The 55,398-nt window shown below is 45.5% G+C and carries 65 protein-coding genes and 2 pseudogenes (2 of these 67 only partly in view); 37 read left to right on the top strand and 30 right to left on the bottom strand.

Annotated elements, in window-relative coordinates; all coding sequences use genetic code 11:
- The 9 genes from ACJJIN_RS10825 to ACJJIN_RS10785 form a co-directional block, all read left to right on the top strand.
- Positions 1–289 carry the 3' portion of a hypothetical protein gene (locus tag ACJJIN_RS10825; RefSeq protein WP_444898062.1) on the top strand. 125 nt of this gene lie to the left of the window's left edge, so only the last 289 of its 414 coding nucleotides appear in the window; the start codon falls outside the window, past its left edge; the stop codon is at positions 287–289.
- Positions 290–651: 362 nt separating this feature from the next.
- Positions 652–1,176: an RNA polymerase sigma factor gene (locus tag ACJJIN_RS10820; RefSeq protein ID WP_444898061.1), complete on the top strand. Its 525-nt coding sequence runs from the start codon at positions 652–654 to the stop codon at positions 1,174–1,176.
- A complete protein-coding gene (locus tag ACJJIN_RS10815) occupies positions 1,173–1,559 on the top strand; it encodes a hypothetical protein (RefSeq protein ID WP_413664969.1) in 387 nt (128 codons plus the stop codon). Before ACJJIN_RS10820 ends, ACJJIN_RS10815 begins: the two co-directional genes overlap by 4 nt.
- Positions 1,543–1,782 carry a hypothetical protein gene (locus ACJJIN_RS10810; protein ID WP_444898060.1) on the top strand — a complete coding sequence of 80 codons (240 nt, stop codon included), beginning with the start codon at positions 1,543–1,545 and terminating at the stop codon, positions 1,780–1,782. Before ACJJIN_RS10815 ends, ACJJIN_RS10810 begins: the two co-directional genes overlap by 17 nt.
- Positions 1,775–2,476, top strand: a complete 702-nt coding sequence (locus ACJJIN_RS10805; protein WP_444898059.1) for a DUF3106 domain-containing protein — start codon at positions 1,775–1,777, stop codon at positions 2,474–2,476. The genes ACJJIN_RS10810 and ACJJIN_RS10805 overlap by 8 nt, the downstream gene beginning before the upstream one ends.
- Positions 2,477–2,619: 143 nt before the next feature.
- A complete protein-coding gene (locus tag ACJJIN_RS10800; RefSeq protein WP_413664972.1) occupies positions 2,620–3,183 on the top strand; it encodes a glycine zipper 2TM domain-containing protein in 564 nt (187 codons plus the stop codon).
- Positions 3,184–3,248: 65 nt separating this feature from the next.
- Entirely contained in the window at positions 3,249–3,566 is a 318-nt protein-coding gene (locus ACJJIN_RS10795) for a PepSY domain-containing protein (RefSeq protein ID WP_282931896.1), read from the top strand.
- 34 nt (positions 3,567–3,600) lie between these two features.
- Positions 3,601–4,275, top strand: a complete 675-nt coding sequence (locus tag ACJJIN_RS10790; protein ID WP_444898058.1) for a response regulator transcription factor — start codon at positions 3,601–3,603, stop codon at positions 4,273–4,275.
- Positions 4,272–5,639: an ATP-binding protein gene (locus ACJJIN_RS10785; protein WP_444898057.1), complete on the top strand. Its 1,368-nt coding sequence runs from the start codon at positions 4,272–4,274 to the stop codon at positions 5,637–5,639. The genes ACJJIN_RS10790 and ACJJIN_RS10785 overlap by 4 nt, the downstream gene beginning before the upstream one ends.
- A 28-nt stretch (positions 5,640–5,667) precedes the next feature.
- Here the strand turns inward: ACJJIN_RS10785 and ACJJIN_RS10780 are convergent, their stop codons facing one another.
- From ACJJIN_RS10780 to ACJJIN_RS10760, 5 genes are all read right to left on the bottom strand, one after another.
- The gene (locus ACJJIN_RS10780; RefSeq protein WP_444898056.1) at positions 5,668–7,470 is read right to left on the bottom strand and encodes an acyl-CoA dehydrogenase; all 1,803 of its coding nucleotides are present in this window, start codon (positions 7,468–7,470) and stop codon (positions 5,668–5,670) included.
- A 170-nt stretch (positions 7,471–7,640) separates the two neighbouring features.
- Positions 7,641–8,714: an MJ1255/VC2487 family glycosyltransferase gene (locus tag ACJJIN_RS10775; RefSeq protein ID WP_444898055.1), complete on the bottom strand. Its 1,074-nt coding sequence runs from the start codon at positions 8,712–8,714 to the stop codon at positions 7,641–7,643.
- Positions 8,711–9,217: a phosphatase PAP2 family protein gene (locus ACJJIN_RS10770; protein ID WP_444898054.1), complete on the bottom strand. Its 507-nt coding sequence runs from the start codon at positions 9,215–9,217 to the stop codon at positions 8,711–8,713. The genes ACJJIN_RS10775 and ACJJIN_RS10770 overlap by 4 nt, the downstream gene beginning before the upstream one ends.
- Before the next feature lie 385 nt (positions 9,218–9,602).
- Positions 9,603–9,824: a DUF1653 domain-containing protein gene (locus tag ACJJIN_RS10765; RefSeq protein WP_444898053.1), complete on the bottom strand. Its 222-nt coding sequence runs from the start codon at positions 9,822–9,824 to the stop codon at positions 9,603–9,605.
- Positions 9,825–9,832: 8 nt separating this feature from the next.
- A complete protein-coding gene (locus ACJJIN_RS10760; protein WP_444898052.1) occupies positions 9,833–10,195 on the bottom strand; it encodes a DUF3301 domain-containing protein in 363 nt (120 codons plus the stop codon).
- A 13-nt stretch (positions 10,196–10,208) separates the two neighbouring features.
- On the opposite strand from ACJJIN_RS10760, the gene ACJJIN_RS10755 reads away from it, so the two are divergent.
- The 3 genes from ACJJIN_RS10755 to tmpT all read left to right on the top strand — a co-directional run bounded on the left by ACJJIN_RS10755 (position 10,209) and on the right by tmpT (position 12,653).
- Positions 10,209–10,904: an SDR family oxidoreductase gene (locus ACJJIN_RS10755; protein ID WP_444898051.1), complete on the top strand. Its 696-nt coding sequence runs from the start codon at positions 10,209–10,211 to the stop codon at positions 10,902–10,904.
- Positions 10,905–11,264: 360 nt separating this feature from the next.
- On the top strand, positions 11,265–11,774 hold the full coding sequence (locus tag ACJJIN_RS10750) for a DUF1097 family protein (protein ID WP_444898050.1): 510 nt from the start codon (positions 11,265–11,267) through the stop codon (positions 11,772–11,774).
- Positions 11,775–12,014: 240 nt separating this feature from the next.
- Positions 12,015–12,653, top strand: coding sequence for a thiopurine S-methyltransferase (tmpT, locus tag ACJJIN_RS10745; RefSeq protein ID WP_444898049.1), 639 nt, complete (start codon positions 12,015–12,017; stop codon positions 12,651–12,653).
- Between the two features lie 19 nt (positions 12,654–12,672).
- Here tmpT and ACJJIN_RS10740 read toward each other — a convergent pair whose 3' ends face one another.
- From ACJJIN_RS10740 to ACJJIN_RS10730, 3 genes are all read right to left on the bottom strand, one after another.
- Positions 12,673–13,005: a GIY-YIG nuclease family protein gene (locus tag ACJJIN_RS10740; RefSeq protein ID WP_444898048.1), complete on the bottom strand. Its 333-nt coding sequence runs from the start codon at positions 13,003–13,005 to the stop codon at positions 12,673–12,675.
- Entirely contained in the window at positions 12,980–14,071 is a 1,092-nt protein-coding gene (locus ACJJIN_RS10735; RefSeq protein ID WP_444898047.1) for a PA0069 family radical SAM protein, read from the bottom strand. The genes ACJJIN_RS10740 and ACJJIN_RS10735 overlap by 26 nt, the downstream gene beginning before the upstream one ends.
- A 154-nt stretch (positions 14,072–14,225) precedes the next feature.
- Positions 14,226–14,681, bottom strand: a complete 456-nt coding sequence (locus ACJJIN_RS10730) for a hypothetical protein (protein ID WP_444898046.1) — start codon at positions 14,679–14,681, stop codon at positions 14,226–14,228.
- A 318-nt stretch (positions 14,682–14,999) separates the two neighbouring features.
- On the opposite strand from ACJJIN_RS10730, the gene ACJJIN_RS10725 reads away from it, so the two are divergent.
- From ACJJIN_RS10725 to ACJJIN_RS10715, 3 genes are all read left to right on the top strand, one after another.
- Positions 15,000–16,283: a condensation domain-containing protein gene (locus ACJJIN_RS10725; RefSeq protein ID WP_444898045.1), complete on the top strand. Its 1,284-nt coding sequence runs from the start codon at positions 15,000–15,002 to the stop codon at positions 16,281–16,283.
- A 452-nt stretch (positions 16,284–16,735) separates the two neighbouring features.
- Complete coding sequence (locus ACJJIN_RS10720) at positions 16,736–17,710, top strand: hypothetical protein (protein ID WP_444898044.1); 975 nt, start codon at positions 16,736–16,738, stop codon at positions 17,708–17,710.
- 50 nt (positions 17,711–17,760) lie between these two features.
- Positions 17,761–19,005, top strand: a complete 1,245-nt coding sequence (locus tag ACJJIN_RS10715) for a cation:proton antiporter (protein ID WP_444898043.1) — start codon at positions 17,761–17,763, stop codon at positions 19,003–19,005.
- Positions 19,006–19,019: 14 nt separating this feature from the next.
- Here the strand turns inward: ACJJIN_RS10715 and ACJJIN_RS10710 are convergent, their stop codons facing one another.
- The 6 genes from ACJJIN_RS10710 to ACJJIN_RS10685 all read right to left on the bottom strand — a co-directional run bounded on the left by ACJJIN_RS10710 (position 19,020) and on the right by ACJJIN_RS10685 (position 23,584).
- On the bottom strand, positions 19,020–19,649 hold the full coding sequence (locus ACJJIN_RS10710) for a LysE family translocator (protein ID WP_444898042.1): 630 nt from the start codon (positions 19,647–19,649) through the stop codon (positions 19,020–19,022).
- Between the two features lie 91 nt (positions 19,650–19,740).
- Positions 19,741–20,598, bottom strand: coding sequence for an AraC family ligand binding domain-containing protein (locus ACJJIN_RS10705; protein ID WP_444898041.1), 858 nt, complete (start codon positions 20,596–20,598; stop codon positions 19,741–19,743).
- A 144-nt stretch (positions 20,599–20,742) separates the two neighbouring features.
- The gene (locus ACJJIN_RS10700; protein ID WP_444898040.1) at positions 20,743–21,201 is read right to left on the bottom strand and encodes a hypothetical protein; all 459 of its coding nucleotides are present in this window, start codon (positions 21,199–21,201) and stop codon (positions 20,743–20,745) included.
- A gap of 248 nt (positions 21,202–21,449) precedes the next feature.
- Positions 21,450–21,788 (bottom strand): hypothetical protein, encoded by a 339-nt coding sequence (locus ACJJIN_RS10695; RefSeq protein WP_444898039.1) that lies wholly within the window; start codon positions 21,786–21,788, stop codon positions 21,450–21,452.
- A gap of 93 nt (positions 21,789–21,881) precedes the next feature.
- Positions 21,882–22,481, bottom strand: a complete 600-nt coding sequence (locus tag ACJJIN_RS10690) for a thiamine biosynthesis protein ThiC (protein ID WP_444898038.1) — start codon at positions 22,479–22,481, stop codon at positions 21,882–21,884.
- A gap of 869 nt (positions 22,482–23,350) precedes the next feature.
- Entirely contained in the window at positions 23,351–23,584 is a 234-nt protein-coding gene (locus ACJJIN_RS10685) for a transposase (protein WP_444898037.1), read from the bottom strand.
- Positions 23,585–23,882: 298 nt separating this feature from the next.
- On the opposite strand from ACJJIN_RS10685, the gene ACJJIN_RS10680 reads away from it, so the two are divergent.
- On the top strand, positions 23,883–24,254 hold the full coding sequence (locus ACJJIN_RS10680) for a hypothetical protein (RefSeq protein ID WP_444898036.1): 372 nt from the start codon (positions 23,883–23,885) through the stop codon (positions 24,252–24,254).
- A 60-nt stretch (positions 24,255–24,314) separates the two neighbouring features.
- Here ACJJIN_RS10680 and ACJJIN_RS10675 read toward each other — a convergent pair whose 3' ends face one another.
- Entirely contained in the window at positions 24,315–25,463 is a 1,149-nt protein-coding gene (locus ACJJIN_RS10675) for a LysR family transcriptional regulator (RefSeq protein ID WP_444898035.1), read from the bottom strand.
- A gap of 208 nt (positions 25,464–25,671) precedes the next feature.
- Between ACJJIN_RS10675 and ACJJIN_RS10670 the strand changes: the two genes are divergently transcribed.
- The 3 genes from ACJJIN_RS10670 to ACJJIN_RS10660 are packed head-to-tail and all read left to right on the top strand — an operon-like array spanning position 25,672 to position 27,619.
- On the top strand, positions 25,672–26,592 hold the full coding sequence (locus ACJJIN_RS10670; RefSeq protein ID WP_444898034.1) for an NAD(P)/FAD-dependent oxidoreductase: 921 nt from the start codon (positions 25,672–25,674) through the stop codon (positions 26,590–26,592).
- 26 nt (positions 26,593–26,618) lie between these two features.
- Entirely contained in the window at positions 26,619–26,927 is a 309-nt protein-coding gene (locus ACJJIN_RS10665; RefSeq protein ID WP_444895975.1) for a transposase, read from the top strand.
- Between the two features lie 8 nt (positions 26,928–26,935).
- The gene (locus tag ACJJIN_RS10660; protein WP_444898033.1) at positions 26,936–27,619 is read left to right on the top strand and encodes an IS3 family transposase; all 684 of its coding nucleotides are present in this window, start codon (positions 26,936–26,938) and stop codon (positions 27,617–27,619) included.
- 27 nt (positions 27,620–27,646) lie between these two features.
- Here the strand turns inward: ACJJIN_RS10660 and ACJJIN_RS10655 are convergent.
- A protein-coding gene (locus tag ACJJIN_RS10655; protein WP_444897071.1) for an IS3 family transposase occupies positions 27,647–28,809 on the bottom strand; the annotation gives its coding sequence in 2 pieces (ribosomal slippage) (positions 27,647–28,551 and positions 28,551–28,809; 1,164 coding nt in all).
- Between the two features lie 53 nt (positions 28,810–28,862).
- Here ACJJIN_RS10655 and ACJJIN_RS10650 point away from each other — a divergent pair.
- The 5 genes and pseudogenes from ACJJIN_RS10650 to ACJJIN_RS10630 all read left to right on the top strand — a co-directional run.
- Positions 28,863–29,039, top strand: a pseudogene (locus ACJJIN_RS10650) (IS3 family transposase); the annotation flags it as partial.
- 5 nt (positions 29,040–29,044) lie between these two features.
- Positions 29,045–29,275, top strand: coding sequence for a hypothetical protein (locus ACJJIN_RS10645; protein WP_444898032.1), 231 nt, complete (start codon positions 29,045–29,047; stop codon positions 29,273–29,275).
- 451 nt (positions 29,276–29,726) lie between these two features.
- The gene (locus ACJJIN_RS10640) at positions 29,727–30,104 is read left to right on the top strand and encodes a MerR family transcriptional regulator (protein WP_444898031.1); all 378 of its coding nucleotides are present in this window, start codon (positions 29,727–29,729) and stop codon (positions 30,102–30,104) included.
- 36 nt (positions 30,105–30,140) lie between these two features.
- Entirely contained in the window at positions 30,141–30,713 is a 573-nt protein-coding gene (locus tag ACJJIN_RS10635; RefSeq protein WP_444898030.1) for an NAD(P)H-dependent oxidoreductase, read from the top strand.
- A gap of 97 nt (positions 30,714–30,810) precedes the next feature.
- A complete protein-coding gene (locus ACJJIN_RS10630) occupies positions 30,811–31,074 on the top strand; it encodes an MOSC domain-containing protein (RefSeq protein WP_444898245.1) in 264 nt (87 codons plus the stop codon).
- Positions 31,075–31,488: 414 nt separating this feature from the next.
- Here the strand turns inward: ACJJIN_RS10630 and ACJJIN_RS10625 are convergent, their stop codons facing one another.
- The 5 genes and pseudogenes from ACJJIN_RS10625 to ACJJIN_RS10605 all read right to left on the bottom strand — a co-directional run bounded on the left by ACJJIN_RS10625 (position 31,489) and on the right by ACJJIN_RS10605 (position 36,325).
- A complete protein-coding gene (locus ACJJIN_RS10625) occupies positions 31,489–32,751 on the bottom strand; it encodes a sensor histidine kinase (protein ID WP_444898029.1) in 1,263 nt (420 codons plus the stop codon).
- Entirely contained in the window at positions 32,744–33,427 is a 684-nt protein-coding gene (locus tag ACJJIN_RS10620; protein WP_444898028.1) for a response regulator transcription factor, read from the bottom strand. The genes ACJJIN_RS10625 and ACJJIN_RS10620 overlap by 8 nt, the downstream gene beginning before the upstream one ends.
- 9 nt (positions 33,428–33,436) lie before the next feature.
- Positions 33,437–34,846, bottom strand: a complete 1,410-nt coding sequence (locus tag ACJJIN_RS10615; RefSeq protein ID WP_444898027.1) for a S41 family peptidase — start codon at positions 34,844–34,846, stop codon at positions 33,437–33,439.
- Between the two features lie 316 nt (positions 34,847–35,162).
- Positions 35,163–35,786: pseudogene (locus ACJJIN_RS10610) on the bottom strand (IS3 family transposase); the annotation flags it as partial.
- A gap of 230 nt (positions 35,787–36,016) precedes the next feature.
- Positions 36,017–36,325, bottom strand: coding sequence for a transposase (locus ACJJIN_RS10605; protein ID WP_444895975.1), 309 nt, complete (start codon positions 36,323–36,325; stop codon positions 36,017–36,019).
- Between the two features lie 702 nt (positions 36,326–37,027).
- Here ACJJIN_RS10605 and ACJJIN_RS10600 point away from each other — a divergent pair.
- The 3 genes from ACJJIN_RS10600 (at position 37,028) to ACJJIN_RS10590 (ending at position 39,830) form a co-directional block, all read left to right on the top strand.
- Positions 37,028–37,876 (top strand): TolB-like translocation protein, encoded by an 849-nt coding sequence (locus tag ACJJIN_RS10600; protein ID WP_444898026.1) that lies wholly within the window; start codon positions 37,028–37,030, stop codon positions 37,874–37,876.
- Positions 37,877–38,914: 1,038 nt separating this feature from the next.
- Entirely contained in the window at positions 38,915–39,355 is a 441-nt protein-coding gene (locus ACJJIN_RS10595; protein WP_444898025.1) for a hypothetical protein, read from the top strand.
- 73 nt (positions 39,356–39,428) lie between these two features.
- On the top strand, positions 39,429–39,830 hold the full coding sequence (locus tag ACJJIN_RS10590; RefSeq protein ID WP_444898024.1) for a GFA family protein: 402 nt from the start codon (positions 39,429–39,431) through the stop codon (positions 39,828–39,830).
- A 171-nt stretch (positions 39,831–40,001) separates the two neighbouring features.
- Here ACJJIN_RS10590 and ACJJIN_RS10585 read toward each other — a convergent pair whose 3' ends face one another.
- The 6 genes from ACJJIN_RS10585 to ACJJIN_RS10560 all read right to left on the bottom strand — a co-directional run bounded on the left by ACJJIN_RS10585 (position 40,002) and on the right by ACJJIN_RS10560 (position 46,068).
- Positions 40,002–41,300, bottom strand: a complete 1,299-nt coding sequence (locus tag ACJJIN_RS10585; RefSeq protein ID WP_444898023.1) for a HupE/UreJ family protein — start codon at positions 41,298–41,300, stop codon at positions 40,002–40,004.
- Positions 41,301–41,327: 27 nt separating this feature from the next.
- Entirely contained in the window at positions 41,328–43,112 is a 1,785-nt protein-coding gene (locus ACJJIN_RS10580; protein ID WP_444898022.1) for a hypothetical protein, read from the bottom strand.
- A 58-nt stretch (positions 43,113–43,170) separates the two neighbouring features.
- Complete coding sequence (locus ACJJIN_RS10575; RefSeq protein ID WP_444898021.1) at positions 43,171–43,656, bottom strand: hypothetical protein; 486 nt, start codon at positions 43,654–43,656, stop codon at positions 43,171–43,173.
- Positions 43,657–43,807: 151 nt separating this feature from the next.
- Entirely contained in the window at positions 43,808–44,419 is a 612-nt protein-coding gene (locus ACJJIN_RS10570) for a TPM domain-containing protein (RefSeq protein WP_444893211.1), read from the bottom strand.
- Entirely contained in the window at positions 44,419–45,165 is a 747-nt protein-coding gene (locus ACJJIN_RS10565; RefSeq protein WP_444898020.1) for a TPM domain-containing protein, read from the bottom strand. The genes ACJJIN_RS10570 and ACJJIN_RS10565 overlap by 1 nt, the downstream gene beginning before the upstream one ends.
- Positions 45,166–45,207: 42 nt before the next feature.
- Positions 45,208–46,068, bottom strand: coding sequence for a LemA family protein (locus ACJJIN_RS10560; RefSeq protein WP_444898019.1), 861 nt, complete (start codon positions 46,066–46,068; stop codon positions 45,208–45,210).
- Between the two features lie 86 nt (positions 46,069–46,154).
- Between ACJJIN_RS10560 and ACJJIN_RS10555 the strand changes: the two genes are divergently transcribed.
- The 8 genes from ACJJIN_RS10555 (at position 46,155) to ACJJIN_RS10520 (ending at position 52,167) form a co-directional block, all read left to right on the top strand.
- Positions 46,155–46,691: a YaeQ family protein gene (locus ACJJIN_RS10555; protein WP_444898018.1), complete on the top strand. Its 537-nt coding sequence runs from the start codon at positions 46,155–46,157 to the stop codon at positions 46,689–46,691.
- Positions 46,692–46,705: 14 nt separating this feature from the next.
- Positions 46,706–47,188, top strand: coding sequence for a YajQ family cyclic di-GMP-binding protein (locus ACJJIN_RS10550; protein WP_108733959.1), 483 nt, complete (start codon positions 46,706–46,708; stop codon positions 47,186–47,188).
- 11 nt (positions 47,189–47,199) lie between these two features.
- On the top strand, positions 47,200–48,144 hold the full coding sequence (locus ACJJIN_RS10545) for an SdiA-regulated domain-containing protein (RefSeq protein WP_444898017.1): 945 nt from the start codon (positions 47,200–47,202) through the stop codon (positions 48,142–48,144).
- Between the two features lie 246 nt (positions 48,145–48,390).
- Positions 48,391–49,329 (top strand): hypothetical protein, encoded by a 939-nt coding sequence (locus tag ACJJIN_RS10540; RefSeq protein WP_444898016.1) that lies wholly within the window; start codon positions 48,391–48,393, stop codon positions 49,327–49,329.
- Between the two features lie 64 nt (positions 49,330–49,393).
- Positions 49,394–50,329, top strand: coding sequence for an SdiA-regulated/phytase-like domain-containing protein (locus ACJJIN_RS10535; protein WP_444898015.1), 936 nt, complete (start codon positions 49,394–49,396; stop codon positions 50,327–50,329).
- 13 nt (positions 50,330–50,342) lie between these two features.
- Positions 50,343–50,933, top strand: coding sequence for a uracil-DNA glycosylase family protein (locus ACJJIN_RS10530; RefSeq protein WP_444898014.1), 591 nt, complete (start codon positions 50,343–50,345; stop codon positions 50,931–50,933).
- A 2-nt stretch (positions 50,934–50,935) separates the two neighbouring features.
- Entirely contained in the window at positions 50,936–51,658 is a 723-nt protein-coding gene (gene ung, locus ACJJIN_RS10525; protein WP_282931947.1) for a uracil-DNA glycosylase, read from the top strand.
- Between the two features lie 272 nt (positions 51,659–51,930).
- Positions 51,931–52,167, top strand: a complete 237-nt coding sequence (locus ACJJIN_RS10520; RefSeq protein WP_444898013.1) for a DUF1059 domain-containing protein — start codon at positions 51,931–51,933, stop codon at positions 52,165–52,167.
- A gap of 161 nt (positions 52,168–52,328) precedes the next feature.
- Here the strand turns inward: ACJJIN_RS10520 and ACJJIN_RS10515 are convergent, their stop codons facing one another.
- From ACJJIN_RS10515 to ygfZ, 3 genes are all read right to left on the bottom strand, one after another.
- On the bottom strand, positions 52,329–52,874 hold the full coding sequence (locus ACJJIN_RS10515) for a hypothetical protein (RefSeq protein ID WP_444898012.1): 546 nt from the start codon (positions 52,872–52,874) through the stop codon (positions 52,329–52,331).
- Positions 52,875–53,060: 186 nt separating this feature from the next.
- On the bottom strand, positions 53,061–53,612 hold the full coding sequence (locus ACJJIN_RS10510; RefSeq protein ID WP_444898011.1) for a hypothetical protein: 552 nt from the start codon (positions 53,610–53,612) through the stop codon (positions 53,061–53,063).
- Between the two features lie 196 nt (positions 53,613–53,808).
- Positions 53,809–54,849, bottom strand: coding sequence for a CAF17-like 4Fe-4S cluster assembly/insertion protein YgfZ (ygfZ, locus tag ACJJIN_RS10505; protein ID WP_444898010.1), 1,041 nt, complete (start codon positions 54,847–54,849; stop codon positions 53,809–53,811).
- A 112-nt stretch (positions 54,850–54,961) separates the two neighbouring features.
- Here ygfZ and ACJJIN_RS10500 point away from each other — a divergent pair, with 112 nt between their 5' ends.
- Both ACJJIN_RS10500 and ACJJIN_RS10495 read left to right on the top strand, forming a co-directional pair.
- On the top strand, positions 54,962–55,207 hold the full coding sequence (locus tag ACJJIN_RS10500; RefSeq protein ID WP_282931952.1) for an FAD assembly factor SdhE: 246 nt from the start codon (positions 54,962–54,964) through the stop codon (positions 55,205–55,207).
- Positions 55,182–55,398 carry the start of a protein YgfX gene (locus ACJJIN_RS10495; RefSeq protein WP_444898009.1) on the top strand. The gene runs 236 nt beyond the window's last position, so 217 of the gene's 453 nt are visible here — the first part of the coding sequence; the start codon lies at positions 55,182–55,184; its stop codon lies off the right edge, out of view. The genes ACJJIN_RS10500 and ACJJIN_RS10495 overlap by 26 nt, the downstream gene beginning before the upstream one ends.

Below are 55,398 nucleotides of genomic sequence, written 5' to 3'. Positions count from 1 at the left end.
AAAGGGGGATCGCATTGAAGAGCGCCTTGATGATAAAGGTGATCGTATTAATGAGCGCTTGGACCAGCGGTCTGAGCAGGCTGCCGCTAATGGGAGAGATAAATTAGCTGCACATTTAGATAAAAAAGGTGATCGTATCGATAGGCGCCTGGATAACAAAGGTGAGAAAATAAACGAGCGCCTCGATAAAAAAGGCGAGCGAATAGATAATAGATACGATCGGAAGAACGAACGCGGCGAGCGGACAAAAAAGCACCATCGTAGATCCCGTGACAACAATAACGATTAGTGATTGTTGGTTGTAGCAGGCATTATCTAGTGGGTTGCGGCAAACTAAGGAGCCTCTGAATAATTCCGTGATATTTCTATAGTCTTGGAAGACTGCAGTCGCTAGGCGCAGCCTGCTGATAAAGGCCTTAGTCCTTTGCAAGAGCTATGCAGTAGCCGGGGCCTTCTAAGCCTGTCCTACGGGGATTTCAGAGTGGTTCATACTCTGTGCTGCGACTTCTCAAAAGGTTTAAACACTCCTGTGAAGCCGCGCCTAGACTGTGAGCTGCCCTGACAGCCAAAGAAATATCACGGAATTATTTAGAGGCTCCGCAATAGCCGTAGAAGGATTGCATCCTCGTCAAGGGACCTCAATCGGCTTTTATGGATCAGTTTCTCGCTTCAGTAGAAAAGCGGGCATTCACTATGGCGAAATATGCTGTAGGGGACCGTGATGATGCGCTGGATATCGTTCAGGACTCTATGCTTGCACTCGTCAAAAGCTATAGCTGCCGAGATAGTGCGGAGTGGCGCCCATTATTTTTTACCATTCTTAATAACCGCATAACCGATTGGCATCGTCGCAAGAAAAACCTGTCCCGTTGGCAGCTGTTGAAAGATAAACTTCCTATTAATAGCGAAGGCGATGAATGGGATCTGAGTGAATTTCCCGACCCCAACGGCCGCAGCCCGGATAGTGTCCTAATCGGTGAACGTACGATTGATGCCATTGACCGCGCCATTGAAAAGTTACCTCTGCGCCAACAGCAGGCTTTTTTGTTGCGCTGCGTTGAAGGCTTTAATGTCAGTGAGACAGCAGGAGCTATGGCTTGTAGCGAGGGAAGTGTGAAGACTCACCTCTCTCGAGCATTGCGCAGCCTGCGGGTTCATTTGGAGGCGATGGAATGAGTAATTTAGAAAACAATTCATCGACTAACGAGAAGCGTATACTCGGAGCGGCCAGTGCCGCTGTTATACGTAGAGAGAGATCGCTCGATACGGAAACCCTGGCTGAGTTGCGGCGAATCCGCTCCGCAGCGCAAGATCAAAATAATAAAAAACGGTACTTTTCACTCAACACCTTGTATCCATACCTTCCAGTTACAGCGGCTTCTGCCGCAGTGCTATTTCTTGCTCTATGGTGGCCCAGTTCTGTTATCAATAATGAAAGTCGTACAGAGCTGCTAGTGAGTGGTGATTGGCTGCTGGATGAAGATATGGATATCGAGATGATTGAGGATATGGAGTTTTATCAGTGGTTGGCGGAGGAGCTGGATGGGCACTCTTCGTAGTGTTTTATTCATCATATCTATGTGTGCGCTCGTATTTCCAGGTACTACCGAGGCGGAGGAAGCTGAGCCTCTGCCGGAGGAATTCCTGTTATTCCTGGAAGAGTGGGTCGATGAACAAGGTGATGTCGTTATCCCTGAAGATCCCGAGTTGGTTCAAGGTCCCGGGCAAACCCAAGAAGGCACCAAAAGCAAAGATATATGGCTGGGGGACAGTCATGATTAAAACCCTGGTCGCAACTTGTTTGATGGCAGCCTCTCTGCTTTGGGCTGGTATGGCGTGGTCGGTGGAGTGGAAAAGCCTAAGTGATAGTGATCGCAAGCTGTTACAGGGCATGGAAGAGCGCTGGCCCAACATGTCTGATAGCCAGCAGGAGAGGTTGTTGCGGGGTGCGCGTCGATGGAACTCAATGAGCCCTGAGCAGCGCGACAATGCTCGGCAGCGCTATGAAAAATGGCAGTCTCTGCCCCAGGAACGCCGTAATCAGCTGCGGGAATCTTATCGACAGTACCGTGCCCTGCCGGAAGGCAGGCGTGAGAGTATCCGTGAGGCTCGTGAGAGATATCGGCAGATGTCCCCCGAACAGAGAGAGCAAGTGCGCGAGCGCTGGCGGGAAGCTAGGGGCGATAAGAGTGAACCGCAAAGGCCCAGAGGTGATAGGGCTCGGGGAGAGCGAGCGCAAGGGGATAGACTCAGGGAAGATGGGCCTAGGAGGGATAGGTCCGATGAGAATAGACCTAGAGGAAACCGGCACAGAGAAGACCGACCAAGGGGCGACCGGGCGAGAGGAGATAGGCCCAGAAGGGAGCACGAAAGGGGGAGAAGGCACCAGGATTCACGGCCAAGGCGTGATCGAGAGGCCAGTGACCGACGAGAGGGTGATGAGGAGACTGATAGTTCATCTGGGGCTCCTGAATAGTGGCCTGCCATTCAAATTCCAATCCTGAGAGGCTGGCTTATCGTTTTACCTCGCTGCTACGCTGGTACGACAGTGTAATTCAGCGTCTATTCAGATCATCTTAAGTAATCTGGCTCCCGTTGATGACTAGCGGGAGATATATCGTGCAACTATACAAACAGCTAATCGCGGGTGCGGCAGTTGCGGCACTGGTGGGTCTAAGTTCTACTGCCAGCGCGGGCCCCCGAGGCTACGCTGCGGGTGGCTATGATTATGCGCGAGTTACCGAGGTTACTCCCGTCTACACCGATGTTCAGGTTGTTACACCGACGACTCAGTGTCGCGATGAACAGGTTGCCTATCGCGAGCCGACTTCCCCGGCAGGTACTGTAGTGGGGGGACTTATAGGTGCTGCAATCGGCAATAACTTAGGCGATCACGGCCACCGTGGACGCTACGGTTATCATCGCAGTCACAATCGTGGCGGCGCCACAATCGCAGGGGCTTTGGTGGGCGCCCTGGTAGGTAACCAGATCAGCCGTGCCAATGCTCCAGTCCACTATGCAACAGAGTCCCGTTGCCATGTTGTAGATGAATACTCTACAAGAAGGGAATTAGTCGGATACGATGTCCGCTATCGGTATAATGGGCAAGTTTACTTGACTCGCACTGACCATCATCCGGGCGATAGAATCCGGGTCCATGTCGACGTCTCACCGGCTCTTTGAGCCCGGTTGAGGGCGGCAGGGAGTTTATAAAGGGTGGAAAATTGGATATCCACAGGAGCCGCACCGTGAAACTGAATCGTACCTTACTTGGCTTTATTGCTTTTACCGCTGTGTTTTTGCCGGCGCTCTGCAGTGCCACGGTACACAGCTACCCCGCTTATGAGCGGGAGAGTTTCCAACCCCACTTTCTTCGTGTTCAAGGGGGAGAAATCTCAAGGGATCGGGCTGCTTCAATCGTAAAACAACGCTTTGGTGGAAAAATTCTCGCCATTTCTGAGACCAAGAAACAGGGGCGAGCCGTGTATCGGGTGAAAGGACTGTCGGCCAAAAGCCAGGTTTATGTGGTGTTTGTCGATAAACAGAGCGGCCGTATATCCCGCTAGCAGAATAATTGCGAGCCGCAATAAGGTAATTACTATGCGCGCACTATTAGTTGAAGATGAAGCATTACTGCGGCAGCAGCTGGCAGAGTCCCTGCGCACGGCCGGGTACACTGTTGACGAAGCCCCCGATGGAGAAGAGGCACTTTATCTGGGGAGGGAATATCCCTACGACGTTGCAGTAATGGACCTGGGTTTACCCAAAATTGATGGTATCCAGGTTATTGAAACACTACGCCGTGAAGAGAAGCATTTTCCTATCCTGATTTTAACGGCTCGGGGACACTGGCAGGAAAGGGTCTCCGGCTTGGAAGCTGGCGGGGACGATTACCTGGTAAAACCCTTCCATACTGAAGAACTGCTCGCACGGTTGAATGCCCTGGTTCGCCGTTCCGCAGGTTTCTCATCACCGACGATTAAAGCCGGACCTATCGTTCTGGATACCAGTGCGCAAAGAATTAGCGTGGATGAAGTTGAGTTGGACCTGACTTCATTTGAATACAAGGTACTTGAATATCTGATGCTGCACCCAGATGAGGTGGTATCAAAAACTACTCTGACTGAGCATATCTACGAGCAGGACTGCGATCGGGACAGCAATGTGATAGAGGTGTTCATCGGTCGCCTGCGTAAAAAAATTGATGCAGCGGCCAAGATCAAGCCCATTGAAACTCTGCGCGGTCGTGGCTATCGCTTTGTGATTCCGCAGTGAGATCAGTCGGTTTTTCCCTGCTTTCTTACATTTTGGGTTCCTTAAAGGGGCGCCTGGCCCTGGTTACCAGTCTTGTGCTGGTCGGCTTTATTCTTCTTATCTCTGGAGTCCTCGAGCACGCCTACCGCACGTCCCTGAATGAAGCCAAGCAGCGGGAGCTGCAGGTCTACATTTACACCCTGCTGGCGGTTGCTGAGCCGGAAGGTAAAACCCTGATTCTGCCCCCGAGTTTGCCCGAGCAACGCTTCAACCAGCCTGATTCCGGCTTGGTGGGCGCTGTTATTGATCGGGAGGGTGAGATTATCTGGCGTTCGGAGTCAGCCCTGGCAATGCCGCAGCTGGAGTTCTATCCGCTTTCCCAGGGGCAGCAGTCCTATTCGCAGGTATCGGTTCCGGGAGAAGAGGGAAGTTATAGCAGTTTCCGCCAAGGGGTTGCCTGGGGGCTGGAAGATGAAAATTTGTTTACTTTTGCAGTGCTCGAGGATGCGGCCCCGCTACAGGCTCAAGTGGGGCAATTTCGCTCAACCATGTGGCACTGGTTGGGGTTGGGAGCATTGTTATTAATCCTTGCACAGTGGTTGGTTCTGCGCTGGGGGTTTGCCCCGCTGACAGCCCTGGCTAATGCGCTTCAGGAAATGCAGCGTGGGGGTGCTGATCGATTGGAGGGTAATTTTCCGCGGGAGCTGCGCCCACTGACAGATAACTTAAATCTGTTGATTGAAAATGAGCGCCGCCAGAGAGAAAAAACCCGGCATACATTAGCTGACCTGGCCCACAGCCTGAAGACGCCATTAGCGGTATTGAAAGGTCTCAAATTTTCTGGAGATTCAACAACCGCCGGTAAGACGCTAACGGATCAGGTGCAGCGGATGGACAGTATTATCAGCTATCAACTGCAGCGGGCAGTAACCAGTTCGCCGAAATCCATTATACGGGGGACACCGGTCGCGCCACTGCTCCATAAAATACTGGATGCGCTTGAAAAGGTGTATCGCAGTAAGCCGTGTGATGTCGAAAGTTCCTGTGCTGAAAACACCCTGTTTTATGGTGACGAAGGTGACCTGATGGAAGTCCTGGGTAACTTGCTGGATAACGCTTATAAATATGGTGACGGGAAATTATCGGTTGCCGTTGAGAATATGGAAGATACTCGCAAACTGTCTATTCGGGTTAAAGACAATGGCCCAGGGCTGGACAGTGAGAAATGGCAAGCGGTTACCCAGCGGGGCGTTCGTGCCGATGAACAGCAACCTGGGCAGGGTATTGGACTTGCCGTGGTAGTGGATATTGTTGAGAGCTATGAAGGGCAAATAAATGCGGCCCCTCTTCCTCAGGGAGGTACGGAAATTACGGTACAACTGTAATTTCCGTTTTGCTCGACAAGTCGTTTAACTAGAACCAATTTTCCTGCATGTCGAAAGGAACGCTATTGCCTGATTTCAGCAGTGCGATAGCTGTCTCTGTTTTTGGCAGCTCCCATTCAAAATAGTATTTCGCAGTGTGTAATTTACCCTGGTAAAAACCCTGAGCTTCACTGTTAGGATTTTTTTCCAGTGCTTTTTCTGCGATAACTGCCTGCTGTAGCCACAACCAGGCGACTACGGTACAGCCAAATAAATCCAAGTATAGGGTGGCATTACCCAGGCCGCGATCCACATCTTCCTGAAGCTGGGAGAATAATGCAAAACTTGTCTCATCCAACTTTTCCAGGGCTTCTTCCAGCATTTTGGCCATAGATTCGAGCTTAGGTTTATCCCTGGCCTGCATAATCGTATTGCGGATCTCTGCCTGTAACAGTTGGTAGCCAGCAAGATTTTTTGACGGTACTTTCCGGGCCAGTAAATCCAGGGCATGGATGCCTTCTGTACCTTCGTGAATTGCGTTAAGGCGATTGTCTCGATATAACTGCTCTACCGGATATTCACGAATATAACCCGCTCCCCCCAAAACCTGAATCGCCAATTCATTAGCTTTTAGGCAGTACTTGGAGGGCCAGGATTTTACTACGGGAGTTAGCAGATCGAGCAGTGTTGCAGCACTGTTGCGCTGCTCTTCTGTAGGGGCTGTATGCTCATCCTCGTAAAGTGAGGTGGCATAAACACTCAAGCTTAAGCCACCTTCAGCATAGGCTTTTTGCATCAGTAGCATACGGCGAACATCGGCATGCTGGACGATAGGGACCTGTTTGGATTCAGGATCTCGGTTAGAGGGCATACGCCCCTGCGGGCGGCCTTTGGCGTACTCAAGGGAGTAAGTGTACCCCTGGTATCCAAGTACAGAAGCGCCAGCTCCCACACTGATACGGGCTTCATTCATCATTTGGAACATATACTTCAGGCCCTGGTGGGGTTCACCGATCAGGTAGCCTACAGCGCCACTGTCCTCACCAAAGCTCAATACCGTTGATGTGGTATTGCGGTAGCCCATTTTATGTAGCAGGCCTGCGAGTTTTACATCATTGCGTTTTACTGGTTTCCCCTGCTCGTCCAGAAGGAATTTGGGAACCAGAAAAAGCGATATTCCCTTCACACCTGCGGGTGCGCCTTTAATTTTTGCCAGAACCAGGTGAACGATATTCTCAGTGAGGTTTTGATCGCCACCAGAAATATACATTTTCTGCCCATGAATGCGGTAGCTGCCGTCTTCTTCTGGTAGGGCGCTAGTGCGAATGTCTGACAGCGCGGAGCCCTGATCCGGTTCAGTTAGTGCCATAGTCCCGGCAAAACGCCCGTCCAACATTTGTGGAAGGAATTGCTTTTTAAGCGACTCACTGGCGAAAGTGCGAACCAGATTGGCTGCGCCTATGGTCAAGAACGGGTAGCTAGCACTGGCAACGTTTGCTGCAGCCATATAAGCGAGTGCTGTGCGCAGAATAACTTCCGGCAATTGCAGCCCGCCTTCCTCTGCATCACAGTGAGCGGCGAGAAATCCTGCAGAGGCAAAAGCATCCCAGGACTGTTTGGTTTCTTCGATAACGCTGACGTTTTCACCATCAAAGCTCGGTTCAATCTCATCGCCTTTGGCGTTGTGATTAGCGAAAAATTTTTCTGCAATGGTATGTGCAGTATTCAGTGTTGCATCAAAAATTTCACGGGAATGCTCACTGTACCGAGGGCGATTGATTAGGGCCTCGGTATCTAAAAATTCGTAAAGCAAAAAATCGATTTCACGCTCGTTGAGCAGCTGATGGGCCATGTTTACCTCTTACATTATTCTTTTTGGGTAATCCGTTTAATTTCCAGGTAGTTTTCCATTGAATATTTTTATGCTGGAACACTACGATTCAAGTGTATATGTAAACGTGGAGAGGGTGCATTGGGCAATGACTGATTCTATGAATAGACTTGGCGATTATTAGAGTGCTTTTACTCGGATATTCTTTGAAATACTGGTGCTGCTTCTGCAACGGGCTTTGGTACCACCTTGCGCCACAGTTGGGAGGATAGTTCAGCTGGGCTTTGTCGGCACCCGGAAGCAATCCAGTTGCCCAGTGATTGAGCCACATCAGGCCAAACTATCCGAAGTGGAGGGGGGCAGTTGGTTAGCCACTTGTCGATCGTATAGGCATTTATCTGTTTTACGATTGTGGCCAGTTTGAGCTGATCGAGCGCTTTGGCATTGGCTTCCTGCTCAAATTGATTGGCGAGAGGCCTACTGAGAATGGGTTTTCCCAGAGCCAGGGTTTCAGCCAATAATTCAAATCCGCTATTGCAGATTACTGCTTTAGAGGTTGCTAGATCCTTCTGAAAGCCATTAATTGAGGGGGCCTTAACTTGAATATTACTAGAGGTAGGTAAATTGTGGGGTATACCGTAGACGATAAACCGATAGGGCAGCCTGGAAAGTTCGTCCAGCATCGGAATAGGCTGTTCGAAAGGCAAGTAAACTAGAATATGTTCACCCAATTCTTGGGAGAGTTCAGGTTTCTGAGGGACGATTGGCGGTAGTATTGGGTTGCCGAAGTGGTGCCAATGTAAACCGATACTTTCTTGTGTTGGGGCAAATGATTTTAGTACTGTGCGGGATGCCCACTTATTGCGAGGTGCAGGGATCGGGAATTCAAAGGCGTATTGATGGCCGATACCGATGCTGCGTTTTTTCTTAAATTTCGCTGCCCAGGCCGTAACAGGTTCATAGTCACTGATAATTAAATCAAAATTATTAACCGGCAGTGTTCTTATATCCTTGATGAATCTTACTGCATTGATGTTTCGCAGTGTTGCGAAACTATTCAAGCGGCCATGACTGTGGATAAAAGTCATTCCCTCCCGCCACCAATAGTCTCCAAAAGAAGACATCTCAAATAAGCTTTCTCTTGGGCGGCCTGAAAATAACCACTGGACCTCGAGATTTGGATACTTTTCGAATTGCTTAGCCAGCGCACGGGAGCGACTGATGTGCCCATTACCCGTGGATTGAACGCCGTAAAGTATCTTCATATAAAGGCAGCACTCACAATTAAACTGACACTGGTCCCCAAAATAGCGCCGGCACAAATATCAGACGGGAAATGAACTCCCAGGCCAACCCTGGCGGCTCCGACCCCGGTGGCCCAGATATAACCGAAGCTCCACATGGGGCTCACCTGTATAGACATCGCTGTTATAAATAGGAATGCGCATGAGGTGTGGCCCGACGGTAAGCTGAAGCGATCGTGCGCCACAATTACGGGACGCATGCCCGGGATTGCTTGGGGCGGGCGAAGTCGTCGTGTCGTGTTTTTTATTCCCCAGTACAATCCGCGCTCCAAGGCAACTGCGGTACATGCCAAGTACAGCAGTTGAATGGCTGAATTGAGCCATACATAGGTGAATAAAAGTGCCCCGGCTGCCCACCCATCCCCAGATTTAGATAGCCACAGATAGCGCCGGCGAGAGCTGGGGCGTGATGCCCGCTCAACCATATACAGCACTATGGACACATCAAAACTCTTTAGATTCATCGGTAAGCCTCGCATGCCGACAAGTTACAAATCGATTATTGCACGGACTTGACCGATTTATGTCGCAATAATGAAATCTTGACCAGGCGGGAAGAATAGAATGAAAGAGCTTATTTCAAAGGCTGAAAGATCCAACGAATAGTTGGCGCAAAATTATTCCAAATCAAAATTATAAGTAATTCGATTAATAAACGCTGGGGGTTTTCGGGGTCAGTTGTAAGCTGATAGTACACCTGAGTACCAGCAAGTTAGACAAAAGATTGAGTTGGATTGGGTGCAGATATAACTGAAGAAAGTTGCTTATCTTATTGGAAAAAATAATAGACAGATAAAGTGACTTTGGAGGAAGCATGGCCCCTCCAAAATTAATGATATTTCAGGCAGGTCAGGCAGCTATGTCAAATGCCTGGACTAATTCAAAGCGTGGAGATTTAACGCCGTTTTTAGAAACTGTTTCATTAAATGTTCTTTGGGGTCTCACCCAGACGCCATAGCCTCCATAAAGGGCTCGGTACACAACCATAACCTCTTCGGATTCACTATGTTTTGCGGTATGTAAAACCTCGTACAGATTTCCTTTGTAGTGACGATATAGGCCGCGTTGCATGGGTACCTCTAACTTACGTGGTGGGGGGCAAGCTGTAACTGTTGGATGCGATTCCCGTGAAGTACAGCAGTGCCTGAATAGCGATGTTCGCCTGTAGAAGTAAACTCAAACTTGTAACTGCGGTGAAGGCTGAAAAACCCCCTCTTATCCTTTTTGATTCGAGTACGAACCAAAAGCACGGTGTCGTCTAACAGTTGGACACCGAGCTGTCGGCAGTGATCAGAAGCGGCTCGCCGGACGTGCTCTTTAGCGGCCATACTGGCCCAGATATACCAAAGAACCACAAAGAACAGGGAAAGCCACAGTATGTCGCTGAGAGTGTAATACATTGCTATACAGTTGCTATGATCGCTTTCCTGCAAGAATACCATTTAAGGAGCGCCAATGTCCGGCACGATTTTAATTACTGGCTGCAATCGCGGAATTGGGCTTGAGTTGTGTGCCCAGTTTGCCGAAATTGGCTGGAAGGTCCTGGCTTGTTGTCGGGAACCGAAGAAAGCTGCTGAGCTCGCGGTGTTGCAAGAGCACTACCCCTCGATACAGTTGATTCGCCTGGATGTGACCGACTACGAACAGATGATCTCTCTAGGTAAGGCCTTTCAAGGAGAGCCGATAGACATATTGCTCAACAATGCAGGTTACTACGGGCCGAAGGGCGTGGGATTTGGCGCTGTTGACCGCGCAGAGTGGCGTCGAGTTTTAGAGTCCAACACTATCGCCCCCTACATGATGGCAGAAACTTTTTGTGACAATGTTGCGGCCAGTGAGCACAAGCTAATCGCGGTGATGAGCAGCAAGGTTGGGAGTATCGCTGATAATCGCTCTGGCGGGGGATATATCTACCGAACTTCAAAGACAGCCGTAAACCAGGTCGTCAAAAGCTTATCTATCGATTTAGAGCCGAGAGGAATCACGGTTCTCGCTTTGCATCCGGGGTGGGTAAAAACGGCTATGGGCGGTCCCGGAGCACTGATTTCTGCTGAGGAAAGTGTCGGCGGACTAAAAAAGCTGCTTTTATCAGCAACGCCAGCAAAAACGGGTCGATTTTATAACTATGACGGGACAGAAATTCCCTGGTAACGCTTGTAATGGGCTGTGACAAAACTCCTTTGAGAATCTAATAGAATGCAGCTCCCACACTCTGCCGGCCTGAATACGAGGTAGCTTGAGTAGCCTTGATCAGTCGAATTTATGCATTTCAACTTTTTTGCATATGGCCGGCGGGTGAGTCTGTTTTGTGTGCTTCGTGCTACTGCCTGCTGATTGCAAGATTGGGCAAGAATACGGAAGAAGTTTTCTATCCCCCAGAGTGGGAACTACCTGAAAATAGCTTCATATCAAGGAATGGTTCTGATAGATCCTTTCAGAGTGTTGGCGGGTTTTACGTTTTAGGCAAGGAATCTTACCTCTTATCAGGGTGTCCTCGAAGGAGTGGAAATCATGAAGTGGCCCAGTGTTTTAACCAAGCGTAAAAGCTTGTCGCCCCAGTTACTGAAGTCACCAATCCTTGCAATTCTCATTGTTGCGGCACTCGTCGGTTATCTGGGCGGAATGCCAATATGGGTAGCGGTGTTGGGTGTTATTGCCTATTACTCCAGAGGGCGTGATTGGCGGGCAGGTGCCTACAATCTCGCATGTGTGGTGACCGGGCTGGGGTTGGGGTTGGGCGCTCAAACAGCGGCACATAAATGGCAAATTGACCCAAGTATTCTGGTTGGGCCGATTGCACTTCTCTTCTCGATTATCAGTGTATGGGCAATGGGAGTGGTGACCGGTATTCGGAATGTCACCAGCTATGCCATTGGTATTATTATTGCGTTTCTTGCGCAGTTGGACATTACCTTGGATGCCTATTTTCAACTGATTGCAACGGTATCCATCGGTGCAGCATTTGCCGGCCTGATTGATATTTTATGGCCGCGTCAGCAACGAGCGGTAAGGACTTGTTGAAAGATGAATCTGAGTGCTTGAGGGAAAGGGTTGTAAGGGGTTCAGTAAGATTGAATAGAGGTGTAGTTCAATGTTAAAACGTATATTGCTATCTACAGCAATGGTATTTGTTACGGCTTTGGCGTTTACTGAACCCTATGAGTCTGAAAGTAGTATCGAAATGGAATACTACAGAACACTTCTTCATTGATGTAATTCGTTTCTTATCTATTTTTTTACCTTGGATTGTAGGAGCCAGTTGTGAAGGAAGAATTTTGGCACGATAAGTGGAAAAGAAATGATATTGGCTTTCACGAGGCGGCCGGCAATTCGTTGTTGACAGAGTTCTTTTCCAGTCTCTCTCTGTCTCCGGGTGATCGGATTTTCTTGCCGCTATGTGGCAAAACGAAAGATATTGCTTGGTTATTAGAACAGAATATCTCAGTCGTTGGCTGTGAACTCAATGAGGAGGCCGTGAAGCAGCTCTTCAGTGAAATGGCAGTAATCCCACAGGTAGGCCAGGTTGGTAATCTGAAGTGCTACTCTGGTGCCAACATCGATATTTTTGTTGGCAATATATTCGATTTGGGTAGAGAGGAGTTGGGGCCGGTTGTAGCGATTTATGATCGGGCTGCACTGGTAGCCCTCCCCACAGATATTCGTGAGCAATATGTCAGACACTTAATGGCTATTACCCAAGTCGCACCTCAACTCCTCGTATCTTTCGAGTATGAACAAACTCAGATGCCTGGCCCACCTTTTTCTGTTGGGAGCCGTTTGATTTATGAATATTACGATGCCGATTATAGCCTACAAGTATTAGCGACAAGAGACGTTGTTGGTGGACTTAAAGGCAAGGTTCCTGCAAGAGAAGAGGCATGGTTGTTAACACCAAAGTGATAATGGCTTTCTCTGCAGGTCAAATTTCTGGCAGGGAATGAGAGCCAAGCATTAGTTTTTCCTTTTTTGATTTTGGCCACTTCTTAATGGCTATCTCCATTTTCAAGGCGGTTGATTTATCGGGTAGCCTCACAGAGAACACGAGTGTAAGGGGCCCCTTACCTCGTAGTGCTTTTGCCGCCTTTGGGCCATCACTACAGTGCTCAGCAAAACGCCTCTCCAAATCATTGGTTATACCGGTATAGAGTGTTCCTCTGGCCGTTCGAACAAGATAGAGAAACCAATTCACGCTCAGCTCTTCCTTCTTTTTTATATGGCCCATAGATTCAAGAAAATAAATCCTGCTGCTCATTAGTGCGAGGCGGCGGCTTGAACTGGGAGCAATCCAAGGTAAGGCGCCGATGATCCAAGCCCAGCTTTTTCATTGCCACTTGAAAGCGTCTTTGGAGTAGTTGAGCAAATATGCCTGTGCCAGTTCGCCTTTGGGAAAATTCACTTTGATAGTCCTTACCTGCACGGCTTTGCTGCACCAGGCTCATGACATGCTTTGCCCTTTCTGGGTAGTGTACCTCTAACCATTCCCGAAATAGAGGGGCAACTTCATAGGGGAGGCGCAATAGGATATATGCGGCTCTTACAGCCCCTGATTCCCGCGCAGCTGCAAGAATCGACTCCAGTTCACAGTCATTGAGAGCGGGGATTATAGGCGCAGCGAGTACTGCGGTAGGTATGCCCGCTGTACTCAGCTGTTCAATTGTTCGCAGACGAGCAGCAGGACCAGCAGTCCTTGGCTCAAGCTTACGCTTAAGGGCATTATCTAGTGTGGTCACACTAATGGCGACTTGGGCCAAGTTATCTTGTGCCATTTCTGCCAGCAGTGGGAGGTCTCGCAAGATTAGCTGGCTTTTGGTGACAATGGTTACCGGCTGGCGAAACTCCTGCATAAGCTCCAACAAACTACGGGTTATCTCTTTCTCTCGTTCCAGAGGTTGATAGGGATCGGTATTGGCTCCCAGAGCGATGGGACTGCACTGGTAGCTGTTCTTTCGTAGCGCTTTCTCTAAAAGCTCAGCAGCATTCGGCTTGTAGAAAATCTTGGTCTCGAAATCGAGCCCTGGCGATAAATCCATATAGGCATGGGCTGGGCGGGCATAACAATAGATACACCCATGCTCACATCCCCTGTAGGGGTTTATCGATTGGGAGAAAGGGATATCTGGTGATTGGTTAGTTGAGATAATAGTTTTCGCCTTTTCCTCAATGGATGAGGTTATTAGTCTCACCGGCTGGTCAGGCTCCACTTGCCAGCCATCAGTTTCACGGGAGCTGGAAAGTTCAGCAAAGCGCCCAGGGAGGTTAGAGGCGGTTCCTCGGCCCTTGCATAGGGATGGCGCTTTAGTGGAAGGATAATCTGACATTTTTTTAGCGATAACTGTATTAATGTACAGTTTACGCCTTAATTTTGAAGGATTGCAAGCCTTTACGGATTCATCTGGAGAAGATAATAAAACTGGATTTGGTTTCCCCAAGAGGCAATGCCTCTTAGGGTCTAATTGTGCTCGTAAATACTGTTTAGGCAGTGACTGCGGGGTTGTATTTCGATTCCATTGTCAGCCCGGGTCTTTCGTCATCCCAAATCATATGCACTACCTTCCAGGATTCGCCATCGTTTAATAGCTGGATACTATTTATCCCTCTTTTTAGGAACTGGGTTTTCTCCTTATCGCTCCAGGCTTCATAAATACTGAAGACGTGAGCAATATTTCCAAATTGCTCGATAATGTTGTGTATTTCAGCTTCATAGAAAGGGCGATCTGCGATTAGATTTTCAAAATTTTCTGGATATTCTTGGACGCTGAGAATCGTAGACTGGGGCTTGCCATTGCTATCCACAAATGTGCGTATCATTTTCGCATCAGAGGAAAATAATGATGCCTGTCTTTCCCAGTCGCGTTGAAAACCTGAAGGGCCAGAGATTCCACTATATAGTTCGTCAATAACCTCTTGTATTCCCATGTTATCTTTCATATTTCTATCCTTGTCTAATTTCAATTGAGAACTTTGATTATCTAGCTGGTGACCCTGGGTTAATATTTAATTCTATTTTGTATATTGAAAATACCCATGGCGACTTGTTTGAATACTTAGCGCTGTCATTGGTGAGTAGATTCAAAGCTGTCATTATGATATCAACTGAAAGTAAGCTTATCTACAAAGCCGCTAGGTTTGCATAGCTACGAGATAGTGTGTCACTTCACTTTTTATGTCGTAATTGTTTGATTTATATGTAGTTTTATTATTTTCTATAATTGGTATGAATGCCTATTAGGTACGGTAGTTTCAACCATGAAATCGGAGATACCCTCTCGGGAGATGGGGCGCCAAGAAGCTCTTTTTGTAGAGCTGTCTAGGCAGTCAAAAGGGGGCTTGCAACTTATTTCTTTTATTCGAGTTTGTGAGCCTCTAGCAATTGATACGCTACGTTCTGGCCTTAAAATACTACACCAGTATCATCCCCTCTTGCGAGCCCGCGTCGAGAAAGATAATAAATATCGGTGGGTTTGTGATGTGGATTTTTCCGAAATCCCTATAGATGTGTACCGGCTAGATGAGGAGATGGATTTTGAGAGAGAATACTCAAACCAAGCCAAAAAATATATAGATAGTGATAGATATGCATATTGTCTAAGTATATTTTGCAATCATGAAGGTTTAGTGCAGTGGGTTATTGTCAATAATATTCATGCGATTATGGATGGTCGTTCTATTATGACTCTGTTTTTGCAGTTGGATCAGTTAGTACAAAAAAATAAACCCTTTAGAGACAATGAAACGCTACCTCTTGGGGAAAGCATCGCTAAAAATTTAGAAGTCGCTGGATATGTAGGTGAAAACCATATATTTCATGAGGCGGATGATCAAAAATTAAGCTGGCCTGTTGAGAAGGTTGCACCGGCAAGTAAACGGCAGGCTGGTGCAATAGCGAGACTATTGTGTCCTGAAGATCTTCATCAGCTAGCAAAAATAGGTAAAGACCGGGGAGTAAAGTTAACTGCAATTCTTTGTGCAATTGCTTCCATTGCTTCAGTAGTCCTACCAACCTATAAAAAGGGAGAGGAGATTATTTTAGCTTTAGATGGAAGAGGCTTATGTACCCCCCCGATCCCATTAGAGCATATTGGTTCGTTTTCGCAAACTACTCAGTTATCTATTCCTGAAGATCCTACATCGGTTGATATCATAGATTTTGCTGAAAATTTACAGTCCCAAATATACACGGTACTAACTAAACAACGTCCGATGGCAAAAAAAATAGTGTCTGAATACACTGTTACTGAAGTGGAGAATATGGCGAGAGAGACAATCTTAGGCTCTGAATCCTTCTTTGCCGGTGTTTGCGTATCTAATGTAGGAAGTTTAAGTAAATTAGGTGGAAGGATGAAATTTTTTGATATCGAAAAAGGAATGGTGACCCAAACTAATGGGCTAAACCCATTGACGGTCATTTCGTATACAACCAATAAGAATTCGGTTTTTGTGTTTGGTTACTGTGAACCACTTTTGAGTCGAAATAGTGTTCTTCTGTATATAAAGCGGTATATGGATATTATTGCTGGTCTAATTCATTAATTTTTATACAGGGTTTCAAGGGGAGATTGAATTATTCTTGTATTGTATTGTATTGTTTAAGCTATCAATTTAAATACATAGATTGCTAGGCGCATTTCCTATTTCTTACTCGGTTGCGGTAAGTTTCTCCATAGTGGTGATGACGGTTTGGTGGAAAGAAATTCTTGTAGAGATTATTAATAATCGATATTCATACGAAGGTTAGTTGAATTCCATTTAAGTGAGGGATAATAAGATATCTATCCATTAGCAATGTATATTTAATCTATTATCTGTATAGATGAAGGAATCAATCGACTGTTAACTAGATTGTGCTTGTGCTGACTGTCTTAGTGATCTGCTCTCTGTATCAATAGCCAATATCAACAAACAGTTTCTAACTATTTTCCTATACTGAGGAGAGTGCTTCTTGTATCACAGGTGATTTACCAGTTAGCAAATGTGAGGCCTGCATGGAGAATGAGCCACTCTCATGTGAGTTGGGGCCCCAAGAAGCTCTATTTATTGAATTGACTAATAAGTCTCGCGGTGGAACTCAGCTAATATCGTGTGTTCGCCTCCGCGATTCTGTTACTTTCGAGCAATTTTGCAGAGGTTTTACCTTTATCCATAGAAGACACCCAATGCTTCGGGCGAGGGCCAAGAAGGGCACCAAGGCTTCTTGCATTTGTGATGTTGAATTTGAAAAAGTACCTCTAATCATAAAGCATTTAAATAAATCATTAGAATATGAGATTGAATACCTTTGGCAGCAAAATCAATTTGTTGACATAGAAAATTGCGCCTATGAGATTACCTTGCATGTTAACGTGAATGATGAAGTTGAGTGGGTCATCATTGTTAGCAATCATACTGCATTGGATGGCCAGTCAAGATTGGTACTTTTTTGCGATCTAGACAGGTTCCAGGAGAGGAAGGGAGGCTATATTGGCCAAGAACCTAAACTACTAAGAAAAAGTACGGGTGAGTATTTTAATTTGTTTGGATTCAAGGATGTCGATTTATTTAATGTGCGGAAATCCAATAGCTGTAGTAAATGGAAAGTAGAGCAAGCGGTACCCATTATAGGAATAAAAGGATACTCAACACTTAAATTGATATCCCCTGAAGCTGTTTCCGTTTTTGCTGCGCAATGTATATCTACATTCCCAGAAGTCACTGTATTCCCTGTTGGTATTTGTGTTTCTAATACCTGTAATATGCAGCGATTAACTAGTGGGCTTAAATACTTTGAAATTGAGTCAGGCATTGTCGTACAAGTCCACGTTACCCACCTGCTAATAGTTATTACGTATACCACCTGTAGAAATACCATTTTTGTATTTGGATACTGTGAGCCCTTAACTAGCCATGAGAGTGCACATTTGTATGTGGAGTCATACTTAAAACTTGTAAAGTCTCTACTTGTAGATGAGTGTGTTCAATGAGAGTGTGTCTGTATTCGAAGTGCGAATGCACTGGCAATGGGAGTTGATAGGTGAATGATATAGTCACTGTTGTAGGGCAGGGGTTATATCTCGCTGCCGCTGCAGTTATTGGGCTGGGCATTGCAAGGATCTTACGTATTGATAATACACTTGGCTGCCTTGTCGCAGGAGTGCTGGCGGCTTTGTTACTTCCCATAATTGACTATGATACAGGTTTGCGTGCAACCAGTATCAGAGAGCTGGTATTCTTTGTTATTTTACCGGTATTAATTTTTGAGTCCGCCTGGCAGTTGGAACCCAAAGTCTTAAAGCGCTGGATTGGACCTGTACTGTTATTCTCTACACTCGGTTTGGTCATTTGTGCAGTTCTTATTGCAGCAATTACTTATTACGGCATTGGTCATCCTGAAGGTTTTCCTTGGGTGGCGGCCATGTTGACCGGGGCTATTTTAGCGGCTACTGACCCGGTTTCTGTAGTTAATAAGTTGCGTAAGGAAAAAACAGGAGAAGATCTCTTAACCTTGGTGGATGGAGAGAGCCTTTTCAATGATGCTGCAGCTGTAGTGCTCTATTCGTTAGTATTAGGGCTAGCTACCTATGGTATTGTAGAAAGCTCGTCGATGGGGGCTGCAGCTCCTTCATTGGACGCAACTTCAGTGACACTATATTTTTGCATGGTATTTTTCGGTGGTGTTGCGATTGGACTTATTTTCGGCTTGATAACCACTCTTGTCATATTGTTTCTACGATCTCCCAGTGCGGCTTTAATGACGTTAGTAATCGCTGCATTTGGTAGTTTCTATTTGGCGGAAAGTATTTTTCATGTGTCAGGTATCATTTCGGTAATGATATGTGCAATTGTTGCTCGAGCGTGCTTAAGTAAGCAAAATAGCACCTATTTAATTCATGCGGGTCCAACTTGGGAGTGGATGGGGCTGTTTTTCACCGGTATTATTTTTGTGATTATGGGATTGGTGATTACTTTTGAGATGTTTACCCACCAATGGCTGGCGATGGTTATTGCTACAGCAGCGGCTTTAGGAGCTAGAGCATTATCTGTATTCTTAGTGGCACCTCTGACTCGCTTTGTTGGCCCCCCGATACCGAAATCCTGGCGTCTGTTAATGAGCTGGGGCGGGCTCCGAGGGGTTATTGCGGTCGCTTTGGTGCTTTCTCTTCCAGTTGAATTGCCCTATTGGTGGACAATTCAATCTATGGTATTTGGCGTGGTCCTTTTCTCCTTGTTGGTACAGGGGACTACCAGTGGCCGCTTGATTCATAAATTAAACCTTTGAGCTAAGGTTCCAAGTCATACAGCCTTTAGGCTAATAGCGGTTGGGTTATCAGCAATTAACCACACAGCGACAAGAAGCAGACTGAGTGCAAAAAGCTTGTTTTGCAGATTTCTATTTTTATCGCTGATAAGTGCTTTCGATAAGGTCCGACCAAAAGCGATCCATGAGAAGTGTGTCACAAAGTTGAGTATGGTGATCATAATAATCAAGGTGATAACACTGCTTTCATTGCTCTCCTCTTGCTTTGGTGCGAACACAGAGAACATAGTAATTACTATCATCCAAGCTTTAATATTCATACTTTGAATCAGCATTCCCTGCCAAATACTTACCGATTTGGTGGCAGTTTTTCCAGGTCCTTTATTAGGTTTTATAAAAACGTAAGCAAGGTAAATTAAGTAGATGGCACCAGTCCACTGTAAGATGGTCATTACCATAGGGTAGTGAATTAGCCAGCTCATAAATCCGAAGCCAACCAATAAGGCCTTCATTAGAAATACAATGTCTATGCCTGCCAGTAAAGGTAAGGAGCGACGAATACCCAAGCTGGCTCCGGCTGCAGCAAAGGTGATATTGGCAGGTCCTGGGCTAAAAATTAGTGGGAACATTACTGCCAACCAGGCTAATAGAAACTCTAAGCTCATATATATTACTCATGTCATAGAAGAGATATCGCTATGAGAAGTAGCTCACACTGTTTAACGGTGCGCTTTGTTTTCCCAGAGATAGGGGAGCTTAAAGGGAGTAGAGGGAAGGTTCTTGTACGAAATTGCGCTGTGCAGACTTTAAGTAGCGAGCAGGTGTGATACCAAAAGCACGCTTGAAGTTTCGACTCAAATGGCTCTGATCAAAAAAACCGCAGTCGATAGCCACCTCAGCCACCTGGGCTCCCGCACGAAATAATGCGCGGGCCCTTTGGGTTTTTAGGAGGATTAGGAATTGATGTGGAGGAATGCCAAACTGGGCATTAAAACTACGAATTAGCTGATATCGACTCATGCCAGTTAATTGGCACAACTCATCCAGTGTCACATTTCTTTGCCAGTTTTCCTGTAAATAAGCACGGGCCTTCAAGACTCCCTGTTTGTTAGACGATGCCTTCGGGTAGATCTTTTGGTCGCCGTGACGGGCAAAGAGCTGGCTAATTGCCAGGGTGAGTAGAGAGTCTGTTGAAAGGGATAAAGCGTTCATTTCAAGACTGCTATGTAGCTTGTAGAGAAGCTGAAAAAGCTCAGGATCATCCAATAGTGGTCCTTTCAAAAATGGTACGGGTGTTTGATTCAGCAGAGTGTGTTCTCTGAGGGTTTCCTCAATGAGCGCCGTGTCAAAGTAAAACATACGGTAGTACCAACCGGAGTCACTTCCGGAAAAACCGGTATGAATCTCCCCTGGATTAAGCGCAGCAAGGGTTCCCTGAGGAATAGTCACTATTTCACCGCGATAATCGAGCTTTTCTACGCCAGAAAGGAAGATTCCAATAGCGAGTTCATCATGCCAATGCTTGGCAAAGGAAAACTTATGGAAGTAGGCGTGAAAAAGCTCTATGCCGCAATGACTCGGACTTCGCCAAGCCTTAGAGAATTCCTTTCGCACTGATAACCCTCGTATGATAAATAACCATCACTTTACAGAAAGAAAGGGTGGTAAGGCAAAGTTACAGATAGGAGAGTGACAACTGAATAGTGGATAATTTTGAAGTGGTACTTTTGATGTCGAGTGCCTTTGTTTGGTAAGTATTTATCTTGCGAAATATATATTGCCCATTCTTACTTCATAGATCACTGGTTTTATCCTGCCCGTGTACCAGCCAGGACTTGAAACCATTGTTCCGTCCAAAGAAAACCAACCACCTTTACCCTCCTCAACGAAGGCACATTTATTCCCATTTGAATAAACTCCTGGCTTGTATCTGATCAATCTATAGTACTCGGAGTCATCATATTTAACAGAAGCTTCCAGTACCACAGGATCACCTGTAGCAGAGGAAATATAAATAAAGACTGGCAATTCATCTCGCCCAAATAATTTTGGCTTATCTACCAATAAGTTATCTATTGGCACAACTCTAAATTGATTTTTCCTTGCGTAATCTACAGGTTTATTTGATCTGAATACAATTGACATATAGAAAACTATACCTGTTAGGAAAATAATTAAAGTGATTTTGGTTAGGATTTTTCTTCGAATTTTATTCATATTGCTTAACGCCATGACTTTGGATCCCGTGAAGAGGCAAGTTTTTAATTTAAGCCTTCGAAGCCCAAGAATGGAGATCCAGCCCTCATAGTAGGTGGCGTTGACTAGTCTTGTAAAGTGTAACGATGCTACTTGAGTAATTTCATTACTAGCATGACCCTCTTTTTTGTAGATGGCTCCTTAAGAAAGCCTATGATAGGCTGGAAACGATTTTCTTATATATTAATAACCGATCACCTTACCGAAATTTAACGCTTTCGATAAGCGGTTTCTGGAAAGTGGGGTGAGTTGTTCTTTGCCAGGTACTCCTCAAAAGTCCAATACTGTACCCCCTGCATTTCTCTCTCAAGCTCATCCATATCATTGGGTCCAATATCACTCGGAAACGGTTTTGAAAGCATCGAGCGTACTTGCGCTAGCCTGTCACTTACCCTTGCACTCTGAAAATAATCAATAATTTCATCCTTCCACGCCTCTTCACCAAACTCGTGGTGTACTTTATTCATTTGATCCAGTGAGACCACGAATTCATTGATATCTCTAAGAACCGACAGGATCTCTTCTTTGCTATATATTAGTTCATCCACTATAAAGGTCTCTTTCTATAAGTCTTAAATGGGCGGCCGAGCAATCTGTTGTGAAGTCACGCCCGACTTGATTATTAGATTAAATTTCGTATATCAGTCCTCGCGGGCAATAGTCAAAAGACAAATCGCCAAGAGTAAGGTTGCAAGAACACCCGATGCTCCAGCAACGGAAGAGGGTAAATAGGAATCACGTCCAAACGTAACCGAAATAGCATTAGCAAACATTGCAATAACGCCAACTGAGGCAGTCAAACCTCCCAGCACTTTGGAGCTCCCATTCATTTTGGCAACCCCAAAAATAAGAGCAGCAAAGCCCAGCAAAAATTTCGCCGCGTAATAGATCATAAATGAAAAAGCCACAACGGCCCCCGCTGCAGCTCCAAGCGCCTCTAATTGGCTAGCGACCTCCCGAAATGGCATAAACATAGTGGCGCCAATGCTAACTTGCACCACATTGAATACAGAGCTGAATGCAATAGCGGACCACCCTACATGGTGGTTTTTAGTCTGCACCATGGCCGCTCCAGCAAAAGCTGAAAGAATGGTAAACAGCAAGCCCTCCAGCCCCCAGAAAAGTTGCCGTGAGGGGTTAATCTCTGCAACATACAGCATGGTAAAGAGTGCCTGTGTAACTACTAGCGCCAACAGCAGAAAAGCTATGATTTGGATATTTCGCGCATTGGTGAACTTCATAGTTAGATGCCTTGTATTATCTATATATGGATCTTGCTTCTAAAGATAGGGGTTGGCCTTATTTATTTTATATCGAAATATTGGGATATGCGGCTTTCTCGAACCTAACTATATATTTATATCGGGTTATAGGAAAGCAAGCGTCCCCAACGAAAATTTTTAGATTATATGTGTCAAAGTCTACTTTTTAGGATCGGACCTCGCGATTGAGGTCGCATCATAGCTTGGCAAAATGGTTGTGAAAAAGAAGCGATTGGAAAAAAGAGCAATTTCTTCATTTTATTATCATATTGTTAAATGGATATGTGAATGGTATTAGTATAACTATCTACGCCTAAAGATCTGCAAAGAGAGCTCGAAGTGAAGTGTAGCCCGTCTAGTCCGTATGTTTTTCAAGTGATCATGCTGTTGCTGTTTGTTACGTGTTTAGCCAATTTGACAGACGTTGATAATTGAAGCAACTAAAACTATAAAAATAACTAGAAGCTATTCCATGACTTCTTTAACGTAATTAACATACATGCAACATAGAAAAAGCACGATAAGTGGACAAATATCGCTCCCTTCTAACAACCAAACGGCGGTAATTTACTAGCCACATGAAATCTGCTTAACTTTCCAACGGAGGGCATACCTTCTGAGCCTTCTACCATCCTGCCTTGAGGCTTTTTTCCTATTAATCCTGTGTGACCAGATAAGGTCAATTCCAGGACACAATAGACTATCTCGAAGAGGATCAGAGTCCGCCGCCTTACCATAAACTAAACGATGAATCTTTCAATTTTTATATGTAACATCAAGTAATGGGTGTAATAACTTTACTTCTGCTGGTGAGGCCGAAGTAATGGTGCCTCTCAGTTAAGCAAAGACTATTGATCTAACAGCCCCAGGAATCTTCTCCATGCCTGTAACCAAACACCTTGCTCTTCCCAAAGTTGAAGCCTTCTCCAGCATGTACTCGGTGATGGATAGTATGTAGGAGGATCTTTCCATCGTGCTCCAGAACGTAAAACCCACAGGATGCCTTTAAAACAAGCTCGATTATCAATGGGTTTTGGACCTCCCTTTTCTCGTTTTAACTTAGAAAGACAAGGTTCGATCAATTTTCATTGACCATCGGCTAACTCTGACTTGAATCGGCTCACTATTGCTGCACTTTTTCCTTGTAATTGCGTGAAAATGGCAGATTTCAAGTTATGAAACAGCCTCTAATATTGTTAAGTCCATTTGCTGGCAGCTGGGGAGGCATACTATGCGAAGAAAAGGAATCCTCGGAAATTATTATTGGATTGAGGATAATGAGGTATATCTAGCAGATATTTTTTTGAAATTTTTCCTTTGATTTAAGGCTTTAGGGCTATAAATACCTCCTTTGATTCAGATGTTCTTGGTAGGAAACCTATGAGGCTCACTAAAGAAGATATCAGTTTGGGCTGGCATACGAGTAATCGGCGAGCTGTTTCGCCCATCATTAGTGAGCCAAATTTCGAATCATTCCTTTTTATGGACAGCTACGATGAGTGGTACTTCTTCAGGGAGGCACCAAAAAAGTTTGATGCTGTAGCCCTCTGTAACTATCTGGGAATTTCCCTTGGAAGAGCGGATGAGTTTAATTTTGAGGGCGGTTGCGATCTTATTGCAGCACTATCCGAGTATCAGCCTGTTGCCGTAGCTAGTTGGAATGATTCATTTTCTTACTATCTAGTTAATGAGGAGCCAAAGAGTTTCTCTCGTAAAATACAAACACCTAGTAGGCCAGCTTCGAATTCTTAGAATCTATGTATTAAACATAAAGAATCTGAAAAATCTTGGTAGAAATATCGTAAGTGTTTTCTAATGAAAACCCTGAAGGTTTAGGAATAATTGCCAAAGGTAACTTGCTACGGGGCCCATTGGATTAGAAGCTTGTCTTGCCACGCGTACTTCCAGTTCTTGCGGTTTTGGGATCCCTTCCACTGCAATGGGAGATAATAAGCCCTGTTCAAGCTCCGCTTCTATCATATGTTCTGGTAGCGTACCCCAACCCATACCTTGAAGAATAATTTCTTTTTTAGCCGGAAAATCGTTGACTTTCCATTGATCGCCCCCTTCAAGCACCCCGTAGGTTTTAGTGGATGACTTCCTACCACTGATGATCACCTGGGGATGGTGTAGCATAATCTGCCTTGGGACTTTCTCGTATTGGGTAAGTAGGGGAGAGTCGCCAGCGATCACAGAAATGAATTTCATATTCATTAGATGAATGGATTCAAGCTGGTCGTAAGTTTCAGTCCACGGAATAATAGCTATGGAAACCTGGCCTCCCTTTAATAAGTCCAGTGGCCCGAGGCCATTTTCGGAATAGACCTCCAAGCGTGTTTTTGGGTACTCAATTTTGCACTGACGTATTGCGCTGAGTATTGGGCCGACCGGTATGGCGGAAGTAAACGCAATACCTACTTCCAGTTCTTCTCCTGCGACCAGCTGTTTAGCTAAGCTCTCAAACGAGTGGGCTTCAGCTAGTACATGTTTGGATTGTTCATACAGGGCTTTGCCGTCAGCTGTGAGTGTGCTCCTGTATTGGTCCCGATCAAATAGTTGTAGATTGAGGTCTGCCTCTAATTTCTTGATGGCGGCGCTTATAGTGGGCTGTGTTCGGTGAAGTGTCTGGGCAGCAGCTTTTAGCGAGCCCCCTTCAACTATCGCCTTAAAATATCGTAATTGTTCCAAAGTCATAGTGGCGTGAGTTAAGAGAAAATATAGGTAAGTTTCTGATGCAGCATATTTGAGGATCTCAAACTGAAAATAGCCATTAACTGACTTTCTTTTATGAAGCATCTTTTCTGTTGTGCTGACAACATGAGTAATCTGCACTTGATACCATTTGCCAGTGCTTGCAAACTGGACAGCATCAACACCGCTGATCATTTTGAATGAGCAGCTTTTACGTAAACCAGCTATTTGTTTTTCTTCTACCAGCAGAAGCTGGGAGTCTGCGTGCACCTTTTTACTTCATGCCTGCGCGGTATCATCACCCGATATCAGCTAAATCAACTTGTTAGGTAAAAGCTTACAAGAACTTAGATTATAGTTAATATCATTAGTCTAAGTCTAACTTTATCCTTATCTCCCTATCAAGAAGTGACCTGTTCGTGAGGCATTGCGAACGGTCGCGCTTTATCCGAACAGTTGAACGATATTGAGGTGAGTTATGATCAAACGGACAGACGTGTTAATCGTTGGCGGAGGCTTTGCTGGTGTTTCTGTGGCCCAAAAGTTAGCTAAGCAGGGTATGCAGGTGGTATTGGTTGACCGAAAGGACCATTTTGAAGTGACCTTTGCCACATTACGTAATGCGATAGCGCCTAACTTACTGACTGCTAATCCACGTAAATATTATCGTGACTTTATTCAGAGCGATTTTGTTCAAGCAGATGTGGTTTCCATGGATGAGCGGATAGCAAAGTCATCAAATGGATTAGAGATCCACTTTAAACAGGCAGTTATCGCGACAGGCAGTCGCTACCCAACCTTGCCGATAGCGAAATCCACATCAGCTTATACGATTTCCGAGCGTGAGCAAGAAATGCGGAATGAGCAAAAAATACTGGCGAAATCTCAGTCAGTTTTGATTGTAGGAGGCGGTACCGTTGGCGTGGAGCTGGCCGGGGAAATTAGCAGCGCTTTTCCCAATAAAACCGTGACGTTAGTCCATTCTAAAGATGTACTACTTGGCCATCTTAAGCCTAAAGCTCAGAACAAGGCGCTAGAACAGCTTACGGCTAAGGGTGTTAGCGTACATCTCAATACCCGGTTAGTTAAAGAAGGTGCAATTTACCGTTCTATGAATACTCAAGAAACCTTCAAGGCAGACTTGGTTTATGAATGTGTAGGTATGTCGCCAAATACCGAGTTTCTAAAAACAGAATTACCCGGTGTGTTAGATAAGATGGGATTAATTAAAGTGGACGAATATATGCGGGTTAGGGGTTATTCTAACCTTTATGCGATAGGTGATTGCTCTACTCTGGATGAAAATAAGCACGGCTATATAGCAAACGTTCAAGGAGGCATCTTAGCGGGCGTTATCATTAAGACTTACCCACGTTTAGTAGACACCCTGTATAGTTAGGTTTAGGCCTAACACGGAGGTGTATCATGGGTAAGAAAAGAACTCAGGCGTATACGGAGGAGTTCCGCAGAGAAGCAGTTAAGAGAGCGGAAAAGCCTGGAGCAACAACGGCTTCTGTGGCGCGAGAGCTAGGCGTCAGCGCACAGCAGATCTACAACTGGCGTCGTCAATTTAATCGACTGTCTGATAAGCAGTTCAATAGTTTAGACGGTGTCGACTATTCCAAACAGGAAAGCGCTGAAGTTCGCAAACTCAAGAAGGAGCTGCATGAAGCTCGTCAGGAGGTTGAGTTTCTAAAAAAGGCAGCTGCGTACTTTGCGAACCACCAAGAGTAAAGTACGCATTGATACAAGAGCATGTAGGGTCATTCCCGGTTAGCTTGATGTGTCGGTGTTTAGAAGTCTCAAGATCGGGTTATTATCGATGGCGGGGGCGATTGCCATCTGCTCGCACGATTAGAGAGATACGAACAATCGAGAAAATCCGAGAGACGTTTGCTGAGTTTAAAGGTCGTTATGGCGCGCCTAGAATTGCTTGCGAGCTTCAAGAGTTAGGTGAGCCATGCTCGCGGAACTACGTCGCTAAGCTTATGCAACAGGAACATATTAAAGCGAGAAACGGCAAAGGCTTTCGATATAGTCAGCCCGTGGAGGGGAGCATTAACGTCTCCGCCAACTTACTTAAGCGTTGCTTTGATGTGGATCGACCAAATTGCCGCTGGACCAGTGACATTACGTATATCTGGGTTCTGGATAGGTGGCTATACCTCGCGGTAGTTATGGATCTGTACTCTCGACGTATTGTAGGTTGGGCATTCGACTCGCAGATGACCGATGAATTGACACGTCGAGCATTGAAAATGGCCCTAGAGCGACGACCAATAAAGCCTGGACTGCTAGTTCACTCTGACAGGGGTGTGCAATATCGATCGCAGAAATACCAGGATCTCTTGTCCGAAAGCAAGTGCAAGCCGAGCATGAGTCGCCAGGCTAACTGTTGGGATAATGCGGCAATGGAATCATTCTGATCCTACCCACCAACAACGGACACACCACTAAGCGACTAGTTGTTCCTCAAACGCCTCAGGGCTGAGATAGCCATTGGCGCTGTGTAAGCGATTTCGATTGTAGTCTATTTCTATATACTCAAATACGGTTTCCCGCATGAGGCACCTTGTAGGAAAGCGGTTACCATGGATTACTTCTACCTTAAGTGAGTGGAAGAACGTTTCTGCGCAGGCGTTATCATAGCAGTTACCTTTGGCGCTCATGCTGCACCGCAGATCATAAGCTGTAATTAAAGATTGATAATCTTTAGAGCAATATTGGCTTCCCCTGTCAGTATGCACGATAACATTTGTAGGTTTCTTACGTCGCCATAAAGCCATTTGAAGGGCGTCACAGACCAATGTAGCTGTCATCGTTTCTGACATCGCCCAACCAATAACCAGCCGACTATATAGGTCTATCACTACAGCCAGATATAACCAACCCTCTTCTGTTCGTAGGTAGGTAATATCCCCGACCCATTTCTGATTCGGCGCTTCAGTATTGAAGTTCTGCTCGAGCAGATTTGGGGCCACTGGCAGACCATGTTTTGAGTAGGTTGTGGCTTTATATCTCTTGGCGGCTTTAGCCCGTAGGCCCTGTCGACGCATGCTGGCAGCAACTGTTTTTTGATTATATTTACTCCCCTCACTGGCCAATTCCCTCGTCAGGCGAGGGGCGCCACTACGTTCTTTACTGGCTATAAAGCGCTGCTGTACCAAACCATCAAGCTCCATTTGGTACTGCTGGCGCTTGGATTGATCGGCCGATCTTGACACCCAATCGTAAAACCCACTGCGAGATACGCTCAATACCTTAGCCATCGCTTTGATGCTGAACTTATGCCTGTGCTTTAGCATGAAGGCGTACCTCATTTCAGGCTCTTTGCAAAGTACGCTGCGGCCTTTTTTAAGATCGCCAGCTCCTCTGCCTGCTCAGCCAGCTGCCGCTTAAGGCGAGCATTCTCTGTGGCCAGCTCTCTCTCGGCATCCCCTCGGCTCTGATGTAACTTAGCCTTGCTTCGCCATCCGTAAATCTGGGAAGGATGTAACCCAAGCTGTTTAGCGGCAACGCTTACCCCTACCTTGACCGCCAGTGCTAGGGCATCTTTTCTATATTCCTCTGAGTATTTTTTACGAGTGGTTTTGGTTGATTTACTTGATCGTGTCATAGGGCACCTCTGCTGCGTAGTTTATCGCTTAAGAGAGTGTCCGTCTTTGGTGGGTAGGATCATTCTTTAGCAGGCTAAAAGTCGAGCTGGTCTATGCCAGAACATTCGAAAGCGAAGAGCAAGCAAAATCTGAGGTGTTTGAATACATTGAGATTTTCTACAATAGGGTTCGTAGGCACTCTGCATTGGGCTATGTAAGTCCAGCAGAGTATGAGCGAAAATACGTATAGTTAGAGTGTCTACTTTTTGTGGGCAAGACCACATTAATCAAGCCAAAGGTAAAAAGGTTACGCCTTATAAAACACCTAGTTATGCCATTGTTACGCCGACCGGTACAGAGACAGGTGTAGCTCAAATGCCCTTTGGTGTTTTTACTTCAAAGCTATTTGTTAACCTGAAACAAAAAGACATGGGGATAGGCCACATGCTTAAAGCGAGCGGTACAACTCCAGACTTACTTAGCTAGAGCTTTTTGGTATACAGTAGAGTACCTCTAATTAAAATCTACCAGTCTCTAAGGTTTCTCTGAATGGACATTCTCACTGACCATTGAAAATCAAGTAAGAGGTAGTCCAGATACTAGCCATACTTGCCAGATGCGTATGAGGCGGCATAGAGGTGTTACTGCCATTAGTAGTAGTTTATTTACGTAGTTAGGTTCCCCGCCTGAATTTATTACAGGAAATTAGAGGGCCTTTTCTTCTTAATTTGCGGTATTGCGTATTTACGTTCTTCAACGTAATGTTTGTGCCGAAAGCATGAGAATGTTAGAAGTGAGTCCCGGCTCTTATGGGTTTCTACTAGGTACCCGTAAGAGCTGCGAAGGTCCCAAACTCATGGAAGGCTCCTTTCATGTGATGAATATTTTTCATAGGCTGTAATCTCAATGGGAAATTGAGCATAGGTAGGAGGTCTGTATGTTTATAGGAGAGGTGTCAAGAAGGACGAATCTCACTGTAAAAGCGATAAGATTTTATGAGGAAAAAGGCCTCATTGCCGTTCCTAAAAGGCAGGGCAGATATAGAGTCTATACGGCAGAAGATGTTGAAATTCTTACTTTGATCTCAGAAGCCAAAGTACTTGGGGTGACTTTGGCTGAGTTGAAGGATGTTATTCGGTACCATAATGGAGAGGTTGATTGGGCTCGAATCAGCGTTTTTCTGAAGAAAGTAAAAAGGAAAATTGAGGCTGAATTGGAATCACTTTCTAGTAAAGCTGAAAAGGTTGATCAGTGTATTGCTTCTATAGATTCCTGCCATAAAAGTCTTGACTCTCCCCTTAAGGGGAGACGGTAGACTTTTCATCATGTCTTTAAGCAATAGTATGACACGATGAAAAATATCCTACTTTTAAATGGCAATCCAAAGAAGAACAGTTTTGTTAAGCAGTTGAGCGATGTCTATGAGTCTGAGGCAAAGAAGCAGGCAAATGTTCGGCGATATAATCTGTCGGAAATGGACTTCAATTCGAATTTAGAGTTTGGGTACGATGACTATCAAGTATTGGAGGATTGTCTATATGAATTTCAAGAGGCTCTTAAATGGGCACAGCATATTGTTGTGATGTCGCCTATTTGGTGGGGCGGATTGCCAGGAAAGCTCAAAGGCTTGATCGATCGATCTTTTCTTCCCGGAATTACCTTTAAATTTGAGAGTGGTAGTGCAGAACCGATACAACTTCTTAAAGGCAAAACATCAAGAATAATTTTGACAATGGATGCCCCTACAGAATATTTAGAAGAACAAGCAAAGTCAGTATTAGAGCAGCTTGATCGATTTACTCTTCAATACTGCGGCTTCTCGAAAGCAGAGGTTAGTTTATTTGGTTCAATGATTATGTCTGATAAGAATCAACAGGACTCCTGGTTGAAAACTGTTAAAGCACTTGGTGCTAGCTGTATTTAGCCTAGAACAAATCAATCTATGTTAGTTATGACTTCCTAACGACAACCAATACACTTGACGATACCTTAACTTCAATAGTTATGATTATTGGCAACAAATCCTGTATAAAAGCCATTTACCCTATGGAACTTTCGGGGAAAATTTGACAGTCTCTGGGCTTATCGAAGATGAAGTCTTTATCGGTGACCAATTTAGCATAGGCGATTGTCTCCTTGAGGTAAGTCAGCCAAGAATTCCATGTTTTAAACTCAATATGGCTTTAGATAATGATAATACCGTTAAATTATTTAAAGATTACTTCAACACTAGTGTGTATTTTAGGGTGCTTGAGGAAGGTTATATAGGACAAGAAAAAAACTAAGTAAAGTTGCTGAGGCACCTGGTTCTGTCAGTGTAAATACCATGTTTAGAGCCTTATTTGATAAGGGGTATGCTTTTAGCAAACAAGTACTTGAGGCCGTCCATCAATTGCGGCCCCTCTCCCAAGAGTGGCGAGAAAAAGTGGAAAGACGCCTGAAGAGGATTGATTAGATAAGCAGTTTTGTGATGGCTCGTAAGACCTTCCTGTTTGTATCTTTGGTCAATGGCGCTAAAGCATTATGCCTGCACTTCAGATTGATTCGCACTGCCAAGATGCACAGCCTTGCCCCCTAAATGTATTACGTCAAGTTGCTTGAGCAGATTCCTCACTGTCAATCCGTTGAGGGTTATGAGCCACTGCTACCTTGGGGCATCCAACTTGAGAGAGTGGAGTGGCCATTAATAGTTAACGCCTTTAAGTTCTGATAATTATTTCAAATCTGCTTTGAGCGCATTGATACCGTGCTTGCCAAGAACACATTTCACAAATACGCTTTACTAAGTACAGTCCTTGCCCCAAGCCGGAACTATGTTTGTTTTTTGCACTTTCAGTAAAAGGATCTTTTATCAACTTCTGCTGAATCTCATCAATATTATTCGAAAAATGTAAATTTCCTTGTGAAAATTTAATGCTCAATTTATGGTCGCTGGCGTAATGATCTGCATTTTCTATGAGGTTAGTAAAAAGGTGCAGCAACAAATTTTCATTAGCTCGCACCTTTTCTTCAGCAGAAACCTGAAGTTCAAAAGTTAAAAGGCTATCAGGGCTTGCTTGTACATGATTTAATATCGATTTTTCAAGTACAAACAATAAGCTTACCTCCTGGCGTTCCAGTGACTCCTGCCTTGCCAGAGCCAGCAGAGTTGATATAGTTCTTTGCATCTCTGATGAAGATTTTTGTAGCCTCTCAATCTCCATTAAAGATATTCTGCCAGTACCAGCTACCTTGCTAATAATATTACGTAATACACTCAATGGAGTTCTGAGTTCATGACTAATGTCCCGAGTAAAGTCGGACTCACGCTTTAAGATGACTTGTTTATACAATAAGGTATCTTCAAAAGTCTTTGCCAAATAACCTATTTCATCTTTAGGGTAAGCTCTGGCGAAGCCCGGCGAAATGGGCTGCTGCTTACTTCTTGAGATTGCATAAGCAAGAGATTGTAGAGGCTTTAAAGTATAACTTGATACCCAGAAGGCCAGCAATAAACCTAAAACTACGAGTAACACAAGCATCAATGATAGCCATATCGTTACTACTGGTAGAAAATCAGTACTAACTTCGTAAGCGGAAATGTCTGCAACTAATACCATTTCCAGCTCCCCCAGAATTACTGGTTTGATATGGAGAGTTGGGCCTCGATCTAATACAAATTCAACTCTTTCTGGATCTTGCTCTAGCAAAACAGGAATATTACCTGGCAAAGCACTTCTACTTCCATACAACTGAATAAACTGCAATCTTGGAGTTGTAATTTCTCCTGATGATTTATAGACCTCCTTGAGATATACAGCCTCATTATTGACTAATCTATTAAAAATAATATCTTCTACTACCCAAGCATAAGCCACTATTACAAGACTATAAAGCAAACCCAAAAAAATTGAGTAAATTGCAATTAAATACAAGGTGCGCTGCTGTATGCCTTTCTTTGGCCACTGAGCTGGGTTATTCATATGGCACATCTAATTTATATCCAACCCCATGAATATTTTTTAGCATGTTATATGAAAAAGGCTTATCCAATATACTTCTCAATATATAGATATGTGATCGTAATACATCACTATCAGGAAAATTGTCTCCCCAAATTCTACTTAATAGTTCAGAGCGGGTCATAGCTTGAGGGAACGCCTTGGCGAGTAACAATAGTAGTTTGAAGTCTGTACGACTGAGCTTTAGAGTCTGCCCTCGGCGGGTAGCTTTATGCTGGCGTATATCAATACACAATTCTCCAATATTAAGGATTTGAGATCGATAAAGGTTATGTCGACGATATAAGGCCTTACACCGCATAGCCACCTCTTCCAATGAAAATGGCTTGGTTAGATAATCATCAGCACCAGCTTCAAAACCAATCCCTTTGTCATAAATACTATCTCTAGCGGTGAGCATCAACACCGGGGTATTCACTTCATAATTAGTTTTGATCTGTCGGCATAACTTAATACCATCAATATCAGGCAACATTAAGTCCAGCAATACTACATCATATTGATGTTGTTGAAACAGGCTATACCCCATCTTGCCACTACTGGCATAGTCTACCTGGAACAGTTGTTGCTCTAAAAAGTCGCACACCTGGCAAGCGATGTCTGTATTGTCTTCAATTAATAAAGCTGTCAGGCTCATGATTACCTCTTAGTCAGCACTATTTCGTAAAGATAACACTTTGTTGATGGCCAAATCATATCCGGCAGCGATAGCTTCTGCATTCGGAGTTACTGGGATATCTGGTATTACACCGCTAACTTTATCGTCCCCATTGGGCCTTACCAGCTTGCGTGTAGTGATATAAGCCCTCAATTGTGAATGTGGCAAATTAAACAAGTTACCTTGCGCAGTTTGGTTAGAGTAGCCTTCCGTTTTTTGACCAATCAATGTAGCAAATCGATGATCTTGAGCCGCACTAGAAAATACGATAGCAGCAGAATAAGTAACCGGGCTAATCAGTATATAAACTTCTCCTTCAAATAAGTTATTATTATCTATGGGGCGGTGCCATTCATCCCAGTCGTGTTGAATCAATTCTCCAGCTTTTCCCTTATAGTTAAAAAGCCCTCGATTTTGTTGATTCAATTTTTCTGTCATATAAGAAATCATACGAAACTCTTTGTGGGCAATATAGCTTAATAAATAGGTGGCACTATCAGTATTACCCCCTAAGTTTTCGCGCAAATCGATAATCAAGCATGTAATTTTTCTATTTTTGATATCAGTAAAAGCTTGATCGATAAACTCGCTAAACCAGTCCAATCCTACATCAAAGCTGCCTATATGAAGATAAGCAGTGTCATCTGATATGACTTTAAAATAGAAGTCCTGCCTGCCATTGATAATTTCATCTTGAAGGTGCCAGTTTTGTTTGGAAAGTAACTGGGTAGTATGATTGGATCGGCTCACAGGCTCCTGCCATTTCAATTCAAAATCGTCAATAAACCCAAAGACAGCCCATAACATTACACCAAACCGTTTAGTAATAATTTGCTCTCTTAGAAAGCGAGACTCCCCACCTGCAAACTTCTGCATATGATCCATCAAGGTTTGAATACTTTGACCATTAATTCCTGTAATTCTTGCCCCTGCCGGCACTGATTGCCTACCATTTATATATGTATTCTTTGTTACGATACTACCATCAGGAGTTAAAGTAACAGCCAATGGAAAGGGCTTTTTGCCACTGGCTATAAGTTTTTCATACTCCTGATAAGGCCATATCAGAAAAGAATGACCATCATTAAACTTGTGCGCCAGTTGCCCTACAACTCGATAGAAATGGAGTCGATTCATAGAATCAGAGATTTGTAGCTGTAAGTCTCTAACCGCTTCTTCCAGCTCCTGCAAATCGGTATAATGATCTAGTGCCGGATGTCTTTCTAAAGCCCCCAAGTAGAATGCCTCCACATCTTCTCGCATTTCAGCAACAGTTAATTTTTTTTCCAACAAAGAGCTGTCTGTTAACTCAGGAAAAATCTCTAGATGTGATGAGTTACAAGCAATAACCAATACTGAACTTACCAGAAAAAAACAAATTTGATATAACCTTTTCATTTCGAAAACTCAAGTTTGAAATGAGCAGCTTAACAATGGGGTTGTGAAGATTCTGTCAAGCTACGTAATAGCAAAGCTAGAAGCTATTCCATTAACTCAACAGGCCTAGTTAAACACCCAGTTCAACTTGCGTCAGCTAAAGGCAGGTAGTTTGTTTGGCATTGCATCTATGTTATTTGGGTAAGTTACAACCCCAGGAGCAGTTCTGGAAACCCAGCAAATAGAGTATTGACACCGGAGCTGATTAAATGTTGTAAATTCAATAGCTTGTCTAGTTATAGGAACTGGTCTTGCCCACAAAAAGTAGACACTCTAACTATGCGTATTTTCGTTCATACTCTGCTGGACTTACATAGCCCAATGCAGAGTGCCTACGAACCCTATTGTAGAAAATCTCAATGTATTCAAACACCTCAGATTTTGCTTGCTCTTCGCTTTCGAATGTTCCGGCATAGACCAGCTCGACTTTTAGCCTGCTAAAGAATGATTCCATTGCCGCATTATCCCAACAGTTAGCCTGGCGACTCATACTCGGCTTGCACTTGCTTTCGGACAAGAGATCTTGGTATTTCTGCGATCGATATTGCACACCTCTGTCAGAGTGAACTAGCAGTCCAGGCTTTATTGGTCGTCGCTCTAGGGCCATTTTCAGCGCTCGACGTGTCAATTCATCGGTCATCTGGGAGTCAAATGCCCAACCTACAATACGTCGAGAGTACAGATCCATAACTACCGCGAGGTATAGCCACTTCTCCAGAACCCAGATATACGTAATGTCACTGGTCCAGCAGCAATTTGGTCGATCCACATCAAAGCAACGCTTAAGTAAGTTGGCGGAGACGTTAATGCTCCACTCTACGGGCTGACTATATCGAAAGCCTTTGCCGTTTCTCGCTTTAATATGCTCCTGTTGCATAAGCTTAGCGACGTAGTTCCGCGAGCATGGCTCACCTAACTCTTAAAGCTCGCAAGCAATTCTAGGCGCGCCATAACGACCTTTAAACTCAACAAACGTCTCTCGGATTTTCTCGATTGTTCGTATCTTTCTAATCGTGCGAGCAGATGGCAATCGCCCCCGCCATCGATAATAACCCAATCTTGAGACTTCTAAACACCGACACATCAAGCTAACCGGGAATGACCCTACATGCTCTTGTATCAATGCGTACTTTACTCTTGGTGGTTCGCAAAGTACGCAGCTGCCTTTTTTAGAAACTCAACCTCCTGACGAGCTTCATGCAGCTCCTTCTTGAGCTTGCGAACTTCAGCGCTTTCCTGTTTGGAATAGTCGACACCGTCTAAACTATTGAACTGTTTATCAGACAGCCGATTAAATTGACGACGCCAGTTGTAGATCTGCTGTGCGCTGACGCCTAGCTCTCGCGCCACAGAAGCCGTTGTTGCTCCAGGCTTTTCCGCTCTCTTAACTGCTTCTCTGCGGAACTCCTCCGTATACGCCTGAGTTCTTTTCTTACCCATGATACACCTCCGTGTTAGGCCTAAACCTAACTATCAGGGTGTCTACTAAACGTGGGTAAGTCTTGAACCTAACGCCCAGGGTTCTTTCTCCCAATCCAACCTCTAAACATCACTTACCAAGCCTCCCACCAAGGAAAGCGCTCTCACTTCAATAGGTAGAGATCTAGGTAAGTGTATTTCAGGCAATGTATCTAATTGAGCTGCACTTTCTACCAGATTGATGTCTATCTGGTAGAAAATGCAGCAGCCATTGGGACTAAAGTATCGCTCATTCTTAATCCCGCAGAATAAAAATTGATCATATGGTTGAGATTAGAAAATAGTACTCGTTGTTTCACAGTTTCCACCATCATTTATTTCTTTTGGGCAGACTTGTGGATTTACTTACAGCGGATAGGTGAATATCTGAGGGAGTATTTCTATAGGTTTAAGATCGTCGTTTCCCGATAACTCTCTCTGTAATTGGGGGCTCGGTGTGGATTGGCAATACAAAATGAGCCGCAAGGTCAGTATATATGGAGGGCAAAAGGGAGGTCCGAACCCTCGCTGTAGAGCCACTTTTGAGCATATTTCATACAAATAGCTGGCGGATCACACCTCTTCCCACAAGAATCAGGCAAAATTCATATGGACGTCAGGTGTTATAAAGACTGAATAGATACATTGGTTGCTTATTACTTCATATTTAAGCAAGGATATGTCATGAGGAACCTTTGTATTTCAATGGCTCTACTCTCACTGCTAGCCCTGAGTGTTAACAGTTATAGTCAGGATACACCGACAGTTCTTGAAGGGCCCTATCTTGGACAGAAACCTCCTGGGTTAACTCCAAAGTTATTCGCTCCTAATCCCTCGAAAGAGTATCGGGATTGGGGTGGCTACTTCACGCCTGATATGCAGGAGTACTACGTTACAAGAAGATATCACCAAAGTGGTGAGTCTTCGAAAGTTGTATTCAAGCTTGAGGGTAATCGTTGGTATGAATCGGAAGTGGCCTGGGGTGGCTCTATCTCACCTGATGGTCAAACAATGTATTCTAGAAATCGATATAGAGAACGCACTGACAATGGTTGGTCAGAACCTAAAAGCCTGGGGCCACTATTTGAAGACTTTCGTATCATGCGCCTTACGGCTTCTGCAAAAGGAACCTTTGTATTTGATGAAGTAGGTTCAAATGGAGATGGTATTCTTCGCTATTCGCGTCTGTTAGATGGTAAGCGTGAAGCGCCAAAACCTTTTGGAAAGCAGATAAATACAGGTAAATGGACTGCTCACCCGTTTATTGCCCCTGATGAGTCCTACATTATCTGGGATAGTGAAAGAGAGGGTGGATATGGTGATAGCGATATGTACATCAGCTTTCGCCAAAAAGATGGCTCATGGGGTGCGGCTATTAACTTCGGTGATAAGATCAATACGGAGGGGGAAGATGGTGGTGGATATGTAACACCTGATGGGAAATACCTTTTCTACTGCCGGCGTTGTACTCCACCGAATTTTGAAATAATGTGGGTAGATGCGGAGTTTATTGAGGCCCTTAGGCCTAAATAAAATTTACACTAAGCTACGCCTAGTTCTCTGTATCTATCATCATATTGCTAAATTTAAATTCTTTAATGATATTTCCGGTCTTCGCTATACATGAAGCCCCGGTTGATCCCGCAGCAACCTGTTAAGTTGTATAGAATCCTTTCACCAAGTAAGAAGGTGAGCACCACACCAAGTATGTGAGCGTTCACCTTTATGTGTTAGCCTCTATTAGCCACAAACTACCGAAAACTTGAAACAATGTTGATAGAAACCAGGTTAGATTGAGGTTTGTGCAACTAGAATACGCAATAAATATGCACGCCACAAAAAACCTGTTCTTTCTGATAGCATTTCTCTATTTGGAACCGAAGTTCAGCCTGAGATATTTGTTGTAGAACATGTAGCTAATGCCGGAGTTAAAATTAGTCCGGGAGATCGTTCAGTGTTAGTAGATTGGGGCCCCATGGTCGGTTAAAATTTATCAATGATAGAGATTGTCTTGTATTACTTGAGTTGATTTAAAATGTATGAATGGATTCCTTAAGTATTTTAGTCGTGTTCTCCTTACAGTTTCAGGTTGCCTATTTATTTTAGGTTTAGTTTCTGTGTTTTATGTGGAGGTCAAGCCTGTATACGTCAATATAAAGGAGATTACACTATATCAAAATGGGTATACTGATCCGGTCGGAAGGTTTGGTTCTTATGCGAAGAATAATGGAGGGAGTACAAAGTTTGTTTTATTTAGTTACAAATATACGGTAGGTAAATCGTCATATAGTGGAGCCTGGATGAAAATAGGCTCTCTCTCAACGATAGGGCGAATGCGAACTGTATATTATAATCCAGTCCTGCCAATGTTCTCAGTTCTTGAAAAGGGAATCTCCTTGTTTTGGGTAATCTTCCTTGGAATGTTGGGGTATGGGCTTCTGGAAGTTCGCAATTGGCTATATCGATAAACCCAACTTGTAAGGTTAATTCTGCAGGAAGTAACTATTTACTCTTGCTTTATTTTGTACTTTTGGATATGGCATAACTTTTATAAGAATAAACTGTGAAATTATGATGAAAACTATCCTTTTTGTGTGCTGCTTTATGATCTGCTTAGGTATCAATGCAGCTGAAGTTGAAAACTGTACTAATTCTGAAATTAGCAATGAATATTTTGGTGATTTTTCAAATATTCAATTCCATGAGGAGTCTAATTTAAAAGATGTTGCTCAAGAAAACCTTATTCAATACGCTAAAGAAATTACAAAAGTTGCAAATTGGGACTATAAGCTAAGTGGCCCAGATGAGCATTACTTACCAATTTTAATTGACTATCTTAAAAATCCATCAGGTTTGGGCCCTGAAATAGAGTGTATGTGGTTGTTGTATGAGGAGGGAGATGTACTCCGACGTTTCACTGATGATCAAAGTCATGTATCTAGGAGTGGCTATGCCTTATTTAAAAAGGACGAGTTATCAGCTTATTTCTACAGCCAAATTATATTGCTTTAGCAGTGTAGAAATTATAAAAGGTGATATAGATATCTCAGTTTTCGAGACTTTATATTAATAAAGGAGTGTCTTTTTGACTAAAGGTGAATGCAATTGTGGAGAGATAGCTTATGAGATACAAGAATCCCTCACAGATTTATATATGTGCCACTGTTCAATCTGTCGTCGTTCCACAGGGAGTGGCGCTATTACTGTAGCTATTGTGCCTACCGAGAAGTTTAGTTGGGTTAAAGGTAAGGAGAACCTTAAGTATTGGTCTAAGCCCGGGCATGATTGGCATACAAATTTTTGCGCTACTTGCGGTTCGACTCTGCCCGGAGATAATGATTCTTTAAATACTTACATTCCTGCAGGAAGCTTGGTAGATGGTAACGAGAATCTAAAAGTGGTTCATCATTTATGGGTTGACTCAAAGGCCTCTTGGGAAGTAATAGGTGACGCCGGGAAGCAGCATCCCAAGGGGGTTGGATCTTAAATTATTTAACGTCCTGATTTATTGCGCTTTGTATTTTTACTCACTATTACGTGTGTAGTGACAGGGAGGTTAATTTTGGAGTGAGTTTTGTCTCTGGAGCTTGAGAATACAAAGTAGTTTTAGGTGTATTATCTCGGGTGTAATAATCAGAGAGAAAGCTCATTCTCCTGTTCAGAAAATTGCCGAAACAAGCTCATATCCTCTATCTAATGTCCAAATAAAAGCAATTGCGCTACAGAGTCCAGCAACAGAATAACGTATCCGGATTTCCCATTCCTTTTTCCTGAGCCTGGCCAAATAGGCCAGGGGCCATATGGCAAGAATTATGAGTACTTGCCCGGCTTCTATTCCCAGGTTGAAGGCCAAGAGGCTTTGCCAGATATTCGGGGAGTCAACTTGGAGTATTTCATGTAATACAAATGAAAAACCCAGGCCATGGAGCAGGCCGAGCATGCAGGTGCCGATAAAAATTGTACTTTCGCTGCCTGTGATCTTTGTTTCTTCCCTGTGTAGTGATATCCAGGCCATATAGATTATGGATAGGGCGATACCGGTTTCTACCATAGGTACGAACCAGCTGACTATGGGAACAAAACCAAAGAATCCGGCTGAGAGGGTGATACTGTGACCGATGGTAAAGCCGGTAGCGCGCCACAAGAGTAGCGGTAGGCTGAGTGCACCGAGGCTTAGGCAGAGTACAAATAACACGTGGTCCAACCCCTTCAGGATATGGGCGATGCCCTCCGCCAGAAAAGTCTTCACAGCGTCTATTGAGGAGTGGGTAATCAGTAGTGGCTTTTGCATAAGACCGCGTGAGCGAAATACCTGGGTCTTACCTGGGTTGTAATCCAGCACCAGATTTGCGGTGTCTTCCTGGTTGGGGAGGCCGGGGTTAAGAGAGCTGGATAGTTGGTATTTTCCAAGGGGAGCTTCCAGAGGGTAGAAGATCTGAATATCAACCAAGGTGTCACCCACATACAACCTTTGATTGGTATCTTCAGGTAAGTATTGGTGCAAAAATGCCTGCTGTGCCTCCTCCAGCGTTGCAAAACCTGGTTCATTTCCTATCCGATACAGGCGCACGGCTTTTACATCGCCTTTTATCTGCTTGTCAGTATTGCGGAGAAGAGTGGCGCTCTCTGCAATATTACCGAGTCCTAGAGGCGCTAGCTCCAGCTGCTGAAAATCCACATAATGGACCAAGCCGCCTTGATCCAATGAGTTTTTGGTATAGGGCGCGGGTTGTGGGAGTTTGCCAGTATAGGGGTCGCGACCCTTTTTTGTTTTATCTGCCAGTAAATAGGGCATAGGCACTCTCATATATAGGTTGGCACCACTGGCTGTGTGCTCTATATGGAAAATCCGTACATTGAAGTTAAGAAGAAAGTGCGCTTGTGCTTGCCCGCTGAGGCTGGACATAAGGAGGTATAGAACAAATGTTGCGGGGAACTTGTATGTGCTGTTTTTCATAACCCTAACTATTTCTCTATTTTATTCTTACCGCACGGATAGGGGAGTAAATCCAGCGATTTTCCAGTGGTTATCAGACTGGATAATTGCGATATTGGCCCGGGTCTCTTGCGGTCTTTGTTCAAACTGTCCCCAGCTTCGGTCCTCTACTACCGCCTGCCAACTTGTAATCAACCGGAATCCTTTGTTGCCATTCAGGTTAATTTGGCTGGAGTACTCGACTTTAAGATTTGTAATAGCACTGATTGATCCCAAGCCACCACTCGTTGTTTGGGGGCGATGAATTTGTGCCAGATTTGAATAGGTACTTTCGAATCCTTCCTTGGTAATCAGGTTTTTTAGCTTTAATTCCAGATTGATCGGTAGAGGCTCTTTAAATGCGGCTGCAACTTTTAACAGTAGCTGTTCTGTTACTTGGCCCAAGTCCCGTTTTTTAGCGGTTCCTGGGAGGTTTACCCGGTATTCTTCTGGAAGATTGAGGTACAAAGCGATAGCTGAGATTATTATGGCGGTATAGAGAATAGTTGAACCCTTGCGGCCTATAAGTGAGTGTTTTGTGGATAGCGTCAATACAATTATCGTAATAATAAGAAATGAAAATAGGATAGCCATAGGGACCGCCAGGCTAGGGGTTTCTATTACAAGTGGATCGCTATTTGGAGGTCGGTAATCGTATAGGTAGTTGTGCCACTGAATATCAGGAAATGAGGGAATTACATGGGTGGGAAATGGGCCTGCGGGGTCCTGAATTAGGGTGGGAACGGAGTTGATCGTATCGGTGAATAGATTCCAGTCTACGGTAACACTCTGGGGCAGTGCATCGATGGAAAATTTTTCCCGGTAGCCAATCATCACTGAGCCCATTTCAATAGTGTCATTCTCTGAAATCTGTGAGTACCCGCTATTATTTGCGCGAAGAAAAACAGTCTCAATGCTATTCGGCTGTGAGGGCGACTGATCAATAGAAGTTGGATTTTTATTATTTAGATAGCTGCGAACTGTGTGGTGCAGGAAGGCCTTACTTTCTGGTGTTAATAGTTGCCAGGCATCGAAAGGGTGATTAGTCCACTCCAGTAAGTCCTTGGTGCGCACGAGTATCTCATGGCGTATCTGGCGGGGCTCTACGTAGAGGAAAGACATTAGAGGGTAGCGATTACGCCGACTAATATTGGTGTTCTTAAAATGTGTATTCCATGGGTCTTTCCAGTCGATAATGAGTGGTTCAGCTTGGGATAGGTAGTGAAAGCCGCTGATAGGTGTTTGCCCGTGGCGACTGGTAAAGCCAATTGTCACGGATGCCTGCTTATCACTACCGATGGGTGGTTTTAGTTGCAGGACTGAAAGTCCACCGATTGGATATTTCAGCTGAGTTAAAAGAATCTTTTTATCTGCCGGGAAATCCGGCATTTTTATGCCGGTGCGGGGATCGGTTTTCCCAGCAAAAGGGGAAATTCTAGGTTTTCTCTGGGCTACTCGAATTGAGATGAGTTTGGGCTTAATGCTCTTATTTCCAGAGAGTACTTGAAAGTCGAAAGATTGTTGGGTTTTTGCCGATTGTGCCAGTCGATAAATGTCTGGTGTATCATCAATTCCTGGCCAAAATAGTTTGGCATCGCTTGCTGATATCTCGAATCTAATGTTTAGGATATTTTTTTGTATATCGATCTCCGCAATATTGTTGGCGGTCTCAGCGCCACTTAAACTGATGAAATCAGCCTTGCTGGTTGTTGATAATGCACAGATGAATAATATCAAGGCCAGGCTGATAAGTATTTTGTTGGATGATAAATAAAATTTCGTTTCGGGAGTCATGTGTTTCTTGAGTAGAGTTTATCAGTTGCACCTTATTCATTTTTTAAGGGGGATTAATTTAGTCTGGTGCTTCAAGATCAGTACCGAAGATTGCATTGACTTCCCCGTAGATTTTCTCAGTCAGATTTTTATAAATTAATTTTCCGCCATAAATAGTAGGTATGAATACAACCTCAGCAGGGGAAGCTGGTAACTTTTCGGACCCCGGCTTGGTACTGCTGGCGTCCCAGGTCGGAAATTTCACTTGCCGGTTACTGATGGCCCATTCCACTCTGAGAGCGTCGAGATCGCCAATGTGGTTGCTCCGCAAATGCTCGACATGAAAAGTTAAGTTATCGCTGTTACCCAATGCTGGCAGGAAGCGGGTCGTGGCTTGCTTTGGGCGAGGGGAGGCTATACGAGTGCCGGGCAAGTAAGCGTCCCCGATTGCCGAAGTCGTATTTTTCTTTTGTAGTTCTTGAGACCAGAGAGCGTCACTGAATCCGGATGCCAGTAACAGAAGAGTAATACTGAAAAGCTGCGATAGGGTTTTAGTCGGAATCATCTTCTTGTATAGAGTTTACTTATGGGTTTTATGTCTTTAGGCAGCTTAGTTGATGATTCAAGTCACAATAGGAGGGTAGATTGGTATGGCGTGGAGTTTCGTTTTGAAACTTGAGTAAGTTGGTGTTGCCAGTTTTGGGGGATACGGGGATTTAATTGATAACGACTAGATGATTCGGTAGTTCATCTTTAATGGTGCTGGTGGGTATCGCTTCGTGAAGTAGATCTCCGCATTGCTCAATACATACCAGTAATGCCTCTCCTGCTTTTCCCCGCTTGATTTGTTGCACAAAATTTTCCACTACTCTCTGCCAGTTGTCATTGGTGATGTGTTGAGCAATGCCTCTGTCGGCCAGTATTTCTACATAGTGTTCGGCTTCTGAAACAAATATCAGTAGCCCGAGTCGATCCTTGGTTGCGTGTAAATCCTGCTCCAGAAATTGCCTGCGAGCTAAGTTTGAAGCTCGCCAGAATTTTATTTTCTTTGGTACCAGGCGCATGGTGATGGGGCGCCAGCGGAATATTACTGCCAGGACAATAAATACAATCCACTGAAGCGTCACCGCCTGTTGAAGGTTGATCCAGAACGGCAGGAATTCGATCAGAGGGGAGACTAACAGTGTTAGGAATGCGGCCCATAGGGTAGAGATATAAAGGTAGTTGTCCGCTTCTTTGGCGACCACAGCCATGACTTCAGCGTCGGTGCGGGACTCTACTTCCTTGATTGCCTCTGCTACCTGGCGTTGATAAGTATTGGTGAGCATTACCATCCTCCCGATGCGCCCCCTCCGCCAAAACCTCCGCCGCCCCCGCTAAACCCGCCCCCAGAGCTGCCGCCGGATAGACCTCCGCCAAATCCACCTCCACCATAGTAGCCGCCGTAGCGCCCCCGCTTAAAAATGCGGCTCTGTACAGGTGAACCCAGTGCTGCACTGCCGAAGAGGTGTAGCATGACCAGCAGAAGGAACAGGCCGACCAGTACAGCAATTCGACGCCCCTCTTTGGTTTCTACGGGTTCAGCGACATATTCATTTTTCGTCGCGGCGATAATTGATCGAACCCCTGCATTGATTCCGCCGCTAAAATCGCCATTGCGAAACTCTGGCAGTACTTTGGTTTGGATAATATTTGCCGCCAATGCATCGGTTAGGGCTCCTTCCAGGCCGTAGCCTACTTCGATACGGACCTTTCTATCATTGGGCGCAATCAGGAAAAGCACGCCATTGTCTTTGTCTTTCTTTCCTAGCTTCCACTTGCGTGCCAGTTGGTTGGCATACTCCTCTATAGTGATGTCCTGAAGCTCGGGGATGGTGGCGACCACCAGCTGATTGTCGCTGTCGCGCTCATACTGCTGTATCAATTCAGTAAGTTGGTATCTCTCATCGGCCTTTAACAACTCTCCCTGATCTACCACTCGGCCGGACAGCGCTGGAAACTGCACATCGGCCCAGGCTGTTAAGGCACAGACCAGAGCGATCAGGATGGTTATGGCAAGACTGGGGCGGTTCATTTTGGGGTCGATGGCGCCTGTCTATTGGAAGTTGAGGAGCCTCTAAATAACTCCGTAATGCCTCTGCGGGTCTTGAAGGCTGCAGATGTTAGGCGCAGCTCGCCGCGAATGGCCGTAGCCCTTTGCAAGAGCTGCAACGCAGCAGCTGTGGCCTTCAAGACTCGCCCTTCGGGGCTTGCAGAGCGATTCACACTCCGCGTTGCGACTTCTTGAAAGGTCTAGACATTCCTGCGAAGCCGCGCCTTGATTGTGAACCGCTCTGCATGCCAGAGGTATCATGGAGTTATTCAGAGGCTCCTTAACCTCAGGTGCCTTATCGGCATCTTCACTGGTGGCTTCGAAAGTTTCTCGAAGCGGCATATCCCTGTAGAGCACGGCATGCCAGATTCTTCCTGGAAAAGTGCGAATCTCGCGGTTGTAGCGCTCTACAGCCTGGATATAATCCCGGCGCGCGACACTGATGCGGTTTTCGGTGCCCTCTAACTGAGATTGCAGTGTGAGGAAGTTCTGGTTGGCTTTGAGGTTGGGGTATCGCTCTACCACCAACATAAGGCGGGATAGCGCGCTGGTTAACTGGCCTTGTGCTGCTTCGAACTGTTGCAGTTTGGCTGGGTCATTGAGAAGGTTGCCGTCAACCTGGAGAGAGCTGACTTTGGCCCTTGCCTCAGTGACGGCTTGTAGGGTTTCCCGTTCGTGGGATGCGTAAGCTTTTACGGTTTGCACCAGATTGGGAACCAGATCGGCACGGCGCTGGTATTGGTTTTGAACCTGGGCCCAGGTGGCTTTAACCTGCTCGTCATAGGTTGGGATATTGTTGACACCACAGCCACTGAGGGTGGTTGCCAGCAGCAGTAGCAGTGAGCTCTGCCAAAAGGGCCAGCCGCTGGGGAGCGCAGAGGTCATGCGGAATATCCTTATTCTCACGTGAACCCATCAAGAATAGTCCGCCTGACTCCCGGCGCTGGAGAAGGCATCAACATGGAGTCAAAATGGCGTTAAAAGCAACAATATTTAAGGCCAAAGTCCAGATATCCGATATGGACAGGGATTATTACGCCGAACATCCGCTCACTTTGGCGCGACATCCCTCGGAAACAGATGAGCGTATGATGGTGCGCCTACTGGCTTTTGCACACAATGCGGCGGAAACGCTGGAGTTTACCCGGGGATTGTCCTCCGATGAGGAAGCGGATCTCTGGCAAAAAAACCTGAGCGGGGAAATCGATCTCTGGATTGAAGTGGGGCTTCCCACTGAGGAACGAATTCGCAAAGCCTGCAACCGCTCGAAGCGCGTTATCGTATACAGTTACGGGCGCCGTGCAGCACCAATCTGGTGGCAGAAACAGGCCAGCCAATTGGAGCGCTTTGATAACCTTACCGTCTACCATTTAGCCGCTGATGCCACTGAGCAATTGGCGGCTATGGCTGAGCGCAATATGGAACTGAGTGCCACCATTCAGGATGGCCATATCTGGCTGGCCGATAGTGACAACAACGCGGAGATTACTCCGGAAACCTGGAAATAGGAGCAGACAACTTAATGCCTTCTTTTGACATTGTATCTGAAGTGGATAAGCACCAACTCACCAACGCTGTGGATCAGGTGAATCGCACTATTACCAACCGCTTCGACTTTAAAGGTGTGGATGCGGAAGTGGAGATGAGTGAGTTCTCCCTGGTAGTTCGCGCTGAAGTGGACATGCAGGTAGACCAGATGGTGGATATGCTGCGCGGCGCGCTGATCAAATGCGATATCGATCCACTGGCGATGGATGTAGGTGATAAAGAGCAATCCGGCAAGCAGGTCAAATTGGACGTGACCCTGAAAAATGGCCTTGACAAAGAACTGTCAAAAAAGATTGTTAAGCTGATCAAAGATGAAAAGCTCAAGGTGCAGGCTGCCATTCAGGGTGAGCAGGTGCGTGTTACTGGCAAGAAGCGCGATGACTTGCAGCAGGTGATCGCCTTGTTGCGCGGTAAAGAGCTGGAACAGCCTTTGCAGTTTAATAACTTCCGCGATTAATTGGTTTTGCAGTGATCAAGCGTACTCTCTTCAGTGTTCTATCCGTGCTGTTGTCGCCACTGGCGATAGCCGCAGAAATTACCCCGGCTAGGTTGCTGGCCAGCTATTGGGTTGATAGTAGTGCAGGCCTGGATATTTCCGGCTTAAGTTTCTGTTCTGGAGATCTGCTGGCAGTCTCCGATAAGAACTCTGAAGAGATCTACACGCTTGAACTTCGCGATGGCAGTGCCGACCTGGTATCACATCTTCGCTTAATCGGCCTTGGGATACCGGAGCAGGATGAGCCTGTCAGCGCTTGGGAAGGCTTCAAGGAGTTGTTCCGCCCGGCAGAAGATCTGGACTTTGAAGGTGTTACCTGTAGCGATGGCCAGGTCTATCTGGTCAGTGAGCATTACAACCGTATTGCCATCGTAGATATCGAGGGAAATGCACGCTGGCAGGAGCATAGCTGGTCGGCATTAGCCAGGTCCCAGGGGTTTCTACAGAAGACCAATGCTTCCAGCGAGGGGTTGGTGAAAGCCGACGATACTTTCTGGATAGCCATGGAGCGTGAACCCCGTGGTTTGTTGAGGCTTAATGCAGATGGCGAGGCCAGCACACTGACTCTGCCTCAAGTAGATGGCCTGGACTTTGCTGGCCGTTCAGAAGACTTGGCGGGATTGGATTACCACGACGGCGCACTCTTTACCTTGGAGCGCAACGCCCACGCCGTGTGCCGCAGGGCACTTCCTAGCCTGGAAGCCGAGTGGTGCCTGGATTATCGTGCCCTTGAAGAATCTCCCGAGCGGGTTTATGAAGAAACCCGCTATGGAAAGGGCGAGGGGCTGGCAGTCGGAGAGCAGGGTATTTTCGTTATCCTCGACAACAATAATATCGGCCGTGCCCTGGCGCCTGACGACAAGCGCGCGCTGTTGTTGCATCTGGCAATGCCAGATGAGGCCAGTAGGCAGCAATAATTGACTCTGTCTGGCGCCGTACTTTCCGGGAGTCGGCGCTAATCCCATCCCTTTAGTTCTTTCCCGTTCAACAAGTCCCTTCATTTTTAAAATATCTTCTAGTCACTAGCGCTAAAATTGTTTAGAGCAATTGGGGTAACTATGCTGTGTACCAATAGCTATTGGGACCTTACAGCTTGGTAGTGTCTGTTGGCCGCAGGGAATCTCCCGGTTCTTAAATCTCTTTGGCGATAAATTGGAAGGATCGTGATTAAGCGTATTTTTTTAACTATCGTATGTGCGCTCTTGTCATCCTTGGGGCTGGCAGCTGAAATTATTCCCGCCAAAAAAATAGCTCATTACTGGGTGGATGATAGTGCCGGGTTAAGCATATCTGGATTGAGTTTTTGCGATGGAAAAATGGTTACGGTGTCGGATAAGCAATCCAGGGAGATCTACCAGATAGTATTGGGAGATAGGAGTGCAACCTTGGAGCCTTATATCAAGCTGGCTGGGCTCCGGGTTCCGAAAAAAGATAGGCCTACTAATTTATGGTATTTTCTACTGGAACTTACTCGCCCAGCTGCAGCGATGGATTTTGAAGCCATCACCTGTGCCGATGATAAATTCTATTTGTTGAGTGAACGTTACAACCGCATAGCCGAAATAAATATGGAGGGAAAGGGGCATTGGTTAGAAAATATGTGGTCGGCCACGGCTAAAGCCCAAGGCTATATGCACGGGTACAATCTCTCCGGTGTAGGGCTGCAGAAGGTGGGCGATGACTTTTGGATGGCTATAGAGCGGGATCCCCGTGCCCTGGTAAAACTCGGCCCCAAGGGAAGTGTACAGATTTTTACACCGCCGCCAGTAAAAGGGCTGGATTTTCGTGATGAGTCGGAAAATATGGCAGGCCTCTATTACTATGATGGGGCTTTGTGGACCCTGGAACCTAATGCCTATGCAGTTTGCCGCAGGGAATTACCCAGCTTGAAAGCCGAGTGGTGTCTGGATTACTGGGAACATGAAAACTCCTCTGAACTCGGCTACGAGGTATCGCGGACCGGTGGAAAGGGAGATGGTTTGGCTATTGGAGAGCGGGGCGTTTTTATTGTGTTTGACAATGATAATATCAGCCGTATTCACGACCCACAGGATCGCAGAGCACTCTTATTACATCTGGCTCTACCAGATCAATCTGACTAAATACCAATAGAGACTTTCTATTATTGGGGTTCGAATAGTCAGGTAGTGTTTAAAGGGGGATGTAATGATCAAGACAGTTTTCCTCGCAATTAATTTCATATTTTTAGCATCCGTGGGGATGGCTGCTGAGATTTTTTTGGCTAAAGATATTGCTGATTACTGGATAGATAATAGCTCGGGTGTAGGTCTATCTGGTTTGAGTTTTTGTGGCCAATTAATAACGATTTCTCCTAAAGAATCGGAAAAAATATATAGAATCAATTTACACGGTCAGAGTGCGACATTAGAAAAATACCTGAAAGTTAGCGGCCTGCCTCCGCCCAAAAGGGGAGTAGCCGATAATGTTTCTCACTTTGTTATGGATTTATTGCGGCCTAAAACCGCAATGCGTTTTGGTGGAATATGTTGTAGAGACGACGGTACATTTTTATTGAGTGAACGCCACAATCGAATAGCAGAAGTGGACACAGATGGGAGTTCACGCTGGATTAATAACAAGTGGTCATCAGCAATAGAACACCTGGGTTATTCGCTGAGATACAATAATGGCGGGGAGGGAATAGTTGAGGTTGGCGATGACTTGTGGGTAGCTTTAGAGCGGGAACCCAGGGGATTGTTAAAGGTGGGAAATAAAGGAGAGTTTCAAGTTTTCTCCTTGCCTTCTGTAGTGGGGCTGGATTTTGGAAACCACCCGGAGAATCTGAGAGGACTTGATTATCATGACGGCGCTCTTTTTACTCTTGAAAGCAACGCATATGCGGTATGTAGAAGAGCTCTGCCGAGCTTGCAAGCTGAATGGTGCTTGGTTTACCGTGAGATTGAAGAATCCCCGGAGCACGCCTATGAAGTGTCGCGGTTGGGGGGGATGGGGTCTGGAGTTGCTGTAAATAACCAGGGGGTATTTGTGGTTTTCAATAACAATAATATCAGTCGTGTCCGTGATCCCCAGGATCGCCGCGCGCGGTTGTTACATTTAGCTTTCCCCGACGGTAAACAATAGGGACATATAGTAGGTGGTAGTTGAGAAGTTACCGGCACTGCTGGAGGAAATACGGGCTTGTCGCCTCTGTGAAGAACAGCTTCCTCTAGGGCCGAATCCAGTCTTGAGGGCTGCAGCGTCTGCACGCTTACTGATCGTAGGCCAGGCCCCGGGCACCAGGGTCCACGCTACCAGTACCCCCTGGAATGATCCCTCAGGAGATCGCCTGAGAGATTGGCTGGCGATTGATCGGGACACCTTTTACGACGAATCCCAGATTGCCATTATTCCCATGGGCTTCTGTTACCCTGGGCGCGGCAAGGGCGGTGACCTGCCGCCGCGACCCGAGTGTGCCGCCACTTGGCACCAGCGCCTAATGGCACAACTACCCAACTTGCAACTGTCGCTGTTGGTGGGACAATACGCCCAGCGCCATTACCTCCCGCACTGGTATGGCAGTATTACCGAGAATGTTCGCCATTACCGCGATGCACTGCCAGCGGGATACTTTCCCTTGCCGCATCCAAGCCCGCGCAACACCCTGTGGTTGCGTCGCAGGCCCTGGTTTGAGGAGGAAGTTGTGCCCGAGTTACAACACTATGTTAAAAAGATATTGAAGGTTTAAGAATGCCGGTTCCGGACAAAATAAAGATCCACCCCTCTTGGTACGATGTTTTGGGCGGGGAGTTTGACCAACCCTATATGGCCCAATTGCGTCAGTTTTTAAAGGGGGAGAAGGCTGCCGGCAAGAAGATCTACCCAGCCGGTGGCCAGATCTTTAATGCCTTTAACTCCACACCTTTTGATCAGGTAAAAGTCGTTATCCTGGGTCAGGACCCATACCATGGCGTTGGCCAAGCCCATGGCCTGTGTTTTTCTGTGATGCCCGGAGTACGCATTCCCCCATCGCTGCAAAATATTTATAAAGAGTTGCACTCCGATATGGGTATTCCTCCTGCACACCACGGTTGCCTGCAACCATGGGCAGAGCAGGGCGTGCTTTTGCTAAATGCCACCCTTACTGTTGAGGACAGCAAGGCCGGCGCCCACCAAGGGCAGGGTTGGGAGCAATTTACGGATGCGGCGATTCACAAGCTAGCGGAACAGCGTGAAGGGTTAGTCTTTGTTCTTTGGGGGAGCTATGCCCAAAAGAAGGGAGGCTTTATCGACCGCAATAAGCATTTAGTGTTGCGTGCTCCACATCCCTCTCCTCTATCTGCGCACCGGGGTTTCTTTGGAACCCGTCCTTTTTCCCAGGCAAATCACTGGTTGCAACAGCGTGGAGAAAAGCCTATTGAGTGGGCTTTGCCAGAGGCGGGTCAATTGAAGCGGATTGCTGTGGAGATTTAGTGGCTTGACCCGGATAGGTATTATCTATCCGGGTTTGTATTTATCCAGAGCGCCAAAAATTCTATTCCTGTTATCCTTCTCTTGGCTTTTAGATAAAGAATTTTTCTATTTTTTAGTGGTTATATGCGTCTACTCTCTGCTTCGGCAGTGTTTTGGGATGGAAATCTATCGAGGCTTGAAAGCCAATTAGAGCTATTATCTATTTTTGGCTCTTTTGAAGTTATTTATCTGTCAGATAAAATGTAACTTATGAAATCTAAGGTGATATTGCTATGAAAATGATGACTTGTAAGGAGTTGGGAGGTGCCTGCGATTTGGAGTTTCACGGGGATAGTTTTGAAGAGGTGGCGGAACTCAGTAAGATGCACGGAATCGAGATGTATCGTAAAAATGATGCCCAGCACTTACTGGCTATGAAGAAAATGCAGGAACTGATGAAGGATCCTGAATTGATGCAGAGGTGGTACGAGTCAAAAAAAAGAAGAGTTTTCAGCTCTCCCGGATTGTAAATAGAGAAAATTAGTATTTATAGGTAAAAATAATTTGAGCGTAAAAAATGACGCTAAAATCGTGCTGGAATTGACTGTGGATATAGGGCTTGAGTAAATCAGAAAGTATTTCCAGTTGAGTGGTGATATATTAATTGCTCAATAATCTTCTCTGTTTTGGATTAGCGGTCCTTCACAGGGTGTTTCTTTTTGGTTTCAACGGCCTTCCAAAGAGGTCGCATTAACAACCGGGCAAACGCAAAGCCGACAAAAAACAAGTTACAGATATAGGCTAAAAAATAAGGACCAAACTCTCTTTCGAAAAATATGCCAGTAGCGTTGAGGGTGCTGACGATAACTACCGATGAAGCGATACTGAAAAGCCCATAGTAGGTAACTTTCATTACAATAGACACAAATTTGAAGTGTCTTTTTTTCCACAGATAGACAATAAAGCCTGTGGTGGCTATTCCCATCAAGGAGCTGCTTGTAGACCAAACATAGCCAGCATCGATACGGAAGTTCAAAAGTGTCAAAGAAAAGGCGGCGAGCAGTGCGCTGAATAGGCTGATATAGACAATCATGGCCAGAGACACCACATGCCCCCTAGAGATACTCTCTATTCTCCTTGACTGAAATGTGGCAACCATTGCCGCAAATCCTGCCAGCACTATGGATATTTCAATAATGACAAGCAATTGATCGATTTGTACCGACAGTTTTTCCATCTTCCGCTATTGTCCCAAGCAGAAAGGTTAAATAGGAAAGTTGATAACAGTATATGAGTGAAATGGAGAGCTGGTAAGTTGTTTCCCGTCTCACAATTAGCTTTATTTTATCCCGCTTGCTATATGGTTAATAATTATTGTTAGGTGTAGGTGTCCAATGGTTGGCGCCACACTTTTGGCTGAAAATCAGCCGGACGCCACCGTTTTCTCCTTGCCGGTTCGGCCTAGTTCATTTTCTTTAACAGCTACCCATAATGGGCGCATAAGCAGTCTTGAAAATGCATAACCGACAACAAATAGGTTGCAAACAAAGGATAAAAAATATGGCCCATACTCCCTGTTGAAAACGATCCCTAGCGCATTCATGATATTGATAATAACTACTGAGCCGGCAATGCCGAAAAGAAGGAAATAGGTAACCTTGGCAACAATTGAAACAGATTTGAGTCGTTTCTTTATCCATAGGTAGCCGATAGAAAACGACGTAGCCACACTCATGGCAAAACTGCTTACTGACCACAGGGTGCGGTCAGCAAGATCAAAATTGGATAGAGTCAGGGTGAAGGCAGCCAGTAATGCGTTGATCAAACTGATATAAATAATCATTGCGAGGGATACAATTCTTCCTTTGCCAAGATTTCTGCCTTTTCTGGGTTGGAGTGTGCCAACTATTGCAGCAAAGCCTGCCAGAATAATGCAGCATTCAAGAACGACAATTAGTTGGTCTAACTCTTTCAATATTGCCTCCCTCTACTGCTTTATTTAGCTGAAATTTTGAAGCCCAGGGAAATATCCATAAATATAGTAGCGGTAGTAAGCTGCGTTTTGAGTGGTGCAAATCTTTTTACTTTTCAGAGGTTTTTTCTGGTTGTTAAATCATAAACAAAAAAGGCGACTAAAAAGCCGCCTTTTTGATTAAAAGTAATTTTCCTGTTTAGGCTAGCGGATCGGCGTCTGCATCGTAGGGGAGTTCCTCGATATCCAAAGTGCGGCCATCTTTCAGGTGTAAGGATTCACCTGCGGCCACTTTGGCGATGGTGAGTACGGCGAGTAGCTGAACGCCTTCTTTGCTATGGCAGGCTTCCACCAGATTGCCAATGCTTTGCTTCCCATCTCCAAAGATCTCCATGCCCGATTCAGGGAGATCCCCCGAAGCGCAGCTTGCCCGGTAAAGGCGACGCTTGGCGGCGCCGCGGAATTGCATACGGGCAATTACTTCCTGGCCGGTATAGCAGCCTTTTTTAAAGCTCACGCCACCGAGCAGGTGCAGGTTGGTCATCTGCGGGATAAACATCTCTGTAGTGGCGACGTCCACTTGGGGAATGCCGGCTTCAATTTGGCGCATTTGCCAACAGTCATAGCCGGTAGCTTCACACTCTGGTGATAGCTTTTGCCACAGTTGCTGGACCTTGCTGGTGGGTACCAGGATGGCTAGCTGCAGGTCGGTAATACATTGGGCAATGCAGCGCTCCCCTTCGAAGTCAAATAGTTTCACCTCGCCGACAGAGGGTTGCTCGAAGCCCAGCAATTTGGAGGTGCGCTCTGCCACATTTCGTCCCTGCAGGCCTAACCAGTGGGTTTCATCACTGATGTCATGCAGCTCTGTTTTGAAAAAGACGGCGTACTTGGACAGCGCTTGCTGGGCGATGGGGGCCAAATTTTTTGGCAACCGGAAGATGAACTCACTTTGTGAAAGTTTCAGTGCACTAAAAGCACTGATCATACGCCCCTTGGGGTTGCAGTGAGCGCCCAGGGTGCTGTGTTCATCGGGAAGGTTGATCAAGTCACAGGTGAGCTGCCCCTGTAAGAACTTCTGGCTGTCGGGTCCGGTAATGGAAATAGCTCCGATTGGGCCCAGGTCCAGCAGGTGCAAACTCTGAGGGTCTTCGCGACTGGTGAGAGGGAAGTGAGCTTTGCTGCCCTCCCAAATGGCGCCCTCGTTGCTGAGAAAATCCTGCCACTGTTGCTGATCCATAATCCTGCCACCTGCATTTGTATTCGGGGCTTTATTTGGGGGTCCTTCGCGCCCTTTTCAAGTTTGGTGGAGCAGGGGGTATACTGCGCTTTTTATCTGGTTGGAAAGAAGTATGGATCGCAACCGCCTGTTTTGGGCCAGTCGCCGTGGCATGTTGGAATTGGATCTGGTTTTGCTGCCGTTTCTGGATAATGTTTACGAGACCCTGGAGCCAGAGGATCAGCAGCGCTATATCCGCCTGCTTGATGAGCAGGATCAGGATCTGTTCGCCTGGTTCTTGCGTCGAGAAGATCCGGCTGACCCGGACTTGAAGCGTATAGTGCAGATCATCCGTGACAACACCGGACTCCAGGAATAGCCCGACACCCCCGCTTTATGAGCGCAGCGCCCGCTTAAGTTGCGTCGTTGCGCCTTCCTTTCTTTTGCATTTGCTCCTTTTGTTGATCACCTTCCTGGCGATCTTACTACTCTGGTTGTGTAACCTGCCTTTAGTGTTATCAGGGCTGGCGAGCCTTTTTGTTATGGTTTACGCCGGGATAGAGTGGCGCC

The sequence above is a fragment of the Microbulbifer maximicatervae (SeqCode) genome, from assembly GCF_052467505.1.
Note: the sequence above shows the minus strand (reverse complement) of the source record. Positions and strands in the feature narration are given on the sequence as shown.

Excerpts from the sequence above, each read along its gene's own strand:
- ACJJIN_RS10555 (WP_444898018.1), top strand. The coding sequence starts at position 46,155 with ATGGCGTTAAAAGCAACAATATTTAAGGCCAAAGTCCAGATATCCGAT.
- ACJJIN_RS10725 (WP_444898045.1), top strand. The coding sequence starts at position 15,000 with ATGAAATCGGAGATACCCTCTCGGGAGATGGGGCGCCAAGAAGCTCTT.
- ACJJIN_RS10780 (WP_444898056.1), bottom strand. The coding sequence starts at position 7,470 with ATGGCCCATCAGCTGCTCAACGAGCGTGAAATCGATTTTTTGCTTTAC.
- ACJJIN_RS10760 (WP_444898052.1), bottom strand. The coding sequence starts at position 10,195 with ATGGTATTCTTGCAGGAAAGCGATCATAGCAACTGTATAGCAATGTAT.
- ACJJIN_RS10580 (WP_444898022.1), bottom strand. The coding sequence starts at position 43,112 with ATGACTCCCGAAACGAAATTTTATTTATCATCCAACAAAATACTTATC.
- ACJJIN_RS10615 (WP_444898027.1), bottom strand. The coding sequence starts at position 34,846 with ATGAAAAGGTTATATCAAATTTGTTTTTTTCTGGTAAGTTCAGTATTG.
- ACJJIN_RS10740 (WP_444898048.1), bottom strand. The coding sequence starts at position 13,005 with ATGAGCAGCAGGATTTATTTTCTTGAATCTATGGGCCATATAAAAAAG.
- ACJJIN_RS10775 (WP_444898055.1), bottom strand. The coding sequence starts at position 8,714 with ATGAAGATACTTTACGGCGTTCAATCCACGGGTAATGGGCACATCAGT.
- ACJJIN_RS10770 (WP_444898054.1), bottom strand. The coding sequence starts at position 9,217 with ATGAATCTAAAGAGTTTTGATGTGTCCATAGTGCTGTATATGGTTGAG.
- ACJJIN_RS10820 (WP_444898061.1), top strand. The coding sequence starts at position 652 with ATGGATCAGTTTCTCGCTTCAGTAGAAAAGCGGGCATTCACTATGGCG.
- ACJJIN_RS10560 (WP_444898019.1), bottom strand. The coding sequence starts at position 46,068 with ATGACCTCTGCGCTCCCCAGCGGCTGGCCCTTTTGGCAGAGCTCACTG.
- ACJJIN_RS10605 (WP_444895975.1), bottom strand. The coding sequence starts at position 36,325 with ATGGGTAAGAAAAGAACTCAGGCGTATACGGAGGAGTTCCGCAGAGAA.
- ACJJIN_RS10575 (WP_444898021.1), bottom strand. The coding sequence starts at position 43,656 with ATGATTCCGACTAAAACCCTATCGCAGCTTTTCAGTATTACTCTTCTG.
- ACJJIN_RS10670 (WP_444898034.1), top strand. The coding sequence starts at position 25,672 with ATGATCAAACGGACAGACGTGTTAATCGTTGGCGGAGGCTTTGCTGGT.
- ACJJIN_RS10665 (WP_444895975.1), top strand. The coding sequence starts at position 26,619 with ATGGGTAAGAAAAGAACTCAGGCGTATACGGAGGAGTTCCGCAGAGAA.
- ACJJIN_RS10710 (WP_444898042.1), bottom strand. The coding sequence starts at position 19,649 with ATGAGCTTAGAGTTTCTATTAGCCTGGTTGGCAGTAATGTTCCCACTA.
- ACJJIN_RS10765 (WP_444898053.1), bottom strand. The coding sequence starts at position 9,824 with ATGCAACGCGGCCTATATCGTCACTACAAAGGAAATCTGTACGAGGTT.
- ACJJIN_RS10620 (WP_444898028.1), bottom strand. The coding sequence starts at position 33,427 with ATGAGCCTGACAGCTTTATTAATTGAAGACAATACAGACATCGCTTGC.
- ACJJIN_RS10755 (WP_444898051.1), top strand. The coding sequence starts at position 10,209 with ATGTCCGGCACGATTTTAATTACTGGCTGCAATCGCGGAATTGGGCTT.
- ACJJIN_RS10790 (WP_444898058.1), top strand. The coding sequence starts at position 3,601 with ATGCGCGCACTATTAGTTGAAGATGAAGCATTACTGCGGCAGCAGCTG.
- ACJJIN_RS10690 (WP_444898038.1), bottom strand. The coding sequence starts at position 22,481 with ATGAAGTTCACCAATGCGCGAAATATCCAAATCATAGCTTTTCTGCTG.
- ACJJIN_RS10750 (WP_444898050.1), top strand. The coding sequence starts at position 11,265 with ATGAAGTGGCCCAGTGTTTTAACCAAGCGTAAAAGCTTGTCGCCCCAG.
- ACJJIN_RS10815 (WP_413664969.1), top strand. The coding sequence starts at position 1,173 with ATGAGTAATTTAGAAAACAATTCATCGACTAACGAGAAGCGTATACTC.
- ACJJIN_RS10810 (WP_444898060.1), top strand. The coding sequence starts at position 1,543 with ATGGGCACTCTTCGTAGTGTTTTATTCATCATATCTATGTGTGCGCTC.
- ACJJIN_RS10805 (WP_444898059.1), top strand. The coding sequence starts at position 1,775 with ATGATTAAAACCCTGGTCGCAACTTGTTTGATGGCAGCCTCTCTGCTT.
- ACJJIN_RS10515 (WP_444898012.1), bottom strand. The coding sequence starts at position 52,874 with ATGGAAAAACTGTCGGTACAAATCGATCAATTGCTTGTCATTATTGAA.
- ACJJIN_RS10720 (WP_444898044.1), top strand. The coding sequence starts at position 16,736 with ATGGAGAATGAGCCACTCTCATGTGAGTTGGGGCCCCAAGAAGCTCTA.
- ACJJIN_RS10500 (WP_282931952.1), top strand. The coding sequence starts at position 54,962 with ATGGATCGCAACCGCCTGTTTTGGGCCAGTCGCCGTGGCATGTTGGAA.
- ACJJIN_RS10700 (WP_444898040.1), bottom strand. The coding sequence starts at position 21,201 with ATGAATAAAATTCGAAGAAAAATCCTAACCAAAATCACTTTAATTATT.
- ACJJIN_RS10640 (WP_444898031.1), top strand. The coding sequence starts at position 29,727 with ATGTTTATAGGAGAGGTGTCAAGAAGGACGAATCTCACTGTAAAAGCG.
- ACJJIN_RS10635 (WP_444898030.1), top strand. The coding sequence starts at position 30,141 with ATGAAAAATATCCTACTTTTAAATGGCAATCCAAAGAAGAACAGTTTT.
- ACJJIN_RS10735 (WP_444898047.1), bottom strand. The coding sequence starts at position 14,071 with ATGTCAGATTATCCTTCCACTAAAGCGCCATCCCTATGCAAGGGCCGA.
- ung (WP_282931947.1), top strand. The coding sequence starts at position 50,936 with ATGCCGGTTCCGGACAAAATAAAGATCCACCCCTCTTGGTACGATGTT.
- ygfZ (WP_444898010.1), bottom strand. The coding sequence starts at position 54,849 with ATGGATCAGCAACAGTGGCAGGATTTTCTCAGCAACGAGGGCGCCATT.
- ACJJIN_RS10730 (WP_444898046.1), bottom strand. The coding sequence starts at position 14,681 with ATGAAAGATAACATGGGAATACAAGAGGTTATTGACGAACTATATAGT.
- ACJJIN_RS10535 (WP_444898015.1), top strand. The coding sequence starts at position 49,394 with ATGATCAAGACAGTTTTCCTCGCAATTAATTTCATATTTTTAGCATCC.
- ACJJIN_RS10600 (WP_444898026.1), top strand. The coding sequence starts at position 37,028 with ATGAGGAACCTTTGTATTTCAATGGCTCTACTCTCACTGCTAGCCCTG.
- ACJJIN_RS10585 (WP_444898023.1), bottom strand. The coding sequence starts at position 41,300 with ATGAAAAACAGCACATACAAGTTCCCCGCAACATTTGTTCTATACCTC.
- ACJJIN_RS10680 (WP_444898036.1), top strand. The coding sequence starts at position 23,883 with ATGAGGCTCACTAAAGAAGATATCAGTTTGGGCTGGCATACGAGTAAT.
- ACJJIN_RS10595 (WP_444898025.1), top strand. The coding sequence starts at position 38,915 with ATGATGAAAACTATCCTTTTTGTGTGCTGCTTTATGATCTGCTTAGGT.
- ACJJIN_RS10520 (WP_444898013.1), top strand. The coding sequence starts at position 51,931 with ATGAAAATGATGACTTGTAAGGAGTTGGGAGGTGCCTGCGATTTGGAG.
- ACJJIN_RS10565 (WP_444898020.1), bottom strand. The coding sequence starts at position 45,165 with ATGAACCGCCCCAGTCTTGCCATAACCATCCTGATCGCTCTGGTCTGT.
- ACJJIN_RS10625 (WP_444898029.1), bottom strand. The coding sequence starts at position 32,751 with ATGAATAACCCAGCTCAGTGGCCAAAGAAAGGCATACAGCAGCGCACC.
- ACJJIN_RS10570 (WP_444893211.1), bottom strand. The coding sequence starts at position 44,419 with ATGCTCACCAATACTTATCAACGCCAGGTAGCAGAGGCAATCAAGGAA.
- ACJJIN_RS10550 (WP_108733959.1), top strand. The coding sequence starts at position 46,706 with ATGCCTTCTTTTGACATTGTATCTGAAGTGGATAAGCACCAACTCACC.